Genomic DNA, 55,089 nt, shown 5'->3' with positions numbered 1-55,089 from the left:
CTTCAAGACGGGACGGCGAGTGAGAAAGGGAAGGGCAACAAGTTCCAGAACTGCGACCCGATGTCCGCTTTGGGTCAAACTGAGAAGTCCGGCTGCTCGACTCGGAGGTCGGCTTTGCCCTCAATAACGGACGGACAAGTCTGTTAGGTCCGAAAGTGCCAATAGGCGACATCCACATACAGCTCAATCTATGATTTTGTCTGCACGCAGCACTAACCCGGCCGGAATTTCGTGGGCTATCGCTCGCGCGGTCTTGAGATTGATAACCATTTCGAAGTTTGTCGGTTGCTCGACCGCAATGACGGCGGGTTTGGTGCCACGCAACACTTTGATGACCATCCGCGCCGCTTGGCGAGAGATGCCCGACAAGCGAGCGCCATATGCGATAAGGCCACCTTCTTCCGCCATTTCAGGCCATTCGTAGATAGCCGGAAGCCGCAGCGCGGCGGCACGCTCGATCACGAGGCGACGATTGACGTACAACAGCGGCGACGACAGCACATTAATAGCGGCGGCGCCCGACGCTTTGATCTCGTTCGTCGCTGGCGCGATTTCCTCGGGCGTGCGGATGGTAAAAATCGCAATCTCAATCCCGCGCGCCCGGCCCGCATCTTGAAGTGCCTTGAGTTGCTGTGGCTCGGTGCCTGTCGCCTCCGCCAGCATCGCCATCCGGCGAGCCCCGGGCACCGCCTCAATCATTATGTCCTGCCGCTTGCCGTTAAGTTCGGGAGAAAAAAGACTGATGCCAGTGATGTTGCCGCCAGGACGTGCAAGCGATTTCACCAGCCCAGTCGCAACCATGTCAGTGGCGAGGCCAACAATAGGAACGGCGGGCATCGCCTCCTGTGCGGCGCGCATGTGGGCCACTGCGGCACAGAAAATGACATCTGGTGGGGATTTAGCCATCGCCGTTACGGTTTCGGCGAGTTGCTCGTCACGCAGACCAAAGCCGTCGCCATTAACCTTCAAATTCATTCCGTCGACGAAGCCGAACACGCGGAGCTCGTCAAAAAATGCAGCGTTAAACGGCGCCGCCTTCGGCCCGGGACTCAAAACCCCAAGGCGATAGATGCGACCCGCCTCTTGCGCGCCCGCCGCGAGCGGCCACGCCGTCGCACCGCCTAAGAGCGTCATGAACTCGCGCCGTCTCATTGATTCCTCAAAGGATGCTCCTTACCCGGAGATTAGCATTTTGGCGCAGGGCGGCGAGCAATAAAGGCCAGGCCATCGGCCCGGGAACCTGCGTCCCAATGCCCGCCCATGTCCGTTTCGGGTCATTCGCGTCCTTTTGGCCGGACCACGGCGACTTCTGGTCTACCCCGGTGAACGGACATTCTCATGATAGGCGGTCACGTCTCCTAGGTGCCCAAAACCTGACCTTCCTTGCTAGCCTTGCGACCACAAGCAACCTTCATTGCACCAGCTGGTCGAGCAAGGTCTTGGCCTGTTTCAGGTCCGACGTGTCAAAACCCTCAGTGAACCAGCCGTAGACCGGAGCGAGCAGTTCGCGGGCTTCCGCCCGTTTCCCTTGATCGCGCCAGAGGCGTGCCAGGCTCATAGTTGCACGTAGTTCTAAGGATTTTGCTAGCTGCTGGCGGGCTACCGCGAGAGCTCGTTCAAACTGGGCTTCTGCCCGTGCGGGATCCGGCTTGGGAGAGCAAAGGAGAACGTGCCCAGCGGTACGGTGTATCTCGGCTTGATACCACAGTTCATGTGTGGCCTCGATGAGAGCTTGCGCTTCATCTGTACAGCGCAACGCTTCACTGTATTGGCCGAGATCCAAATGGGCTTTCGCGAGATATGTCAGCGTCTCCGGGATCCATAGCCTTGCTCCTGTCGACCGGTATGCCGTCAGACTATCGGCAATCATCCGAATAGCTTCTTCGGGCTTCTCTGTTGCGGCAGCGAGACAACCTCGGCCCATCATTCCGGCCACCTTCCAGAACAAAACCCCCTTTTTATCAGCCAAGGTAGCGAGCTCGTTGAGGAAGTTGCCGGCCACCGCATAGGACCCACGGACTCGGTTGGTCCAATATCCACCCCAAAGCGCAAAAAACACCGTGGCAGCATGGCCGATAGCGCGCGCATCGCTGACCGAACGTTGGCTGTCCGCCAGCGCAGCGTCTGGATAGCCGAGAAACCACAGTGTCATCGCTCGTCGGAGCAAGCTTACCATCCGAACGTCTTGGCCAAACCGCGTGGCCAGCGCACGATGTGCGTCTGGATCATACAGTTCGATCGCACGGTCCAAATGCGTCCGCGCTTGCGACAGCTCGCCAAAGTGCAGCGTCGTTGTGCCTTCCATGCGATGGGCGAGCATGAGAGGCGCAGTTGCGCCCTGTTTTTTGGCGAGCTCGAAGAATTGCCGTGAAAGCTCGCGTATAGCATCTGCATTGCCGGCCACATAGTTCGTTAGCCAGCCTCCATTGAGCACCGAGAACAGCAACAGTGGATCTTCTGGCGCCTCTCCCCGCGCTTCCGCTCGTTGGATTAAGTCGTGGGCGCGGTGCACAGCCTGCATGGTTTCCGGAGCGGCATAGCCCTTCACATGAATGAGGGGGGTAATCAATGCGACCTGAGCATTGATCTGCTCCCGTCGGAGCGCAGGGCTTTCGGGTGCAGCTGCAATCAGGGTAAGCGCCCGCGTAAGCTGCTCCACAGCTTCCACAAGCGCCGAACGTTCGAGCGAGCGCCGGCCCGCTTTGCTCCAAAGGGCCGCGGCTTTCTCGACCAGACCGGCTTCCGTGCAGTGCCGGGCCAGCAATTCGGGCCGGCTCTCCGCAATCCCACCGAACTGTGCTTCCAGCGTTTCAGCGACCCGCGCGTGAAGTGCCCGACGTGGCTCGCGCAGCAGCGTAGAATAGGCCGCGTCCCGCACGAGGGCGTGCTTGAATAGATATATTGTATCCGTATCCGGCGTCGCGCCTTGTCGGATCAGCAACCCTGCCTGGATGAGCCGGTCTAGCGCCGGTCTTAGCTCAACCGCCCTATCCCCTAATACCCCGGCTAGCAATACATGTGAAAACTCCCGCCCTATCACAGCCCCAATCTGAGCTACCCGCTTGGCGGCGCCGAGGCGGTCGAGTCGGGCCATCAGCGATGCGTGTAGACTTGCCGGGATCATCAATGCGGAAGACGGCACGGTGGCCACCGTGCGCTTGGCTTCTCTTTCGCTCTCTGCCTCTAGTACTGCTGTCGTGATCTCTTCCACGAACAGCGGAATGCCATCAGTTCGTTCCACTATCTCGGCCACTATATCCGCTGGCAGCTTCTTCGGGCCGACAAGCCGCTCGATGATTGTTGTTACCTCGCTCTCCGTGAGCCGGTCGAGCGTGATCATCGAGACACTCGGCTGTTCCAGCCAGGGAAGATCGAATTCCGGCCGAAACGTGACGACGAGCATGAGTGGGAGGTTCCGGACGCGCTCGACCGTCCGGCTCAGCACCTCGAGGCTCGTAGGATCGATCCAGTGTGCGTCCTCGAAGATCATCAGCACTGGTTGTCGAAGCGCCAGCCACTCAAGTTGCGTTTGCAGTGCCTGCAAGGTCCGTTGCCGACGCAGCTGCGGATCGGGTGCCAGCGCCGGATAGCGTCCGTCATTCGGGAGCGCAAGCAGGTCGGCGATCAGCGCCCGGCTCTCGCCGGAGCAATCAGTTCGCGACAACAAGGCATCGAGCTTGTCGAGTTTCGCCGCTACCGTGTCGCGGTGTGCGAAGCCTGCTGCGCGGCTGAGCTGACCAATGATCGGATAGAAGGCGCTGTCGCCATGCTGCGGCGAGCAGAAGTATCGCAGCCGCACGTGCGGATCCGAAGCTATTTCATCGACCAGTGCCGCAGTGAGACGCGACTTCCCAATGCCTGCCTCGCCGGAGAGTAGCGCTACTTGGCCGTGACCACTCTGTGCCTGGTGCCACTGCCGCAGCAACGATGTGCGTTCGGCCTCGCGTCCCACTAATGCGGAGAAAGCAGTTCCGTGCAGCGCCTCGAACCGGCCCTGCACTGTGCTCTCGCGCAGAGCCAACCACGCTGGCACCGAACCGAACCCTTTGAGGTCGCGGGGCCCGAAAACCTTCAGCTCGAAGAGAGTGCCGATGAGGCGCCGCGTTGTCTCGTCGATCACAACTTGATCGGGCTCTGCAATGGCCTGAAGACGCGCCGCAAGGTTCGGCGTCTCCCCGACGATGCCGCGCTCCTGTGCCTCGCCCGATCCTACGAGGTCGCCAATGACGACCAACCCCGTCGCAATTCCAATACGCGTTTGAAGGGGAGCCTGGAACTGGAGCCGATTCACTGCTGCGATTAACTCGAGTGCCGCCCGCACGGCTCGCTCAGCGTCGTCCTCGTGCGCCTGCGGATAGCCAAAGTAAACGAGCACCCCATCGCCCATGTATTTCGCGACAAAGCCCCCAAAGCGCCTGACAATGTCGGCGACGCATCTTTGATAGGCCGAAATGATCTCGCGAAGGTCCTCCGGGTCCATACGTGCGGAGAGCGCCGTGGAACCGACAAGGTCCGAGAACATCACGGTGACTTGGCGGCGCTCGGCGGTGTCCTCGGCGGCTTTGTCGGTTGCCAGCGGCTCGCCGGATAGCGGCACTGGTGCGCTCGCTTCAGCGCGTAAGGCGGCGATGGCGTAAAGCAATTTGCGGCGATGCCCGACTAATCCGACACCAAGGTCCTTCAAGTCCTCCGCCGTCAAGTTCGGCAGGACCGTGTCGTCGATCTCATTCTCGCGGAACGTCGCCTCATATTGTTCGAGGCCAAGCCTCCGCAGCCACCTGCCGAGGTCCATAACGGCACCCCAGTTCGTTATCGCTGCATGATCCCCCAGGCGAGACAGCCTGTCTATAGGGTGCCGCTCTTTGAATGACCGGTTTGGGTCAAACTGAAAAGTCCGGATGCTCGACCAGGAGGTCGGCTTTGCCCACAATAACGGACATTGTCAGGCAGTTCTTCTACGTCCGAAAAGTGTGCCAAAGCCTGAAGTCGACGATCCTACTCGATCACTTCGTCGGCGCGCACTAGCAGCGATGGCGGCACCACGACGCCGAGCGCCTTGGCGGTCTTAAGGTTCACCACCAGCTCGAACTTGGTCGGCTGCTCGACCGGCAGATCACCCGGCTTTGTACCCTTGAGAATCTTATCAACAAAAAATGCGGTCCGGCGAAACTGATCTCGAAAGTCAACGCCGTAATGCAGTAGTAAACCCGCCTCCGCGAATTGTTTGGCACCCGAGATAGCTGGCAGTTGATTTCTGAGAGCCGCCATAACAATCTGGCCGCGATAATCGAACAGCACAGCGTCGCCCAACACGACGACCGCCTGTGCGCGCTCTTTCACCATTGTCGCAAAAGCCCCTTCGACTGCATCCAATCCGCGGGCGTCAACCGGAACTAGCGTCAGCCCCAACGGCCGGGCAGCCTCCTTCATCGAGGTCAACCGGTTTCGATTGGGCGCAAAGTCCGGATTTCCCAAAACGCCGACACGCGAAAGGTTCGGTAGAGCCTCCTTCAGCAGCTCAAGTCGCTTGCCGAAAATCTCGTCGCCAGGGTCCTGCGCGAACCCAGTGACGTTCCCACCCGGCCGCGCCAGACTGGCGACAAGCCCGGCGCTGACTGGATCGGCGCTGTTGGCCATCACAATCGGGATGGTCGTGGTCGCCTTCATCGCCGCAACGGTGTTCGGATTGGCTCCAGACACGATCACGTCCACGCCGAGCCCAACCAAGTCACCAGCCAACGCGGGCAGCCGTTCTATCTCTGCGTTGGTGAAGCGGTACTCGATGGCGACATTCTCGCCAACCCGATAGCCGAGGCTCCTTAATCCATCTTCGAACGCCCGAATGTGAGAGAGTTGCTGGTCTCGGGAACCATACGAGAGATACCCCACCCGGTAGACCCGTCCTGCGGGTTGCTGTGCGCGCGCTTCCAACGGCCCCGTCGCCATCATCCCGCCAGCCAGAATAATGAACTCGCGTCGTTTCACTGCCGATTGCCCCAGATGTTCTCGAGAGCGTAGGCTCTTTTGCGCAATGTCCAAAGGGGCGAATGTCCGCTCGGGGTCAATCGCGTCGGTTTGGCCCTCTGTCGATGCTCCGGTTTTCCTCCTGAAGCGGACACCGTCACGGACGGTCGGTATGTCTCAAAAGTGCAATGAACGAGGATGCGATCAGAATTGACGTCCTTTCCAGACCAGATCGCTCGGACAGGCCGAAGCATCGATCCGCCCCGGGACATGCTTGCGTTCGCTATCTCGCCCGTCGTGCGGTCTTCAGATGCGGCCGATCGAGGTACAGGGAGGCAGCGAGCCCCTCCTCGTTTTGTGCGGCGAATTCGGTCAGTAGCTTCATCTCGGGAATTCGCGAACGATCGAGCGTCTCAACGTCAGGCCAGTCGATCTCGATCAGGTTTCCCGCTGGGTCCCGCAAATACATCTGGACGCAGCCATCCGGAAGTTCGTTCACCGGATTGCGAAACGCCGTCGAGTCGAGCGCGCCAATCGCCTTCGCGGCATCGTAGGCAGCATGGAAATCGTCTACATCTACCGCAAAGTGCTGGTAGAGCGGAACCTGATCTTCCAGCTCGAAGACGTGCAATTGCAGATCGCCGCAGCGGAGATATTTTGTTTTGAAGCCAAAATTGTAGCTGGGGATGGTCTGCATGCCCAATACGGTCTCGTAGAATTTCACCGACTCCGCGAGATTCTTGGTGCCTATCGACAGGTGGTTGAAGCCCGTAACCTTCATCATCGCCTCCCACGAAAGCAAAAAGCGCCCCACCCGGCCATAGTACTCTGACGACCAATCTGGAACAATCATGCAATTGGGCTTTGTCGTCGCGACACGAGGTCCGTTCCGGGTCAAAAGCTGCCTCGACAGCCCCGCAACGCCACTTCCGCTTTGCTTCGACGAACGGACATTTACCGACCGGCGCCGCACTCAATAACATCGTCAGTGCAAGCAGCGAGATCGACGTTGCATGCCGTTCGGTTGCTCGGATGATGCCAACGCCCATCGGTATTAAGCAAGGACAGGCGGCCCTCTTCGTCTCTTCGCCAGAGCAACCGCGCATCCGCACGCGAAGTTAGCCGCTAGCATGAGAGTGCTCAGGCGACCGGCAAAAGCCTTGCGTCCGGCCTCGTCGCGTTTACGGTTGATTGTCGGTGCGCCTGGTCATTCAAGCTAGTGCAATCTTGGAAGTGCTCAACGACCGTGGCACTTGCCAGATGCTCCCAATACTCTGCCTCGGCAAGCAGCTGCCAGCTATTTTCAGGATGATATGCAGCACTCTGCCGACACAAAGACGCCATCGCCCGGAGGCGGCGTACAGTTTCCATTCCCATCCTCCCCGTCGTTTTCCCCATCTTAATTTTTGTTTTTCATCGGAGTCATTATGATTATGACTCAGAACTAATTTCTGCGTTTGCGGCGCTGACGCCGCGGCTGATTGCGAAATGTTTCGGTTCGGGTTAATAGCTCCGACCGTGCCAGCACGCTGTCGCACCGATCCATCCGAACGCGATGCCGGTGATCCGGACGAGGGATGGAAGCGATCGGTGGCCTAGCCGGCAGCTTGATACCCAGCCCACATGAGGTCTTACGCCCGGCTTTACGTCGGGAAGTTCGGCTTCAACTGATTCCGAAAATTTTAGTAAATTCGGACCAGCCTCCCGTCAGTGTGAGGAGGTGTATCACGCGTAAGCGACTTCGTTTCTGGCGGATTCCCCGCGCTAATCGTAACCGCCCTTGTGACGTTGTGCTCAGTTTGGCTCGCCCTCGCGTTCCGCAGGCGGGCAATCGCGCGCGCGAGGAAAACTAGCTTCCTATACGGCCGCGATTGAATTGGCTGACGTGCTTGTTAAAAAACGGCCCCAGCGCGGGGAAGCAACTGGAGCCGTCAAGACTTAACGCGGCGCCCAATATGGACCTCAGAGTTCGCGCGCGTTTGTTCACTTGTGAACGCAGGAACTCAGTTGTGCGGCGTTGCCAGACGCGCGGAGACTCGTTTCTCGCGCCACTCGAAATAGGCAGTACGTTGCCTCGGGTGTGGCGACATCCTTCGCCCGTATCGGGTGGGCCGAGCGGCACACTGGATCAGTGAAGAGTCTACCTCACCTGCCAAATCCGGGTCGCCGATAGCGTGTGATGGGAGGCACGAACGTCTGGACCGAAATCCGCGTTGATCGATTGGGCCCGCCTTGGGGAACGATAACCCAGCATCCGCATTTCCCATCAATGCCGCACTATCATTTTGAGTTAACGAATGGACAGCGGATTCCAGACCCGCGTGGCCTCCATTGTAGAGATAACGAGGATGCAATCGCCAAAGCGCACCAAATTGCGGATCCGATGGCCGCTGAGGTCGGCGAAACGCTCGTTGCCTGGTCGTAGTGGACGATGAAGGAAACGATCTCTGCAAGGTGCCGATTGCTCCATCACTCTCATCCTGACGCCGTGAAACTTGCGATGGTTGGAAGTAGGAATAGGCCTTGGACAGAGCAAGACGATCGCCGGCTGCTTGAATTGCGAAACAGCGGGAGATCGTATCTTTCGATAGCGGTGGCCATGAGACGCTCGGCCTCTGCGATTAGAGGTCGTCTGTGTATTGTCCGGGCTCGGGTGAGATCCATCCCAGAATCGCTAAAGGTCGATGCCTAGCGCCACGTTCTAGCCCACCCGCCCGCACATAGGCGGCGCTATGCGTATCTCGCCTCATGGTTCTGAGGCTGAACAGACCGCCGGAACCGTCGAGATTGTCGGAGCCAACGCGCCGTCCGTACCCCGGATTGCCCTTCCGCCAAGGCAGCCGCATTCTCCGCGCCCGAAGTAAGGCCGCCTCGGTTGGGGCCTGTTCCGTAAAAGCCCGTGAACCGGAGTCTTATATCACGCCGACCACTTATCTTCTTCGCGCCTGGCTTCGTCGTCGTTAAGACGTTCGGCAATGTCGTCAGCTACAGCCGGATCATCGGTGTCTGCAATCGGAACGCCGTCTTGCTTCTTGATCTTTTTACCGTCGGCATTCACCGGAAAATCCCCGGACTTCAGAGGCTTTTTGGGAACTGACATCGCGACCTCCTCTTGCGCGCAATCGCCCCGGTCAGGGCGTAAGCGCACCCAGATCTACTCGTCTCGAGATTTCCCGCGCTCCGACTCCGCCTGCAGCCAGAACTCCTCGTCCCGGCCAACTGGGCGGCCGTGCTGCTCCCATAGTTCGTGAGCGCGCGCTCTAATCTCTTCCTTAGATCGCCTAGCAGCAAGGTGTTTTTGCAGTTTCTGTCGTAGTTCATCGACCCAAGCGGTAAGGCGCTGATAGGTCGTCTGGTCTGTTACCCGAGAGGCTATACGGCTCGCTTGTTCAATCTTGCGCTCCAGGTCGCGGGGGTCCTCGAGCTGATCCATGGCAAACCTCCGTCCATATAAGACGGCGCTGGTCGGAAATGGTTCAGGTTCCTCACCTAGAAGGACTCCATTTTGTCGGCGCGCTTCCTATCTTCCGATCGTTGTCTTGTTGCGTAAGGAATTGCCCATGAGTAATCCGAAAGCCGTAAAATACCGTCGCTTAGCGCTTATCGAACCCGACCAGGACAAAGCGCGCTTGCTTAACAAGCTCGCTGAAGATTCCGAGCAAGGTATCCTCGTAACGGCAGACTGGCGAGCCCGCCCCTCAAGGGCGGCAACCGCGCCTCAGCCTGTTAATGATTAGGCGCCTTAGAACCTGCGATCGCCGGCTGCTTGAATTGCGAGACAGCGGGAGGTCTACACTTTCGGTATCCGTGGCTATGAGACGATCGGTCTCTGCAATTAGAAATCGCCTGTGTATCGTCCGAGCCCGGGCAGCCCGAGCGAAATCCACTTCAAGCCATATTGAGAAATGATGCGAAGCTCGTCGTTCGAACCCTGCATCCCGACCCCGCCACCAAGGTCCCTGCCTCGAAGAATTGGCTCCACGAGATCAAGCACGATGGCTATCGGCTGATCGTCCACCGCGAGGGCAAGCGGGTCCGGCTGTTCACCCGGAATGGCTTCGACTGGAGTGACCGATATCCGTTGATCACTGAGCCGCGCTGCGCATCCGGTCAACGTCCTTTGTGCTGGACGGCGAGGCCGTGCTGCTGGGTGTTGACGGAATCTCCGACTTCGACGACCTGGAAAGCCGCAAGCACAATGACGAGGTGCAGTTCTATGCCTTCGATATGCTGGTGACCGACGGTGATGATATCCGCAAGCTACCGCTCACCATGAGGAAGACCAACCTCGCGCGGCTACTCGCGCGGCGGGTTGATGGCATCTTTCTGAGCGACTTCGAGCGCGGCGAGATCGGGCCAGAGCTCTTCCGGCACGCCTGCCTTATGGGACTCGAGGGCTTGGTGTCCAAGCTGGACGATCGACCCTACCGGCCGGGCCGGTCGCCCAACTGGGTGAAGATCAAGAACCCCGCCTCTCCCGCCATGATGCGGTCCAAGAATGAGTTCTCCTGATGGATGGCGATAAGCCCCAGTTGACGCGGCGCCGCTTTCCGAACGAGACATGGCACCTTTGGTATGACGATGTGCGTGTTGGGACGATAGCCAAAGCGGAGGGGCTAAGGGGCTTAACCTATTGGACCTGGGACTGCGGTTTCAGCGTTAACGGCGCCAGTCGCGACCACCGATCCGGCGCAGCCGCGACCTACGACGACGCGCGCGTGGCCTTCCTTGCCGCCTGGGCCAAATACCTTCCAAGGCGAACAGCAGAGGACTTTGACAACTGGCGCCATCACGCCGCATGGACAGCGGAGAAGTACGCCCGGTGGGAACGCGGCGACCGCAGCGCACCTCCGTGGCCGCTGCCCGGGTTCGCGTTCCGGCAACTTAACTTGGAGTGACGATGACACCGCGCGAGCGAAAAGACATGCCCTGGCTTTTGGCCGCCTTCGTTGTGGTGATCGTGGTCATCATCGGCGCGGCGTTCTTCCGCTGGCACTAGGCTCAACCGAGAAAACCGCCGGCGCTAAAACCCGTATTCTTACGGGTCGCAACTGGCAAGCCGCTTGCGATGGATGCTTCAACCGTTCGGCATAAAACTCTTGATGTGCCGAACTCAGACATTCGGAGCACGCCCATGAACATGCAGCCCCATTTTGACACAACGCGAGGCCACAGTAATCCGTAAGATACTTGCTGATCTCGTTCGCACAGTTCAGCTGATCGAGTCCGACATTGTAGCTGAAGAGGAGCGCGCTGGAATTTCCGACCAAGGTGACGCCAAGTATCCGATGCTGGCGAGGTCGCTGATCGAGCGGCGAAACAATCTCATGATGACCATTGCCGGCCTTGAAGGGCGTCTCATCCAGCAGCACGAACAGGTACTGACTGCGGCTTAGGCTGGTGCTCCGGCACGTTGGCCTGCTGTCGGCATGAACCGGCCGATGTGTCCTAAGCAAAAAGCCGACACGGTGACTCTGGGTGGCGGCTTCCTCGCAGTCAGTCCGACCCAAAGCTTTTGGCTAATGGCGAGTTACCCGACCCGCAAAAAACCCGCCGGCTAAGCGGCTTGAACCTTAAGCACCGTGGCCTAAAGTTGCAGTAGGTTTAAGCCATTCGAGCGATTCGCTATCCCAGGGGACAGCAGATGCAAGAGTACCGCGCTTACCTGATCGGCCGGGACGGGCATATTCAGCACCGCGTTGACCTAATCTGCAGGGACGAAAACTCAGCCAAAGAACATGCCAAACAGTTAGTGGACGGTCACGACGTCGAGCTATGGCAGAGCACCCGAAAGCTGGCCCGGTTTTACCATAACGAGCAAGGCCGCCGGGACTTTTGAAATAAGCCCAGCGCGACCCAAGCTGATTAAACCGGGTTCCGATAATTAGGCGCTCTAAGGGGCTCGCACATGACTAAGGCCACACGGGCGTTACACCGTATGGCCTTTAGCCGGGACTGTCCCGCTCCTCGCAAGGATTCCGTCACCGGCTAGACAACAGCGAAACAAGCGGAAGCGTTCCCGAACCGCGCGGCAGTGCTTTCAGTACAAAAGTGTACACATCACTTGCTTATCAGAAATCCAGTACTTTTCGCACTAGCCGTTCATGATCGGTAGAGATTTTTCGTCTCTTACTTGGCACAACAGGTTCTGGGGATGGCGACAATGAACGATCTGGCACCGCTACTGAATGCAATCGATACTGCTTATCGCATGGCCGTCAGGGCGGGCGAAAAGGACATTGCCAAGCTCCTGCTTATGGCAAGCCTTGGAGTTTCTCAGAAGGTGGAAGCGCCGAAGCAGAATGCCGGATAGCCGGCATGAAAAAGCCCCGCCGGTACTTACTTCAACTGTTCGGCATAGAACTATTGATGTGCCCAACTCAGCATTCGGAGCCCGCCCATGAATATGAAGTCTGTCATGCTGGATGCGTTCTCCTGAGCGGATGAATCCAGCTAATTAGAGCTTAGGTGGCCAATTCTCAAAGCCCGCGGCTCCCAGATCGACATACGAAATTCTCGTGTTCTCCCGATGGCGGCTCCTGAGCGAGACTTTCAGTTTATGGGCCTTGAAGACGATGCCGCCCACCGTTCGATCCATAATCTCCGCAATTTTCGGAATAGGGTGTCGCTGCGCCAGTTGTTTAAGGTCCCGGATATCTTCGTCAGTCCAACGCCTTCCCATCGACTTACTCCATTACAATACGTGTTCTGAAGTCGGGAAAAAGCGGGAAAGTTCCTATCCAGTTGGAACATCGCCGCGCGTATAGAATGTATGCCCCGGATCGGCGGCCCCAGCGCGCCTGGCGATGCAACCGGGGCCGCCACACCGCATGGCAATGGCGGTTGCCAGCGGGTTCTGCCAAGTTACCGCAACCCGTTTTGATCGTTCCGAACTAGTTCGGAGTAACCCTCCCTCGGGAACAAGTGGCAATGACCCGCGTTGAGGGCCCCTGTCTGGACGAGACGACCCGGACATATCAAAACGGCCTCAGCGCGTCCCCCGAAAGGCGCTGGGGCCGTTGCTTTTGGAACTTCGCCCCTCCCGAAGAGTCGATTCAGCGCTCCCGGATTTCACGCCCCTTAAAGCCACCGGGAGAAAACCCCAACTGGGTTGGCGGCTCTAGCGTCTACGCTGGGGCCGCTTCTTTTGCGATGCCAATTTCGGAAAAGTGGCAATGACGAGTGTTGATGGGGCTGTCTAAGCCCGCTTCCCCTAGAGCGCTGGAGGCCTTTTTTTGGCATCGAAGGCAACTCCCGCAGGCTGCTCACGCAAACGGCCCCCGCGCGGAGAGAACGCCACGCTGAACCTAAGGCCGCCAACCCAGTTGGGGTTTTCTCCCGGCCAGGAGGCAGCGGAGCCTGCCGGCCAGAATCCATTCCTGCGGCGCCGGATCGTTCCTAACGTCAGTAAGAAACCCGCCGGTAAGGGCGGGCCCAAGTCGAGATACGCATCCTGACCGAGTGAGGATCGCTGAGATGACAACAGGCCTTAGCCTATCCGCAAGTTCTCAACGGCAGCGCCTGTTCAAGGCCAGCTGCGGCAGCCGGCCGTGCATGAAGCAGACCCGCCGGGGTGGACCAGCAGGTCCAACTTGCTAGCCGACTCTGAGGTTTTCCGCGGACGTTTTGCCCCGGTTTTCGGTTTCCTCGTAGCTTACCTTTGCACCCTCGTTGAGGCTGCTGAGACCGGCTCGTTCGACGGCGGAGATGTGCACGAAGACATCCTTGCCGCCCTTGTCCGGCTGAATAAAGCCATAGCCCTTGGTTGGGTTAAACACTTCACCGTACCTGTCGCCACGTCCCGCTCTCCCGTTTTTAAACAATGCCGCCAGCTTAGGTCCGCGGCCGGTGCGCGGCAAGAAAAACCCGCCGGTAACTGCCCCCGGCGGGTATTCCTTACGCAATACTCTCACGGAGGCTTTGGGGTCCGTTCCGCGATTGTCACCAAGATAACTGCAAGCAGTTAAAATTTGATCTCTCGCCCTTTCCAAGCGAAACTCTGCGTAGTTGCTGCTCTGAGAACAACCGTTGCCAACGCCGCGATGGAAACGGTCGGCCGTCAAGGGTACCCTCGTTGGAGTTGCCTGCAGCCGCCTCATCTCAAAGCGCTGGATGCTTGGATCGACAAGCAGAAAGAGCCCTACACCCGCCCTGAGGCGATCCGGGGCATGATCGAAGCCATGCTGAATATCCTCGCGAAAGACACAGGCGAGAAGCCAGTCAAGAAGGCGAAGAGCCGATGAAGGAAAGTACTCAAGCCAAAATCACGGCTGCCGTAGCCGCTGCTAGAGGAATGGCCCAGAAGGCACTAGCAGCCAGTCCAAACCCCGAGTGGACCGAGTATGAAATGCGCTCAATTGACGAGTGGATCGCCCGTCAGGATGTGAAACCCGAGCGCCCCGAAGCCATCCGCCGGCTTGTGGAGTTGGGGCTGAAGGCGAAGTAATGAGTGCGACCGGCCTGCGGGACCTCGAAGAAATGGCGGCGAAGCTCGAAGCCACCGCTCGCAAACTTCCGACGGGACGACGGCGCGACGAATTACTTGAAGATATCGCGAGATTTCGTGCGCAAATAGCCGCCCTGCAGGTCGCCGGTTTACAGGGGAAATGACGATGAGAGTTTTGATCATTCCAGCCGCGGCATGTTTTCGACAAACGCGATGGCGCAGGCTCCTTCGCCGCCGAAGGTGGGCCACAAGCCGCTGGTTCAGGTGAAGCCGAAAGCGGCAGAAGGCTGCAAGCTCGTCGGAACGGTCAAAGGGACCAAGCTGTGGGCCGGCAATTGCGCGGCGGCGTCAGAACTTCGGGGAACCGCACCCGCGGACGAGCCCTCCGCGCCAGCGACGGCTCCTGAAGCAATTCCTCCTGCGGCGAAAGAATAGCCAAGCCCCCGGCCGGTGCGGCTCTTCGCGTGATTACAAATTGTACTTGTCGCTTCACTCCTCTGCAGGTAACTTCCGACTATCGGACAGTGGCCGAGGACACATTTTTTAATTTCGGTCCCTGCGTGAAGACCTGGTCATTTTACCAGGTGGAAGCATTGCATTTTGGCCAAGACGGTTTTGCTTCGAAAGAATTTTAAAAATGGATTACGAAACCAAGAGATTGGTTGTCGGCACTCGCTTTAAGATGAGTGAACTCGGAGCCGCTCGATGCCCGGATCTGGCCGGGCAGACAGGGATCGTTGTTGAGGTTAGCCAAAGCAACACCGGCGTTACCGTGTTGTTCGGCGGAGCCAACAGACCAACGGCATTGCACAGGGATTTTATCACCCCAATTTAGCGGTAACGCATCCTGCGTGGCCTTACGCGAAGATCATAAAGCCAAGGAACGCCACCAAGACGGCCAGACAGATCACCCCGAGTCGGAAGTACAGGGTGCTGCGATCCATGGCGTGCCCGGCTAAGTTTCATTTGGCGTCTATTTCCGAACCAGCCGCGCGACCCGCCGGTGGTCGTGAGACCAAATCTCGATGGTCGGATGGTCTTCAAGATATTGGCGGGCCTCCCGCTCCGCGGTTTGCGAGTCGGTAGCGGCGAGGTCATAACGGGCCAGCGCCATCCCGCTAAGGTCGAGCGCGTAGGCAACGAATTTCCTCATGGCTGGGCCGCTCCTTGGCATGCGAAAAGCCCGGCAACATGCCGGGCGGAACGCAAGTATTACGCAGCTAAAAAGCAATGGATCTAGTTAAGCGCGCCGTTTCCGGGCCGTCTGTTCACTTTTGAACCCTACGCGTAAGGCGCCTTATCGCTTGCGCGCCCACACTGGTTGCGGAAAACTGCGGCTGGTCGAGATCTTGGCTGAAGGCTAAGAAAATGACGAAGACACCGGGCAAAGCTGAACCACAGAAGCCGATCAGCAAAGCCGAGCGCGAAGCGCGTAAGGCATTCCGCCAAGTCGACGCCGAAAAGGCAATGACCGAGCACGAGATCGCGCAAAAGGCGTTCTCAGAGCGTCTCAAGGCCGAGCGGCTGGAGCGCGAGGCTGCAGCGCCACCGCCTACAAAAGCCCAACCCAAGGCGAAGAAATGACAGATCCGAGTCCAGCGAGACGGCGTTGGACCTCCGAAGAGGAGCAGAAGCTTGATGAGCTTCTCGATGCCGGAAAGGAAGCCGCCGAGATAGCAGTTAAACTGAATCGAACACGCCAAGCTGTCTATGCTCGATTGCAACGGCGGTACAGAAAGCGAGCAAAGCAGTTCGGCTTGTCCAACTCCGGCTGAAGATACAGCGCAATCCCGAGTACGCGGACAGATACGAACCCTAGCGCTGAGTCGTTTGGCTAGACGCCGCGAGCGCGCTTCAATGGGTCATGCCCTCCCTTACCCGCCGCCCCCACCCCGAACGCTCCGACTGTCGGTCAAGGCCAGCAATGGAGATGGGACGTCGGCTTCTACCCGGCAACACATCGCGGTCGGCCATGCAGCAAGTTTCGACGAGGCGCGGGCCGGCTTCGAGGCTGCTGGAAAGAATACCTGCCTCGATGCACCGAGGCCGACTTCATCGAACATCGCCGCCAGCGAGCGCGTGGACGGCATGGAAATACGCTATGTAAAAAGCCGGCCTCCCGCTGGCCGACGCAATCAACCAGTGGACAGGCGCGGTGCTTCTGTGGCGCAGCAATCGGCACAGCGGTAACCGACCGGCATATTCACGAAGCACACATGGATTCGTAGCCCCCATGAAGTTCAGCACCGACCGCCCATTCGCCGATCCGGAGGCCCGCCGCACGCAAACTGATTGACCTCGATCTCGCGATCTCGCGCGGCTAGCTGTGCCTGCACGAGAGAGGCACCTATGTGAGGTTCACGCCGGCCGGGGCCGAACTGTTCGCCTGAGAACGCGAAAAGCCGCCCCTTCAGTTATAGCACGCCCACAAAGGCAGAAACGATCAAGATTGCCGCTCCCACCGCTAGGATTATCACATCAACTGTTACGCGTCGCTTGGCAGATTCGGTCATGGCTGAACCCTCCATCCACGGGAAACCGCGTTGTCTGACCTATCGCGACCGAGCACTGTGCGTCAGCTCACATACATATCGAGAAAGTTCACCCAGGCGGGCGCCGATCTGTTGGCCTAAACCAACTGACGCGGTCACCTGCGCTTCAATCAACGGGCCGTGTCTGTTCAAGGAAGGCGGCAAACGCGCGAACGTGAATTGACTGGGAACAAAGGGACCTGTCTGCTAGCGGTTTGAAAATCGCGCCGGGCGCCGGAGCGCGAGCTGCGAGCGTCCCGAAGGAGGCTCTGATGCGCATTCCGGCTTTGGCGATTTTGACCATCGCGACGGTTTTGACGTCGGTGTCTGCTCGGGCGCAGACGTACGATCCGGCTTATCCGGTTTGCCTGCATGTGTACGCCCGGGGGGCCAACTATTACGAATGCCGCTACACGTCGCTGCCTCAGTGCAACGCAACGGCATCGGGCCGGGGCGCGCAGTGCGTCATCAATCCATATTTTGCCAGCGCGCACTCGGATTATCGGCGGCATCGCCGCGCCTACTAAACTTATGGCGATCTAACGCCGCCCCCTTGCCCGACGACGCGCTCAAGATCGTCATGCGCGGTGCCGTCAAGGAAGACAAGGTGGTGGCAAGCTGAGGGCACGCAATCCGGCAACTCTTGCTGATCGGGGTTGGCAACTTCGGCTTGACGACCTGCACCAAGGAAGGCTGTTGGATCACAGTGTCATGGTCGCGCAAGTTCGTTGATCCGATCCTGACGCCAGACGGCAAGCAGCTCAATACGTTGCGCGAGGCGATCGCTTACCTTGCAAAGACTGTCCCCAAGGCTGAACGCGATATGCCGGCGGTCAACGACGGCAGCGGAGATGCTGACCTATGCGGCGGAGCGCGGCATTGCTTGGATGTTTCTGGCGCGCATGGGCGTCATGAAGGCGTTGCCACGAAGTCCGGGAGTTCAACCCCGATACTAAAGAGCATCATTGGGGACGGCGAAAGCTTAAGAGGGACGAATGACCGTTGCCGACGCCCTTAGATAGTGGCTTCATGTCGACTGCGACTCTGGTGCAACAGCGGCGGCGATTTTGGGAAACAATGGGCAATTTGACAACTGCGCGCCCTTGGGGGTCAAAGCAGGCGATAAACCGAGCTGGCGAGGCGCTTAGAAAGTCATCCTTGTCCATAGAGCAAGCTGGTGCGCTTGAGACGTGGCGAATAGCGCACAAGCAGGTAATCAACTCGTTCCAAGCGCTCCTCCGAAAGCGGGCTCGCGGGAAACAGGTTGAGGTCGCTCAACGCCTTAAACGACGGTTCACCATCATAGATAAGCTGTCTCGCTATCCTCGCATGGAGTTGGCGAGAATGGACGACGTAGCAGGCTGCCGACTGATTTTCCCAAACCTGGTTGCGCTAGCGGAATTTCGCGCCGGGGTGCACAGCGCAAATTTCAAGCATATTCGCAAGAACGATGCGTCGAAGTACGATTATATCGCCTCTCCAACCGAGAGAGGTTATCGGGGCATCCATGATGTGTATGAGTATCGCTCGCGCCGCAAAAGCTCTCCATCGAGAGTGTGCGATGGTCTCTTGATCGAGGTGCAGTACCGGACCGATCTGCAACACGCGTGGGCAACGGCGGTTGAAGTTGTGACGCAGATGACCGAAAACGAGCCCAAGTTTGACCGGGGCGATCCCCGGCACATCAAACTTTTTTGCCTGGCGAGCGAAATTCTTGCTCGGGTGCATGAGGAGAAAAAGTCATCCCTGCCCACCTTGTCTGATAGACAGCTAGCCGAGGAATTTGAAAAATTAGATGCAGAGATCGGCGTAATGAACATGCTGCTGAATCTTGCAGCCGCAAAATGGATCGATGACCAAGCAAGGTCGAAGCACGTCATCTTGCAGTTGAAAAAGGGCGAAGGGCTAAAACTCCATCCGTTCGATCTTGAATTAGAAGCATCCACCGCTCTCTTAGAGCTTGAAAAAGAATTTCCGGAAGATGACATCGTGTTGGTTGGGGCGGATAGCGTCGCTGAGATAACATCGGCCTTTCGCAATTACTTTCGCGACGTCGGCGACTTTTTGCATCTAATGCGGAGCGGTCGGGCTGAACTCTCAGAGGTAACTTCGGATGAGTGAGTGAACTCCGGCACCGGGGCGGGTGCCCGTATCACCACGACATGTGGACTCAGCACCGGACGCGATGGACCGCAGGCGATCTCTCGCATTGGCACGGTCATTGCTGTACCAATCGCTTGCCAGAAAAGAAACGTTCATGGTCGCGGCGACGCCGATCACTGCGGCAGCGACTGCCCCGAGCAGGATCAATAAGCTCGGCAACTTCGGTCGGCGGCGAAACGGGATCACGGGGGACATGCGCTTTGAGGTTATAAGTCGCCGCGCCGGATGCAACGCGATCTATTACCGCACAGTGGGCCTTGCACGCCCGCGCGACGCTCGCTGATGCGGGCGGCGCGGAGTTTGAGGGGTTTGTTGCCGGGCGGATCAAACGGCACTCAGCGAGCCCCGATGTCCGCTTCGTTGCCTCCAATACCGCCGAGGGCTGGTCGCGCGACGTCACGGTCGATATTGCTAGCTGCGTCGGCGCTTTCCTGAATACGATGAGGTGCCGCGCTCTGTGCAGGAGTTCTTGGAAACCGCTGTCAGGCGCTGAGCTGTTCGCCTAAAAGTCGCTGCGTTTCAAACACCGTTTCAAACGCTCGATTTCATCAAACTACATCTGAGAGTCTAAAAGCGAACCGACACCTAAAGTCCATTGGTATCTTGATGGTACGGAAGTGGGGATGACGGGGCGCGGCCGCGTTGGAAGTGTTGATTACCAAGCGAAGCTCAACCAAGTGGGAATGGCGGGTCTGTGACCGCCAGGGGGCCACGATTATCGGCGGGTTTGAGAGTACCCGACCGGCGGCCAATTACCGTGGTAATCGGGCGCTATTTCTTGTGTTGTCTACACGCTGGATACTACGATGATGCGCGAAGTCGTGCGCATCCCCGAGCGGGCTGGTACGCTTCCGGCCCAGACCTAAGCCCACTACCGAGGCGGGATCGTGCTCAGCGGCGTCTACCGAAGCGCCCGTCAACTGCGAAATGAGTGCCTGATTTGTCGCAGCATCGACACAGTGCCGTCGGTGTACTTGCCATTACAGAAGTACTGATCTAGCTGCGATGCACCAAGTACAAGCAAGACTGCAATCACGAAGCCCTTGAACATAGTGGGCCTCCTATGGAGACCGCCAACCGGGCCGGTCGGATTAAAGCATTTCGGGAATTCGCTATCGCTCGTCGCGACCTATCTGCAATGGCGGTAAGCTTGACAATGACTGGTAACAAATCCCTTAAAGGGCGGCCTGCGGCGGCCATTCGCAAAAGCCCGGCCGGCCATTTGGGACGACCGGGCGGCGGGCCGGGGTTGTTGGCGGGTTTCAGGTATGCCCGAATCGCCGTACAGCGTCCATCGTTGTGAAACTGGAGATTGCGACGTAAGGTTGGTACGCGCTGTCTGTTCCGAATGTGCATAGTCGTCTGGACGAGGAGAGTTACCTACGTGGTCGCCGTTTACATTACCGCGACCCTTCCATCTCGAAACGCGCACAAGCATTGGAGATGAAACCATGAAGCTATTCCGCAATTCCCTCACAGTCATCGTCGCCTGCTCTATGTTGGCACTGCCTTGCTTGGCAACCGCCCAGACCGCCCCCGCAATCTCTCCGGCGATTAGCACGCCGGACAAAGTCGAGACGCGCATCGGTACGCTGGACTTCAAGGACGGCATGCCGAGCAAGGAAACCATCGCCAAGATATATGACCACCGCTAAATCGATCTTGCCACGGCTCAAATTAATTCGATTCCGCGATGCGGCATCGCGGTGCGAGACTTCATGTCCAGCCACCCCCGCGCCAGCGTCGGCTCCTGGGCCGTCTGTTCACTTTTGAACGTTGCGCGTCAGGCGACTTATCGCTTGCTGGTCCGCTCTGATTGCGGAAAACTCCCGGCTTGCAAAGATCGGATCTGGCGCTGAGGCGAAGGGTAAATAGTGCCGAAGTCGCCCCTCATTAACACCATTGAGGTCAATGGCAAACCGACGCTCACGTTCGCGGGCCATGCTCGTGAAGCCGCCGAGCTTTGCAAAGAGGCGTGGCTTCGGTCCGACCTTACCGAGCTCACTTCGAACGGCGTTCCGCTCTGTTTGCCCGCTTCAACGCTTACCAGCCGTATTGCGAACGAAGGCGAGATGGGAACGTATCGGGAAGCCGCCAAAGAAGCGAAAGCGTCCGATGAGATTTTGTTCGCTTATCTCGTTGAATTAGATGGAATGCCAGAATGAACAGACTGCGTCGCTACCAAGAGAAACACTAGGGGCTGAAGGCGAAGAAGTGAACCGACTTCGAAAATACATCGAGCTAATGCCAGATGGCCAAGGACTGCGTCTGGCCTACGCCATGTCGGAGACCGCACTTCCTGACGCGAGGCCGCGGTCGCGCTGGCAGGAAATTTAGCGCAGCCGACGAGGTCATGGCGAAGCCTGGGCTCAAGTCAGTGTTTAAAGCCGCCATTGAGAGAGGTTTTGCGATCGCGCCGGATAACAGCAAATGATAACACAGCGGGCGCCATACAAGACGCGCCGCTGGACGGAAGCCGAGCTGGCCGCACTGCGGTCAATGGCTCAGGCCGGAAAGGACGCCCGCAGCATCGGCAAAGAACTTCGAAGATCCTTTATGGGCGTCCAAGCCAAGGCCAAGAAACTTAAGCTTACCTTGCGCCGCATGAGGGTATGATCGTGGAGGACGGCCCCTTTCGGGAAAACGACATCATGATCGCGACGATAGCTGGCTTGTTAGCCTGGATGATCACGCTTGCTCTACGCGTCGCTTTTAGCAGCTGAGACGCCAATCGTGAAAGCGAGACGATACAGGAAGCGGGCTACACGGCGGTACGTCAAACTACCGCTGGCCAACGCTGTCAGTCTTTCCAACACGGCGATTCTTTTTGTTCGGGTTCAAGACCTGCACCTCTAAAATTCAATCACTTCTCCGCCAAATCGTTCTGCGAAGTCTTCCGCATTCTTTAGATTGTGGAAGCTGAAGAACATCCAAACCCCGTGATCGGCTGGCGCTTCTGAACACCCGGTGAGCAATGCCTCGCCGCGTTCGAGATAGAACTGGACCATCTTGTCCCAGTCGTCACCGAAGTCGAGATCGGGCATTTTGAGCCGGACATAACATGCATTCGCAAAATTCGTTGGGGGTGCTCCTCCGTTAGACATGACGCTCCTCTGGCGTTTGCCAGAACGGCCTCAGCGTTCGCGGAATGCGCGATTCATCTGATCGGTGAAGGGCTTGGCCAGATAGGAGGCTGCGGTGCGCTCCTGAGTCGAGACGAAGACCTCCGCGGGCATGCCGGGAACGAGCCTCAGCCCCTTCTGCTGGACGAACTCCTCCTCAGCCGGCAGCAGGCGGACGTGGGCGATGTAGTGCTCCTGGCCGTTGGACGGATCGCGGGCCGAGGCCGGCGATACCATCGCGACCCTGCCCTTCAGTTCCGGCGTGGTGGTGCGGTTGAAGGCGGAGAGGCGGATGCGCGCCGGATGGCCGATCCTCACCTGGTCGATGTCGGCCGGCGAGATCTTGATCTCGAACTTGAGGTCCGCGTTCTCGGGCACCACGGTGGCGATCTTGGCCGCCGGGGTGATGACGCCGCCCACCGTGTAGGCGAACAATTCGTTGATGTAGCCTGAGGCCGGGGAGCGGATCTCGGTGCGCGACAGCCGATCCTCGACGGCGAGCTTGCGTTCCTGGAGTTCGGCGATGCGCGCCTCCACCGTGCGCAGCTCCTTCTGAGCCTCGGTCGAGGCGTTCTGGTCCACGGCGATGATCTGCACGCGGATCTCGCTCGTCCTCACCTTGGCGCGGGCGATGCTCGCCTGGATCTCGCCCCGTTCGCCCATGATGCGCGCGTAGTCGCGCTGGGCGGAGTAAACGCGCTGGTACTCGACGATCTTGCGGTCGAATAGCGACTGCAGCTTCTCGCGTTCGGCGCCGACGAGCCCGATCTCCTCCACCTTAGCGGCAAGGCGGGCCTCCATGCCCCTGATCTCCTCGCCGGTCTGGCCGATGCTGAGCTCGAGCTGCTCCTTCTGGCTGTCCCGCGCGGTCTTGTTGCCCGTGAACAGCCGGCTCTCGCCGTGGATCACGGCGCCGGCGGTCGAGGGAAACAGCGTGTGCATCTCGGCGGGAAAATCGGCGGACGGCAGATTGTCGCGTTCGGCCACCAGGCGGGCGCGGCGGCCGAGCGCTTCCACCATCTGGGCGCGCACGATCAGATGCTCGGCCTTGATCTGGACGTCGTCGAGCGTCGCCAGCACCTGGCCTTCCTTGACCTGATCGCCCTGGCGCACCGACAGCGTCTTGACGATGCCGCCGTCGCGGTGCTGCACCTCCTTGAGGTTCTGGTCGACCTTGACCGTGCCGGCTGCGACCACCGCGCCCTCCAGCATCGCCCAGGCCGCCCAGCCGCCGCACCCGGCCACCAGCAGCGCGCTCAGCACCAGGCCGGCCAGGATGCGGGGCCACAGGCGCAGCGCCCGTTCGCGGGGCGCGCCCCGGGCCGGGACCGGCTGCGGTACGAATTCGGATGCGTCGACATGCATCATGGCTTCTCTCCCCCTCAGGAATGGATCGCGGCGAATTGCAGATGATGGTGGCCGGCGACCTCGATCGTCATGACGTCCTCGGCATGGGAGCCGTGGGAAACGTCGATTGCGGTGTACTTGCCGTGGGCAAGTTCCTCGAAGCGGAAGCGAACGGGCCGGCCATGGTCGCGGTCCTCGTCGAGATAGAGCTGCTGGAACAGGTCAGCGACCTGTTCCACGGCTTCGTCGCCGTCTTTGATGGTGATCTGGTAGGTGGCGGCCACGATCCGGTCGCCGACCGTGAAGTCGGTGATCTTCTTCACGGTGTCCTGCTCCGAACCGCCGCCGTCGTCGCACGGCGGCTGGAACTCGAAGGTGTCGTTGCCGGCGCCGCCGGTCAGTACCACCGATCCGCCGTCGACGCGGATCACGTCGTCGCCCGAGCCCGCGATGATCTCCTCGAAGTCCTCGATCAGGTCCTCACCGATCTCGACGCCGCGGGCGGTGCCGTTGCGCAGGTCGATGGTGACGGTGATGGTGGTCGCCGAATAGTCCAGCGTGTCGTGGCCCGAATTGCCATCATAGTTGTCGTCGGTCCCGTCGGCCGCCGCCAGCACGACGTCGTCGCCGCAGCCGCCGTCGACCGTGTCCGATCCGCCGCCGTCGGCGATGGTGTCGTTGCCGGCGTCGCCCGCCAGCACGTCGTCGCCGGCTCCGCCCGTCAAGGCGTCGTCGCCGCAGCCGCCCGCGATCGAGGCCGAGCACGCGCCGGCGACGATTGTGTCGTCGCCGGCGCCGCCGACGACATTCTCGAACTCCGCAATTGCATCGTTGCCAATGTCCGCGCCGGAGGCATGACCAGTTGCGAAATCGATGGCGAGGTTCTGGTCGGCCGAGGAGTAGTCGATGGTGTCCGTTCCAGCGCCGCCGTTGAAGGTGTCGGCCGCGGCATCGGCCGAAGCCATGACAAGGTCGTTGCCCGTGCCGCCGGTCACGACGTCGGATCCGCCGCCATCGGCAAGCGTGTCGTTGCCGGCATTGCCCGCCAAGACATCGTCGCCCACGCCGCCGGTCACGGCGTCGTGGCCAGCGCCACCGTCGATCGACGCTGCGGTCGGACCTGCCGCCAGGGTGTCGTCGCCCGCGCTGCCGACCACGGCCTCGATCTCCGAAATCGTGTCGTTGCCGATGTCGGCGCCGTAGGCATGGCCGGTGGCCAAATTCACGTCGATCGCCCGCGCGGACGAGGAGTAGTCCAGCGTGTCGTTGCCGGCGCCGCCGGCGAAGCTGTCGTTGGCGGAATCGGCGGCCGCCACCAGATGGTCGTTGCCCGTGCCGCCGGTCACGACGTCGGATCCGCCGCCATCCGAAATGGCATCGTTGCCGGCGTCGCCGGCCAGCATGTCGGCACCGACACCGCCCGTCAGGACGTCGTTGCCGTCGCCGCCGGCCATCCGGTCCGCACCGTCGCCGCCGTCGAGCGTGTCGTTGCCGGTGCCGCCGTCGATAGTGTCGTCCCCGGCTCCCGCCATCAGAATGTCGCGGCCTGCGCCGCCGTCGAGACGGTCGTTGCCGTCCTCGCCCTGGAGCGTATCGTCGCCGTCCTCGCCGAACAGGCGGTCGTCGCCGGCTCCGCCGAACAATACGTCGTTGCCCGCGCCCGCGAACACGATGTCATTGCCGGCGCCCGCATAGACGACGTCGTTGCCCGCGCCCGCCAGGATGTGGTCGTTGCCGTCGCCGCCCGAGATCCGGTCGTCGCCGCCGCGGGCGTCGATATTGTCGTCGCCGCCGAGCCCCACGATGGTCTCGGCGCATTGGGTGCCGAGCAGGGTGTCGTCGCCTTCGGTTCCGATGATCGGCGGCGCCTCGACCACATTGAAGTAGGCCGTCTGCATCACGATGTGGCGACCGTCGCTGATCGCGTAGGTCAGCTTGACCTCGCCGAGCATGTCCGGGGCGCGGTCGAACTCCCAGCCGCCGTCCGCGGTCCGGGTCAGCGTGCCCGAGGACGAGTAGATGCCGACCACGGTCAGGCGGTCGCCGTCGGGATCGGTGGCGCCGGCCAGCAGCGCCGCCATCGATATCGCCAGCCCGTGGCAGGCGACGACGTCGGGAAGATGCACGGCCCCCGAGACGCGGGGGGCGCGGTTGCGGTGATCGGGTGCCGGGGGGTCGCGCGGATCGCGCGGAGTGGGATGCCTGTCGTCGCCACCGCCTCCCCCTCCTCCCCCTCCGCCGCCACCGCCTCCGCCGCCACCGGCGGGGGCCTCCTGGCGCGGCGACGGACGGTTGTCGTTGGCGACCTTCGGGCTTTCGCCCGATCCGGTGTCCACCTTGGGCTTGTCGGTGCGCGCCCGGGCGCTGAAATCCGTCGATCCGTCCGGGGCGCGCTCCTCGTCGCCATGCGCCGAAATCCTGACTTCCTCGGTCCGGCCGGACGATTTTGCCGCCGGCTCCTCGGGGTCGGTTTCGTCGGCCGCAGCGAGCGCGTCCTCCTTGACGGTCTCCTCCTCGCCGGCGGAGCCGTGGGGAGCCGGCTCACGGTTCTCGCTGGCCTCCAGCTTCACGGGCAGGAAGCTCTTGAGATAGGCCGAGCACGATCCCACGAACAGCAGGAAGAACAGCGGCACGAAGCGGCGGCGACGGTCATCCTTCTCCTCGTAGTCCTTGCGGCCCGGAGCGGTCTCGGCGGTGGACTGGCGGGTGGCCTGGACATTGATCGTCATGCGGGCCTCCGCAGCTGGGTCTCGGAAAGGGTGTCGGCCGGTGCGGCCGCGGCAGGCTGCCGGACCGGAGTCATGATGTCCTGCTTCTTGCCGAAGGCGACCATGCGGCCGGCCTGGACGATGGCGACGAGATCGACCGCCACCAGCGCGCTCGGCCGGTGCGCGATCACGATGGCGATGCCGCCGCGGGCGCGGATGCCCTCGATGGCCGCAGTGAGCGCCGCCTCGCCCTCGCCGTCGAGGTTGGAGTTCGGCTCATCCATCACCACCACGAACGGGTTGCCGTAGAGCGCACGCGCCAGCGCGATGCGCTGCCGCTGCCCGGCGGAGAGCGCGCAGCCCTGCGGGCCCAGCCTGGTCGCGTAGCCGTCCGGCAACTTGACGATCATCTCGTGGACGCCGGCGGCCTTGGCGGCCCCGATCACCTTGCGGTAGTCGGGATCGGGCTCGAGGCGGCAGATGTTGTCCTCGATGGTGGCGTCCATCAGCGCGACCTCCTGGGGGAGATAGCCGATGTGCCTGCCGAGGTCCTCCTCGCGCCATTGCGTCAGGTCGGCGTCGTCGAGCCGGACGCTGCCGCGCAACGCCGGCCAGATGCCGGTGAGCGCTCGCACCAGCGTGGTCTTGCCGCCGGCGGAGGGACCGATGATGCCGAGCGCCTGGCCGGCCTCAAGCTCGAATGCGACCTCGCTCAGCACCACCTGGCCGGATCCCGGCACCGCGACGGTGATCTTCTCGACCGAGAGGCGGGCGGTCGGATCGGGCAGCCGCATCGGCTCGTCCGCGCTGGCGAGCGCGATCACGGTGTCGCGCAGCCGCTGATAGGCCATGCGCGCGGCGATGAAGGCCTTCCAGTTGCCGATCGCCAGATCGACGGGAGCCAGCGCCCGCGCCGAGGCGACCGAGACCGCGATGATGGCGCCGGCCGAAAGCTCGCCCTTGATGGCGAGGTAGGCGCCAAGTCCCAGCAGGGCCGACTGCAGCACCATGCGGAGCACGCGCGAGACCGCGGCAAAGCTTCCGGTGATGTCGTTGGCCCTGGTCTGCAGGTCGAGATGCTCGGCATTGGCCTCGTTGAAGCGGCCGACGGCGCGGCCGGCGAAGCCCATCGCCTTGAGGACCTCGGCGTTGCGGGCGTTGCAGTCGGCGATGCCGTTGCGTTCCATCGCGGCCTTGCGCGTGGAGACGGTGAGGCGCCGCGTCATGATCTCGCTGACGACGGTGAGCACGACGAGGACCAGGGCGCCGGCGAAGGTCAGCGCGCCGAGCATCGGGTGGAGGAAGTAAATGAAAGCGAGATAGATCGGCATCCAGGGCAGATCGAACAGCGCCGAAGGGCCCTGGCTTCCGAGGAAGCCGCGTACCGTGTCGACGTCGCGACCGCGCTCAAGCGCCTCGGAGGTGGAGAAACCGAAGCGCGGCATGTCGATGGCGACGCGATGCGCCAGGGGAGCGATCTTGCGGTCGATGCGGGCGCCGACCCGCACCAGCACCTGGGAGCGGACGACGTCGAAGGCGCCCTGGAACAGATAGAGCCCGATTGCGAGCGCCGACAGCACCGCCAGGGTCGGGATGCTGCCGCTGGTCAAGGCGCGGTCGTAGATCTGCATCATGTAGACGGAACCGGTAAGCGCCAGCACGTTGATCATGCCGGAGATCACGAAGAGAAACACGACGATGCCGCGGAAGCCCTGGGTCAGCTCGGCGAGGCGCTGGCGCTTCGCGGGGGTGAGTTCTTTCGATTTGGCCATTTTTCAGGGTGCCGTCTGGTGCGAGGAAAACGGAAGGCACCGGAACGGGAGGAGCATCTCTTCCGTTCCGGCCGAGGTCGCGATCAGAGCGTGACGTTGGAGCCGAGGTTCTGGTGGCCCGCGATCTCGATCTTGAAGTCGGCGGCGGCGTTGCCGTCGACGTTGCCCTGGACGACGGTGAACTCCTCGCCGTTGCGGGTCTCGTAGGTCACCGCGAGCTGGCCCGCGGCGGTGAAGGCCGCGTCGGAAACCAGCGTGAAGCTCTCGTTGCCGTCGGTGGCGTAGTTGGCGTCGATGCCGCTGAGGTCGATCCGATCGCCGGGCTCGAAGCCGACGATGGTGTCGCCCTTGGCCGCTTCCACCGAGTTGAAGCGGAAGGTGTCGTCGCCGAGCCCTCCGTTCATCACGTTGGCCGCGGTGCCGGCGACGATGACGTCGTTGCCGGAGCCGGTGGTGACGTTCTCGATGCCCCAGAGGGTATCGTTGCCCGTCTGGGAGCTCGAGGCGCTGCCGTTCGACAGCGGGCCGGAGCCGAGGTTGACGGTGACGGCCGCGCTCGCCGCCGACATGTCGAGCGTATCGGCGTCCCAGCCGCCTGTGCCTTCGTCGCCGAAGTAGGCGTCGTTGCCGTCGCCAATCTCGGCCACGATCAGGTCGTTGCCGGCACCGCCGAACACCGTGTCGTCGCCCGCCCCGGCATTGATCAGGTCGTTGCCCTGCTCGCCGAAGATGCGATCCGCTCCCGCATCGCCGTAGACCATGTCGGCATCCGCCCCGGCGAACACGTGGTCGTCGCCGGCTCCTGCGGAGATCACGTCCCGGCCGCTGCCTCCGCTGACGAAGTCGGCACCCTCGCCGGCCACGATCGCGTCGGCCCCGGCATCGCCGATGGCGATGTCGTCTCCGGCGAATGCGACGATGTTGTCGTCGCCCGCGGTGCCGACCAGCGTGTCGGACTGCGAGGTTCCGGTCCGGACCACGCCGGTTGCCGTGGTCTCCTCGTCGTCGCCGCCGGCGGTCGGCGTTGCCTCGTCGTCGCAGTCGTCGTGCGGCGTCTCGTTCTCGTCCTCGTCCTCGTCTTCGTCCGGTTCGTCGGTCTGGAACTGGGACGGCACGACGCCCGTAAAGGTGACCGAATGGGTCCCGTTCGAGATGGTTCGGGTGCCATTCTGGTTCTCGACCAGGTGGTAGCTCGTGAGATCCGTCCCCTCCGGGAGCTCGATCACATCCTCGGCCTGCAGGGCGCCGATGATGGTGTCGTTGCCTCCGTTGGACTTGAACACGATGCGATGGGCCGAAGTCAGGGCCGAGATATCGATCATGTCGTCGCCGTCGTCGCCATCGATCGTGATGGTGTTGAGACGCAGGCTGGTCGAGGTGAAGTCGCCGATGACATTGAACGTATCGCCGGCTCCCGCGCCGCCGGTCGGTCCGTTCGGCTCGACACTGTTGACGCGGATTTCCTCGATTTCGTTCAGTTCCGCGATCACGTTGGCGAAGCCCGTGCCGTTCCGGGTGATGACGATCTCCGGCGTACGTCCCGCGAAGCTCGCGAGGTCGTTGCCGGCGACGGCGTCCCAGGCGGCCAGCGTGTAGATGTTGAAGGTCTCGCTGGAGGTGTTGCCGTTGATGACGAAGGTATCGCCCGCGCCGCCTTCGGTTCCGCCGTTGACCACGTCGCGACCGTCGGTGGGAGCCACGGCGTTGGCGTTCCAGACGATGGTGTCGTCTCCGGCACCGCCGTTGACCGTGTCCGCGCCGGCGTTGAGGCCGGGCACGGTCAGGCTGACCGTGAAGTCGTCGACGAAGAAGTTGTCGCCGTTGTCCCAGTTGCTGCCGTCGCCGGTGGTCAGGAAGCGGATCGCCGAGTTCGAGCCGATCTGGCTGGCCGTCAGCGGGGCGCTGAAGCTGAAGGTGCCGTTGGTGCCTGCTCCCAGCGTGCCGCCGGCAACCGTTTCCCAGGCGTTGGTGGTGACGTTCCTCGCCTGGACGATGACCGTCTGACCGGCGGTCAGATTGTCGTCCTCGTAGCTGAAGGAAACCGTCGCCGCGGTCGCACCGGCCAGGTTGACGGCGCGCTCGATCGTCTCGCCGCCATCGACGCCTGCGTTGAACTGAAGGCGTCCGCCAGAGATGGTGATGTCGCCTCCGGACGGGCTGGTGGTCTCGCCGCCGCCCTCGGTCCACGGTCCCGTGAAGGCGACCGTGCCGTTGCTGTTGGCGTACGACGTCGATCCGAAGGCATCGACGTAGGCGCCGCTGTTGCTGCCGGCACCGCCGCTCAGGGTGTCGTTGCCGTCGCCGCCGTTGAGGGTGTCCGCGCCCTCGCCGCCGTTGACCACATCGTTGCCGCCGTTGGCGTTGACCGTATCGTTGCCGCCCGCGGCGTTGATCGTCTCGCCATTTGCGGTCCCGGTGAGGGTCTGGCTGGTGTCGTCGCCGTTGATCGGCGTGCCTGTCGGCGCCGCCGCCAGGATGAAGTCGGTCGCATCGATGGCCGCCGGCAGGACGCCGTTGACCTGGATGGTGCCGATCGTGGCCAGGGACGCATCCCGGACCGTGATCAGGGTGTTGGCACCCGCCGGGGTCACCACCACGCGGGTGGGGAAGTTGGCGAGGGTGACGCCCAGGGCGCTGAGGTCGATCCGGTCCTGGGTAGTGGCGGTACCACCGGTCGCATCGAAGTTGGTGACGATGTCGGCGCCGAAGTTGACGCCGTTGTAGATGAGGACGTCGTTGCCGCCGTCGGCGCCCGTGGTGACCAGATTGATCGTGTCGTTGCCGCCACCGCCGATGATGGTGTCGGTGTCGCCCCCGGTTCCGCCACTCAGCGTGTCGTCGCCGAGTCCGCCGTCGACCAGGTCGGTGCCGTTGCCGGCATCGACGATGTCGTTGCCGCCACCGCCGAAGATCTGGTTGTTGGTGCCGCTGCCTGTGATGACGTTGGCGAGCGCGTTGCCGGTGCCGTTGATGTCGGTCCCGGTCAGCGTCAGGTTCTCGAGCTCCGACCCGAGGGTGTAGGAGATCGAGGACTGGATCGTATCGGTGCCGCCGCCAGCCAATTCGGTCACCACGTCGGCTTCTTCGATGACGTAGGTGTCGTCGCCGGCGCCGCCCACCATGATGTCGGCTCCGGCGCCGCCATTGAGGATGTCGTTGCCGATGCCGCCATTCAGCGTGTCGACGTCGTCGTTGCCGTTGAGCGTGTCGTTGCCGTCCCCGCCGTTGAGCGTGTCGTTGCCGAGTCCGCCGTTGAGCGTGTCGTTGCCGAGGAGTCCGTTGAGGGTGTCAGCGAGGTCGCCGCCGGAAATGATGTTGTTTCCGGCGTTGCCCGTGCCGACGAACTGGTCGGCATCGGCACCACGGTAGGTCAGGTTCTCGACGTTGGCCATGGTCTCGAGCGACAGCGCGGCCATGAAGGTCTCGACCGTGTCTGCTGTTCCCTCGCCCGCGGCTTCCACCACGACGTCCAGCAGGTCATCAACGCCGTAGGTGTCGTTGCCCGCGCCGCCGACCATCGTGTCGGCGCCGAGTGCTCCTACCAGATCCAGATTGTCGTCATCGTCGTTGTCCCGGGCGTCGAGGTCGTCGTTGCCCGTGCCGCCGACCAGGAGGTCGTCACCCAGCCCGCCGACCAGGTCGTTGGAGCCCGCACCGGCGCCTCCGAAGATCAGGTCGTTGCCGCTGCCGCCGACGATCTCGTCGGAGGTTCCGGTCTCGCCGACGATGAAGTTGTTGGCGGTCGAGGCCGCTAGATTGACGCCGCCACTGTCGCGGTTGCCCGGATCGGAGCGACTGACGAGGTAGTCGTCGGCTCCGAGCGCGTAGCCGGCGAAATTGGCGCCGTTGAAATTGATGCGCTCGACGCCAGTCTGGGCATTGCCGCCCGTGAAGTGCCCGGCTACCGTGATGGTCTGCTGGGTACCGGTGGGCAGGGTGTAGTTGATCACCAGGTCGCCATTGGCCGTGGCGCCGTTGTTGTCGCTGGCGTTCAGCGAGGTGATCGTCAGGATCGGCAGCAAGGTATCCGGATCGATTCCGGTGCTCGGTGCCAGGATGGAGATGCGGTCCGCGGCTCCCTCGTTGGCCAGTTCGTTGACGATGTCGATGCCGTCGCCGACGGCGAAGGAGTAGGTGTCGTTGCCGAGTCCGCCGTTGAGCGTTTCGGCCGCGGAGTACACGATCTGCAGATCGTCGATCTCGACGTTATCGGTCAGGCCTCCGGCGATGCTCGTGACCTCGAAGCGGATGCGTGCGGTCGTGGAGAACGGCCCGGTGACGACGTGGTTGCCGGGGGCGTTGTCGTTGCCGTCGATGGTGTTGAGCAGGACGTAGTTGTTGCCGTCGGCCGCGAACAGTACCCGCACCTGTTCGGCGCCGTCGAGGTTGTCGGCGTCGACGTTGTAGGTGATGGTCGCGGTGTTCGCGCTGGAGAGGTCGAACGCCCGGGTGATCTCGGCGCCGTTCATGTTGGGTCCGCCGAAGAAGCGGAGCACGTTGTTGTTGTTGTCGTCGATGCGGATCTGGTCCGTGGCCGCGGTGGTGCCGTCGTTGGTCTGCACCCAGGCCGGATTGGCCGTGGTGAAGGGGTCCGCGAAGGTGCCGCCGGTGGCCGGTCCGTTCGGACCGCCGACCAGAATGTCGTTGCCGGCGCCGCCGTTGAGCAGGTCGTTGCCGGCAAGGCCGAGCATCAGATCGTCCTGGGCGGTGCCGGTGAGCACGTCGTTGTTCGGCGTCCCGACGATGATGTTGAGCGGGTTGCCGTCGAGGAACTGGAGCCTTTCGATGTTGCGCAGCCGGTCGGTGCCGTCGAGCGAGTCCTCGACAGCATGCGACACGACAAGTTCGCCGGCCGCCGTGGCCGAGAAGGCGTACTCCGAACGGTTGCCCTGGTACCTCGCGGTGTCGATGTCCGGCGTGGCATCCGCGGCGGTCGTGATCTCGCGGACTATCTGGAGCTGACCGGGATTGATCTCGCCCGAGAACATCTTGGCCGCCAGCGTGGTCATGCTGCTGTGGTGCTCGAGGATGGCGCCGGTGCCGCCGTTCGGGCCGATGTTGGCATGAACGGCGATCCTGACGTTGAGCCAGCTGTCGCCGTCGATGATGTCGTCGCCGGCGCGGCCCATGATGGTGTCGCTGCCGTCGCCGCCGAGGATGATCTCGCCGGCGTTGTAGGCGATGGCGTTGGCGGTCAGAGCCGTCATCTGGGCGGCGGTGAGGCCCAAGACCGCCTGCAACCCGGCAATGCGCTCAATGCCTTCCTTGGTCAGGGCGCTGCCGCGGAATCCTTCCGAGCCACCGGCCGAAGCGGCCACGCGTTCCTCCGCAAGGGTGTCCGCTCCGGTCAGCACGTCGTCGAACTTGGAACCCGAGAGGCCTTCCACCGACTCGTAGGCATCGAGCGTCCCGAACCCCGGGGGGTTCGGGTTCTCGTCGAACACGATGCCGCGGGTGAAGTCCGCGTCCACCTTCATGATGCTATCTTTGTAGGTCGCCCAGTCGAAGCCGGACATACCGGCCATCTTGCCGCGGCCGAGGCTGCCGACCATGATGTCGTCGCCGCCCTCGGCGATGAACTCATCGAAGCCGCCGTCGCCGAGGAACACGTCGTGGCCGTCGATCGAGTCGCGCGCGAAGATTTCGTCAAAGTTGTCGCCCGGAGCGCCGTCGAAGGTGCCGGTTTCGATCCAGTCGTTTCCTTCGTTGCCGAGGATCCGTTCGGCGTTCCTGTTGCCGTAGATGAAGTCGTTGCCTTCGCCGGCGAACACCTCCGAGCCCATGTCGGTGCCGAGGAAGATGAAGTCCTGGCCGGAATTGCCCATGACGAGGTCGAGGCCCGGTCCGGCGTGCACCACGTCGTGGCCGGCGCCGGCCTTGATGTTGTCGTCGCCGCCGATGTCCTTGATGATGTCGTCGCCGTCGCCGGCATTGATGATGTCGTTGCCGAAGCCGCCCTCGAGCCGGTCATTGCCGCCGTCGCCGAACAGCGTGTCGTCGCCGATGCTGGCGATCAAAGTGTCCGCCGTTTCGGTGCCGCCGAGGACGACGTGCTCGTCGCCGGTGTAGCGCAGATAGTTGATTTCCGCGCCCGGAGTTGCCGGATTGTCCCGCAGGACCAGCGGGGTCAGGAGGCTGGTGCCCACCGGATCGTCGTTCTCCAGGGTTCCGTCGCCGTCCAGGTCGTTGAATTGCCTGGTGACCCGATCGACTTCGAGGATCAGGCCCGGGGTCGAGAACACGTCCGACGGCAGATGCGTCGTGTCAGTGTTGCGCATGATCATCGCGGCGAAGGAGTTGTTCTCCATTTCGCTGAAGAGATGCAGACCGTCGAGCCGCTGCAGGTAGTAGAAGCGGTCGCCGCTCTGCAGCTGCTCCATCTGCACTTCGAAGACGAAGTTGAAGGTCGATCCCAGCATGCCGCCGAACGGCATGATCTCCTCGGCGAGACCGCCGATCCACAGGTCGACGTTTTCGAGGCCGCCGAGCGAACCGCCGGTGTAGGCGCCCGTGGCGTTGAGGAAGTCGAGCCGGTCGGCGGGAACCGGCAGGTTGCCGACCGAATTGCCGGTGATGATGGTGAGCGCGGCGTCGCGCTTGCCCTCGAGGGTCGTCTGAGTGGTGATTAGCGTATGGGTGCCGTAGGAAGCGATGAAGTTGATGATCGAGGCTTCATGCTTGAGATGCCCGGCGAAGTCGGTCCAGCTGGCGTAGGGCTTGAGGAGTTCCTCCTGGTTGGTCGCTTCGTAGAATTCACGGCGGGCGACGTTCAACGACGGCACGCCGGTGTCGCGGCCGCGCGCCAGGTTGATGGTCGCGAGGTCGAGGGGCAGGCCGAGCAGGTTGTTGCGCAGCGCGGTGGTGACGAATTCGTCGATCTCGTTGCCGACCTGGCGCGTCATGCCGCGGATGATGTCGCCGGCGGCGACCTCATCGGTCAGGGTGTGGGCGGTGGTGGTGCCGCCGCCATCGTAGGCGAGCGGGTTGAGGAAGCCCTCGATCAGCCCGATGTGGTCGGCCTGGAAGGTGCTGTCGAAGCGGTCGATGGACTCCGTCAGCATCGAGTGGCCGAAACGGTACACGACGTGGGCGAATTCGGCCACGATCGAGGGGTTGATCGAGGTGTCGAAGCCGTCGGGGACCAGGAAGACGTTGATGTTGGGCTGGACCTTGCGGGCGAATTCCTCGAAGACCAGATGCTGGTACTGCATCTCGGTGCCGAACTTGGCGGCCTGGAACAGGCGTTCGCCGTCCCACACCAGCGTGGACAGCTGTGCCGGGGTCGGCAGGACGAGAAGGTCGGGACCATCCAGCCACTCGTTGATGAAGGCGAGATCGCCGGTCGCCAGCACCTGGTCCTTGGTGTGCTGGACGAGGCGGTTGTGCTCGGCATGGAACACGTGGTGGACCGCGGTCAGCCCGATGTTCTCGTTGACGCGGCCGTCGCCGGCGATGAAGTGCGCGTCGAGCAGTTCGTTGTCGTATTCGGTGTCGCCGTTGCCGGGGTTGGCCAGGCCGATCGTGATGTCGCCGTCGGCGATCTTGCCGACCGGCACGGCTTCGTGGGCGATGTCGGCTAGGAAGGCGTGGCCGGTGCGGATCGCGCCAACGGTCGTCACCGGGGCTGCGAGGTTGCCTTCGACGACGACGTCGTCGCCGGTGTTCGGGATGCCGTCCGGGCCGAGGCCGGTGATGATCTGCGGATTGCCGTTCTGGCCGGGAATGAAGTTGCCGTAGGCGTCGGTCCGCAGCAGGGGAACGTTGCCGACGTCGAAGTCGGTGAGCAGGATGCCGAGCTTCTGCGCGGCCTGAAGCTTGACCTCGCCCCAGGTCGCCATGCCGCCGTTGGCGCCCTCGATGAGTTTGCCGGTGGCCACCGGATCGCCGGCGGCGTTGAGCACGTACTGGCGCAGGAAGACCTGATGCGACGAATGCGAGGTGTAGGTCTGGTTCTGATCGACGTAGGCGGTCGTGGTGTTCACGGGCCTGACATCGTCGGCGGTATTCATCAGGCCGTCCTGGCCCGCCCCGACCGTGGCGCGGGTCAGGACCATGAAATTGGTGTGGCTGCCTTGGACATAGAGCGGATCGTCCTCCGCCAGCGGAATGAACACGGTGCCGCTGCCGCCCTTGTTGACGAGGTCGAGGCCGTGATCGAAGAACTGGCCGAACAGGGTGAACATGGAATTGAACGGTGCCGACAGGCCTTCGTCCGGCGCCACTGCCGGCAGATAGACGTTGTCGCCCTGCATTTCGATGCCGAAGGGCTCCAGGGCCCCGTCGCGTACCACGCGCGCCGCTTCCAGCTCTACCACGGTGGCCGCGTGGGCCGCGGTCGCAGCGATCCACGCATCGATGGCTTCCTGCTCCTCCGGCGTCGGCGGCGTGATGGGATCGCCGTCGCCGAGCTCGTCGGCGGCGATCTTGGCGTTCTGCATGACCACGCGGGCCTGGTACTCGGCGTCGAAGGCCGGCTTGAAGGCCTGGTAGATCGCCGTCACCGCCGGAAGATCGGCCATCGCGTCCGCGGAACCGGCGCGCTGCAGCGCGGTCAGGATCGCAGCCGGATTGCCCAGCGTCTGGTCAACGAGCAGGTTGGAAATGGTGCGCAGGCTCGCGTCGAAGACGAGCGAGCCGGGATTGTTCGAGGGGTTGTAGTTCAACTGCCCCATCGCGGGCGCCGGGCCGGGGCCATCCATGTCGACCTGGCCGCCCGACGGCCTGTAGACCGGATCCAGCAGGGTCGGAAACTGGTTGCCGGCTGCGCCCCACTGTTCCTGCCCCGGCAGCAAGTGGTTGTAGCTACCGTCGACGGTACGGAGGCCCATCGAGAGATTGTAGGCCGGAATCGAACCGTTCGGCCCGAACAAGGGCTTGCCTGCGGCACCACCGCTTTGCACGAAAAGCGCATGCTGTTCCGCGACCTTGATCTGCTCGAGAATGAATTCCAGATCGCTTTTGATATAGGCAACCATGACACCCTCACCTGTTGTTGGAACAGACCGCAGCCGCGGCCGGGTCGTTGAAACCAATGTCGCTCATGCTGTGATGCCAACACTGGCTCAGACCTCGACGATGCCATTCTGAGATTTTTCGAAGCGCGCGGATAAGGGGACAAGGTCCCGAGAAGTACGAGGCACAAGGTCCCCCGTTGAATGGGGAACAAGGTCCCACAACAACCGGGGACTAAAGTCCCGAGACATCGTCCGGCTGAGGTGCTTCCTTTCACCGATTATGAGCGGCCTCATTAGCGTTAACGGCCCTATAGATCAGTCGGAGGTATTTCATGCCCCTGGATGTGATACAGTGCTGGAAGATGGATTTGGACGAGGAGCGCTTGTCACGCGGCGCGGAAATTTCAAGCGCCGCTCCTCGCTTTAGGCAAGGACCCACGGCGATGACTCGGTCGTCTGTTAAGACCGGCTTCAAGACTCGTTCACTCGGATTTGCTCATCAATTTGTCATAGCTGCCGCCATAACGATCGCGGTCTCGATGGGACTGCTCGCGTTCGTCATCTCGCAACGCATTGAAGCAAGCATGATGCAAACGGCCGCCGAAGAAGGCGCCCTCTTCACCGAACTTTTCCTCGGTCCATTAGCGCAAGACCTCGCCACTTCCCGCAGCCTGTCTCCAGAAAGTGTGAAAAAGCTCGATGACTTGCTTGCTGGAAAACTGGGCGAACGCGTAAAATTGATCAAGATCTGGTTGCCGGATGCGACGCTAGTGTACTCGACCAATAAGGAATCAGTCGGGGAGAAATTTCCTTCGCATCACATCACCACAGCCGCCGCGGGCAAGGTAAACAGCGAGTTCGATTATCTAGACGCCGTGGAGAATGCCACCGGGAGCAACCTGCATGTTCCGCTCGTCGAAATCTATGCCCCGCTATTCCGCAAAGGGACAAAGACGATCATCGCCGTCGGCGAGGTCTATGCTGACGGCAGACGACTTGCGGACGATCTTGTCTCGATCCGTCTCATATCAATGGGAATCGTTGGTGCGGCCACCGCTCCGATGATGCTGGTTCTGTTCCTGATGGTTCGCCGCGCTGCAAACCTGGTCACCGACTACCAGTCAACTCTCATGAAGAATGTGGTGGAGGCTAAGAAGCTCGCTGCGCAGAATCACAAGTTGCGTCGAGCGGCAGATCATGCCCGTCTGGAGGCCGCGAACTCCAACGAAAATCTCCTTGCGCGGATTGGACAGGATCTGCATGACGGGCCGATCCAACTCGTGAGCCTCTTAATGCTCAAGCTGACCGAACCGAGCGGCACGAACAGAGCCGAGGTCGGCTGTGGCGGTCCCGACAATGCCGGCACCGAAGCCCTGACTGCGCGGATACTTAGGGAACTCCGCGATATCTCGACCGGACTTGTGCTCCCCCAATTGGAGGGGCTGACGCCCAATGAAATACTCCGGCTTGCTGTACAGAACCACGAGGATGCGACAGGAACGGAGGTCGGCCGTCAGATTGGAATCTTGCCCGAAGATCTCACGCTACCGGTGACAATATGCCTGTACAGGATCGTGCAGGAAGGATTGAACAACGCGTTTCATCACGGGAAAGCAATGGAACAGCGCGTCGAGGTTTGGGCGGATACGCAATCGATCGTCGTTGCGGTGAGCGATAGCGGCCCGGGGCTGGTCGACAACAATCATGCGAACCGGCGCAGCAGGATTGGCCTTGGCATCGCGGGTTTGCGCAACCGTGTCGAAGCCCTTAAAGGCACGTTTGAGGTGATATCGCAACGCGGCATCGGGACGCAAATTCGAGCAAAGCTGCCCGTCACTCTACCAGAAAATTAGAATTGCGATGATCGGCGCGCGATCTTCAGTCACATCAGTTCCCTCTAACGCACAACTGGAGGATACAGGATCATTCGAGGTAGTCCTTAAGTAAATGATGTATGAACATCTTGATTGCGTTATATTTTCAACGCGTGCGAATTGCAGGGGACATTATGAGTACGGTTTCCATTGGTTTGGTAGACGACCACCCATTGATGATTGAAGGCATCGTTGCGCTGTTGTCGCGCGCTCAGGGTCTCGAAATTTTGTCGACGGGTTCGACGGCAAGAGACATCATCGACATTTCCTTGCGGTTCCATCCAGACGTCATCATCGTCGATTTAAGCATGGCGGGCGACGTCTACGAGGCAATCGCGACGTCTATCAAGGTCTCTCCAAACACAAAGATAGTCGCGTTCACTGCTGCGACCGGCGTCGACTCCGCGATCCGCGCACTGGATGCTGGCGCAAACGGATATGTCCTGAAAGGCAGCAGCGCGAAGGAGCTCATTCAGGCTGTTGAAGCGGTTCGGCATGGCGAAACGTACATTACACAAAGCTTTGCAAGCCAGGTCATCGCAGGATTGCGAAACGCATCGCTGCGGCGAGTGGCGGCCGAAGCCGTCAGATTCAGCATTCGCGAAGACCAGATCGTTCGACTGTTGTTGCGGGGCTTTACCAACAAAGCGATCGCCACCTCGCTAAAAATCAGCGAGAAGACCGTCAAAAATTACATGACGATCCTGATGCAAAAACTCAACGCCCGTAACCGCCTCGAAGTTGTTATTGCCGCACAAGCCCTGAGCGATCGTGAGGTGGACGACCCATTCGTAAATGCACGTTCCCAAACGCGTCAGCTCTCTTGAAGGGAAACCGCCCTGGGGCTGCTTTACGCCTCGTGAGGTGACCTTACGGGTGATTCAACCCTGGAGGGCTTGGGTCTGGGGCCGCGCCCAACTCTTCAACGAGTGTGTGAAGGTCGGCGGCCCTCTCGATCAGGGAGGCCGCAGCCTGGGGATCGGTTGTTGACTTGGCGAGTTGAAGAAGCGTCTCCGCCTGACGCGTGAAATAGTCTCTACCCATCACGATGGTCGCCCTCACAAATTACCGGTGACCTGCTACAGAAACCGGACGTTCGTTCCAGTCTCAATGTACAATATTGAACACAAGGTGCCTCCGCAATACTAAGGTGTCTCCGTAAACTTACGGATAACGGCACGAAAACTTGGAGAGCCGTGGAGGGGCGCAGGTGATTGCCATTCCTCACAACACCGGAACCTACCCTACTCTCGTACGCACCATGCCGGTTGGTAGGGCCGAGGTCGTCCGACGGCGGCCATGGAGTAGCCGATTAATGGACATCGCTCGGCTTGGCGAGTTTCGGGACCTTGGTCGCATCCATTTCAGGACCTTGTACTCTTACGGACGCCCTTCAGAAAACCTTCAAATGACAGCGTTAAGTAGGTCAGATGCAGCGCGAGGCATATGTTGGCATCACATTGTGTTACCAATCACTTTGAGCACGGAGCTCGATAGCGCAGAGGAAGTCTTTGCATGCGCCAAGCTATCGAGACCGCGCCAAGAGACGGGAAAGTCGTCATTCTCGAGAATGACGCGAGCGGCAGTTATGACACTGCTCACTGGTCGCGCAAGACGTATCAATGGTTGGGTGAAAACGGCGAGCCGAGCAAAATTACACCGACACATTGGTATCCAAGACCGCGCGACAAATATCTGCTGCGAGAGGATGACAAATCGCCGAGGCGATTTGTAGCTCGGTCGATCACAACGTCTCTCATCGCGATGGCGATTATCGGCGTTTATTTCCGCTCCGAAGTCGCGGGTTATGTTACCCAAGACGCCGGGCGCCAGGGTGTCTTCGGCATCAATCGCCTGCAGGTCGAGCGAGACGCCAAGTCGCCGGCCGATTTACTGGCGGTTCAGGAACAGGCCGGAGCCGATCAGGCCAGAGACCCTGCAGGCGCGCCGGCCAAGCAGGCTGGGAAGGCGTTCGCGCCGGAAGCGCGACAATCTCTGGAGCAGGAACAACCTACTGACAGCTTGACGAATGAGCTTGCCGAGACCCGCCGCACTGTCCACCGGCTCACTCTGCAGTTGCGGGCGGAGATCGCAAATTCCGCTCAAGCGCTCGGAGAGGAGCGCGGGAAAGCGGCCGCCCTCGCGCAGCAGGTCGACACCGTGCGACAGGACCTAACCGCAAGTTCGGTGCAATATCGTCAAACGCTCGATGAAGAACGCGCGCGCGGTGCCGCACTCGCGAGCGAACTGGCGACGGCGCAGCAGGAAATTGAGAGCCAGGCGGCGCAATTGCGCAAGGCGGGCGACGAAACGGCGCAGGTCAAGCAGACGGCGGAGCGCGCAATGGCGGAACTGCGACGATCTCTGCAGCAAGAACGCGACAGAGCGGCGGCAATGGCACGGGATCTGGGGTCTGCGTGGCGTACGAGTGATGCGCGCGTTACGCCTGAGCCTGCGGCGAGCCGCCAAACGCCCGAAGCCGCGCAAGCGGAGGAAATGGCTTCGATAGCACGGCCGGCGGCCGTACAGACGCAAGCGCAAAGTAGTCCGGATGCGAACAGGTTGATCGCGCTCGCCAAGGCGCTACTCGGCCAGGGCGACATCGGTGCTGCCCGTGTCGTGCTAGAGCGCGCTGCCGAAACAGGGAGCGCGCAGGCGAGCTTCATGCTCGCGGAGACATATGATCCCGCCATCCCTATCCGGATGGGGGACGTACGGAACGCGCGGCGAAGTGACGAAGGCGCGCGAGTTTTATATGCGAAGGCACGCGCCGGTGGCATTCTGGAGGCCAAGGATCGATTCAATGCCCTGCGTCAGTAAGTAGACGCGAGAAGCGCGCGCCCCGATGGCGATAGTGCTCGCTGAACGACTGACTGGCAATTTATTGATAAAGTGCCAATCGCCCCATCACTCTCGTCATGATGCTGTGAAAACTTGCGATGGTTGGAAGTAGGAACAAGCTTTGGACGGAGGAAGATGATCGCCGCCTGCTTGAATTGCGAGACAGCGGCAGATCGATAGCAGTGGCCATGAGACGCTCGGCCTCTGCGATTAAGGGTCGTCTGTGTATTGTCCGCCCGGGCAGCCTTAGCGAAATCCACCTTAAGCCATACTGAGAAATGATACGAAGCTCGTCGTTCGAACCGACATCCCTACCTGCGGCGCCAAAGGGCCCTTGGTCGAAAGTTGGCTGCATGTAGTGAAACAAGGCCGATATCGCCTGATCATTCAGCGGGACGGTAAGCGTGTGCTTATTCACCCGACCGGCGATCGGCTAACGTGACCGCCGCTTTCGTCCCGTATTAGGTGAAGATTTGACTCGTCTCTGGATGCCGATCAGGCGCATCATCGTGGATCGCTGAGAGATGGGCTGTGGTGCAGCCACTTCGGGCACGTGTTGACCTTCAGACGGCGGCGGCGAAGCCTCGGGCGTCGGTTCGAGGGGTGCTGTAACGGATGCCGGCATAACGTCCGCAGTAATGCAGGGTGTTTCGGACATCGCCGAGGCTCGAGTTTCGAGTGACAATAGAAACGCCCGGCCCGCGTCGGTAATCTGCCAACCGCCACCATCGACAGTCACAAAATGCGAACCGAAGATGCTTAGGCCGGGCGCAAGCGCAGCTAGCCGCTTGGTTCGATCGGTCCAATCGGGGCCACTGGAAATGAGAATAGAAACCTGTCGCGTGAGTTGGGCGAGCGTTGCTCGCCCATCAACTTGACCGGCCAACACCTTCAAAACCGTGATCTGAAAACTCACGTGCAGTCTCGCGCGCCCCGGATAAAAACAAAAAGCCGCCTCCGGGACGATCGGGGGCGGCTTTTCGGTTACGCAATTACAAGCCCGGTAAGGCGACGATCAGGGTGGCAATTATTGGTGAACAAGAAGTTGACGAATTGAGCTAATCCCGGCTTTTCGGCCTTTGGCAGACTGCAACCGGAACCGGCGCGTTCCCGCTCGCCGTCGGGCGCTCGAAACCGTCGCTCGTCAACAAGTTTCCGCGCGCATTGCTCGAAGATTGTTCATGAGGTTGCGGATGAGCCGCTCTCCTGAATCCAAGAACTCATTTTACCAAGCTCCCCACGGATTATCGAACCCGCGCGTAACAAAGTTGATACGGCCAGCATACCTGCCAGCGTCGACCTGCACGCAGTTGAGCTCGCCAATTTCAATTTGCTGATGACCGATCATCAATTCGGTAAGCGCCCATATCGTAGCGTCGGCTCGATCGGGCGAACCATCGCCGACATAACCATCCGACGTCATCGCGCACAATTCGTCTTCAAGCTCCGGGAAAGAGTGCACGTGCTTCACGCGGTTTTGCTCATACAGCGCGGCAACAGGCTCTGCTCGCGCGATCTTGCCGCGCGATGCCGTTACCTCGCGATATGAAACCGAGTTGTCGACTGTCCGAATAACGTGCTCAACCATCGCGCCGCCGAAGTTACGCTCCGCAATAATTCGATCGGCCTTGAATTCCCGATAGGCCTCAACCGCGCGTCGGCCCCATCCATCCGGCGACAATTTGCAGGTACGATCGGCGAGGACGTATGCCTTGCCGTCGACACCCTTGCCGGCCACTACGATTCCGACGGCGTCGCCCTTGTCGGACGCGCCCGCCGTTCCGGACGGATCGATCGCGACTACGACGCGCACCATGTCGGGGAGCGCGGCCCCCTTCAGGGCGGCATCGTCGATCATCTGCCGCGACCACAGCGCGCCCTGCACATCCTCCAGCAGCTCGGCGTTTAACTCCTGCCGGCCGAGGCGCGTCCCTTCGTATCGCACCCTGATGCTTTCAAGGAACGCACCGGCGAGGTTTGCGGCGTTGGCAAAAGTGCTGGCGCGCGAGATCGCGACGTCAGTGCCCTCCCGTGCTAGCAGTTCCCGTAATAGCCTGCTCGGCTTTGGTGTCGTTGTGACCATCCATCGCGGCCGCGCCCCAAGGCGCAGGCCGAACATCAACTGGTCCCATGTCGCGGTCGGGTTGTTCCAAGCCGCCAATTCGTCACACCATGCAGCATTAAATTGCGGACCCCGGAGGCGTTCCGGCTCCTCGGCCGAGAACATCGAGGCCTGCGCGCCGTTCGGCCATGTCAGCCTTCGTTTGCTAGGCTCATACTCCGGCCGACACCAGGCCGAGGCGGTGGCGAGGATCCCGGACTCACCCTCAACCATGATATCCCGGGCGTCCGCAGCCGTTGGCGCGATCAGCGCAATGCGGCCTGCCTGGTTGGCTTCGGCCAAATCCTTGACCCATTCGGCACCAGATCGCGTCTTTCCCGCTCCGCGTCCGGCCAAAAACAGCCATCCGTTCCAGTTGCCCGGCGGAGGCAGTTGTTCGGGGCGCGCCTTGGCGTGCCAACCGCCATCTGCGAGGCTGTCGGCTAAGCGGCTGGCGAAGCTACCCAGCGACATGGTTGATTACTCTCGCAGGCAGCGGCGCCTGTGCGTTGTTTGCGTCCAGGTCGCGCAGCGCCCCCACCACGGCGCTACGCGCATCAGGGAACGGTGCCAAGGCGCGCATGAGGCTTGCCTGCACGCGCGCAAACTCCGGACTATTCACGATCGCAACGTTGCCGTTGATGTTGATGGTCGACCGCGCCAGTGCGCCAATCTCTCCGGTGATACGCGCCATGGTTTCGAGTGTGGCAGTCAACCGGCCGGCCACGCAGGCAGCGCCGCGGGCATCGCCGGTTTCAGTCATGGCGGCGAGCTGACCGGTCAGCACGGTACGGATCATCCGGAGATAGTCCAGAACGCTATCGCCCTCCGCTGCTGCCTTCTCCGCCAGTTCGGCAAGCTGCGCCGGACCGCACAGGTACGACGCCTTCATTTCGTCCGTGACGTGGTTGTGCCAGTGCCGATGGATGGAATCACGGTCAAGCGAGAACTTCTCCGCAAGGGCGTCGAGCGACGCGCCACCGGCGCGCAGCAGCTCAACCCGCCACCGTTCAGAGTGTTTACAGACCTGGCAGCGGGGCTGGCGAGTTGGGTTCATGGATAGGGCTTCCGGTGACGTTGGAAGCCCGCTGCGCTGTCGCGCCCTGAGCAAGTCAGAACAAGCTGACCGCTCGCCCTTACGCGAAAATCTGTAGCAATTCAAGTATGATTTTGTGGGTAACCGTGTGGGTAGCCGACACACGCTATAAAAGCGTCAACAAGTTCAACTATTCAGGTGCAGTACCAGCGGACAGTTGCTCCGCCGAGAGCACGATGACATCGGCAAGCCGTCGCGCGAATGAGGTGATCAGGCGCGCTTTGAGGCGCGCCCTTTGGGCCGTCACCGGTGTCACCCCTGTCACCAGTGGTTTTCTAAACTCCCCGAAATTCTACTTTTCTCTATGTGTGTGCAACATACTGGTGACAGTGGTGACAGTGGTGACAATAGCTGTGCCGCGGTAGTTTTTGCTGTCACCACTTGATCCATGTCACCACTTGATCGAGTGGTGACAACCGTTGGTTCTTGCTGAGCGATCGCCGGACCTGCGGTTCCGAAGTGGTGACAAGCGGATTTTCGTCGCTCAGTGGTGACGGACGTACCTCCATGTCCGCCTCCCATCTTCGTTGCGGACTTGCGAGCGAGCGAAGCCGAACGATTGCAGGCAGCGTGAGACGCGGGTGGCGTTCGTCTGGGTCCATTGTTCCTTCGGAATTGCCAGCGCCTGATGCAGGACTTCGTCGACGGATGTGCTCGTGAGGTTTTCCACAAACACCTGGATTGTTTCATCCCATGGATCGCCTGCATAGCGGCCTCGTTGCTCAACTGCGGCGTCCTCGATCAACGTGCGATCAGTTAGCCACCACGGTCGACCGGACCTGAAACTCATGACTGTCTGAGCCCATATCTGATCGCGATCCCGCCGGAGCCCAGCGAGATCGATCGACCCGCAACGCACCGGCCAGAACCGACGCCCGCCGGTCGCATCCTTGAGATACCCGGCGGCGTTGGTCGTGCCGATGAACACGCATTGCCGCGGGCTCTCGATGATGCGCTTGCCGTACGGCGGCCGGAACCTGTCCGTCGTTCGCGAGACGAACGCCTTGATCTTGGAAACGTCGGGACCGCGCAGGCTGTCCAACTCCGAAAGTTCGATGACCCAAACCGCCTTAGTCTGCATGGCGGCATCCTTGGTGCCGAGCAGCGCGATCTCGTCGCTGAACCACGGTTCTGTCAATGTGCGCACGGCAGTGGATTTCAAGATGCCTTGCCCGCCTTCCAAGATCAGGACCTGGTCAGCCTTGCAGCCGGGCCTGAATATCCTGGCGACTGCGGAGGTCAGGAACGCCTCGCCGACAGCGCGCGTGTAAGGCGTGTCCTCCGCGCCGAGGTAGAGTGCCAGCCAATTGCTCGTCCGGTTTATTCCATCCCAATGGAGCCCATCGAGATAGTCTCGCAGCGGATGGAATTCGTTGTCCCTCGCAACCGTCTCGATCGCCTGTTGTGTTGTCTCGAGCCCAACCGAAATTCCCATGTGCTGTAGCCAATCCGTCGCTAGCGCATCATCCCGCTGCGACCATGGCCGGTTCGAAAAATCGTTCCTGCCCGCCTCCCAAGGCGGCGCGCCGGTCATCACTGTTGTGAGGCCAAAGGCGTCAAAGCTGATCACGCCCCTCCATTGCGCTGCAACCCGCAGCGCGGTGATTGCGTTCGCCAGAGGCGGGCGCGGTTCGCCGTTGCCTTTCAAAAGCAGCTTTGATCGCCAGAGTTCATCCAGTTCGACGACGCGGTTCATGCTGCACCCCCGGATGATTGCGCGCGCCGTTCGCGCAAATGATGAAAGGCCCAGCCGGGTTTCCAGCCTTTGACGATCGCTGCCATTCTGGCGTGGCGCTCGTTATCAGCCCAGGCGAGCAGTTGGTAGTGTGACATCCCGCGTATTTCTTTGAGCAATTCGGGATCGCCGACCAACTCACACCAAAGGTCGACGTCGCTGCGGCGTTTCGCCGGCGGCCGTGGTGGCGCGCCACAGGCCTCGCATGACGGTCCGGAGGCATTGACGGCAGTGCAGGCCTCGCATCTCCAGAGATCGTTCCGCATCGTACCTATGGTGCGCGGCCGGGCCTCCAGACTCCATTGCCGGGCCTCGCTCGCCAAACCGTGGCGGCGCCAGTTTCCGACCAGGTCGATCACCGTCGCACATGTCTTGCCTGGTGAGGGCCGCAAGCACCTGCCGATCTGTTGCAGATGTAAGCTCAGCGATTGCGTCCCCCGAAGCATCAGCACCGCTTCGACGGCCGGTAAATCAAAACCCTCGCCGAACAAATCCACATTCGACAACACGGCAGTTTCACCGCGGGCAAACCGTTCGATGATGGCGTCTCGCTCCGTCTCGCCGGTTTTCGCATCGACGTGTTCTGCAGAAATGCCCGCTGCCCGGAAACAGGTGACAACCTTTTCCGATTCCTCGACACAGACGGCAAAGACGATCGTTCGCTTGCCGGCAACGTGCTTGCGATAAGCGGTCACCGCTGCTTGATCGATGCGATACCGCTCTCCCACCGCTGCAAGTTCGCCTCTGACGTAGTCGCCCATGCGCGTGCGGACGCCGGTCAAATCCATTTCGTTCGGCGCCAGATGCCGATACGGAACGAGAATTCCGCGCCTCTTAAACCAATCAAAGTCGGGACTGCGAACTAAAACCTGAAAATGCTGATCGAGGCCTGCGCCGTCGCGCCGAATCCATGTCGCGGACAGACCGATGTGGAACGCGTCGGGCAAGTAGGCGTGAATTTGGCTCCAAGAGCGCGCGCTCAGATGGTGGGCTTCGTCCCAAATGACGAAACGCGGCTTCTCAAGGTGCTCGTAACATCGTAGCAGCGTCGAGATCGAGCATACTTGGACGAGAGGCCAGGGATTTGCTCTGAGGCCGGAGGCGATAAGTCCATGATCGACGTTGACCGCCGCAAACTTGCTGCTCGCTCCCTTTAATAATTCGCGCCGGTGGCAAATGAACCACGATCGAAAGCCTCGCTCGGCGGCGCTCCCGAGCATGCTGGCGGCGACAACCGTTTTTCCCGTTCCAGTCGGCGCCTCGACGCCGACACGCTTGTATCCCTGCCTCAAATGCTCGCTGGCGCGCTTCTTGAGCGAGATTTGATCAGGCCGCAGCGTTAAACCGGGAGAGGCCATAGCAGGCCCTCCGCTTTTGCCGCCGCTTCCGCTAGTTCGAGTGCTTCTATGATGTGGCGTAGCTTGTGCGGCGCGATCGCGATGCACGGACCCGAGTTTTTGTATCCGCCCTGCCCGTTCGATTCGCACAGCCGCACGGTGATGCGCCGGTCAGATCGGAACGAACGCAGCGCGATTTCGAACCGCGCCCGGTCATGTTTTTGCACCGTCGCGATGAGCCGGTCTTGCGGCCGTGTGGGGATTTGGCCTATATCGGAAGTGTCAGCCCGCCCGGACTGAGAATTCCGAAGGTCGCCACCGTCGCCACGGTGAGCGGCCTTCCCTGCGTTTGAGGCCATGATCTATGCGGCCTCGCGCGCAGCAAGGCGAGCCGCTTTCCAGGCTTTAACTTCATCGCTCAACCAAGCGCGAGCCTGCTTGCTGATCGGGAAGTTTTTCGGGAAGCTACCAGCCGCCATCCCATCATAAATCGAGCGAGTGCAGAGGCCAGTTTCCTCCCTCACCCGAGCTAAGCGCCAAAATTGTTTTTCAGACGACATTGGTTCATCTCCGTTGCGTGCGCTTGCGTGCGCATGACGACGAAGATGGATTCAGTTTTCGAGTGTTTCTAGTTGTTTGTGATTGGAGTTTGTCAGAGTTTCAATCTGTGACAATTTCCGACTTCAGGTCGGCGAGCGCGTCCCGGCAGGTCGTCCGTGAGGCACCGAACTGTGCAGCCATGGCCTCTTCAGTCAGCCCAGCCAGTTTTCCCAGACCATAATCCCGCATCGCGTCTTTCACACGGTTACGAACGATCGCCGGTGGCCCACGACGCCGAGGGTTTGAGGGTCGGACTGGCTTCGCCTCGTTGGGCCGTGCCGATTCAGGCTGCCCTGCCTCTGGCACCGATACAGTCGTCCAGCCAAATGCTTCAATGTCCCGGCGCCTTAACCAAATCCCCGTTGCGATGGCCGCGGGTAGATTCTCTCCCGGGAACGCGGGCCGTCTCGCTTGGTTGTAGAGCCAATTCGGCTTGGCTAGGTCCCAAAATCTCGGTTCAAGACGAGCCTCTGCCTTTCTTTGAAGGCAGTGAGCGCCGTTCTCATCAATATGCTCCTCGCAATACTCGTTAGCAGTCGCTGTGACCTCATCCCGCCGCAAAGCGCTCAACAGCACCTCCGCGACCTGATCCAAATCCTCAATATTCCGCGCACCGAGTTCAAAGGCTTCCCTGAGCGTCATGCCGATCAGCGACGTCATCGCGCTGCCCTCATGTCAATCACGTTGGCCTGCCGATCGGTTCGGACAGGCTTCGCGCAATATCTCGCCCAGTCGGCCATCATCCGGCGGCGCTTTTCGCGCATATTACCGCGCCGATAGGCCGCTTCCACCTTGTCAGGAACCGTGTGCGCCAGCGCGATATCAAGCATTTCCTTTGGATAGTTCGTCGTATCGTGCCCCCAATCTAGGAACGTGCTTCGGAACCCGTGTGGGACAATCGACCGATCCAGTTGAGGATCTTTCCATAGCGGCAGCCCCACCGCTTCCCTTTCCTCATTCATGCCCTTGAGCATCTGATCCATTGCCGCGTTGGATAAGCCGGCAGCGGCGTCTTTGCCGCCTGGGAAAATGTAATCGCCGTCGGCTGGTAAACCTTCCAGAATGGCCAAGGCTTGTTCCGAAAGTGGCACCACATGATCACGTTTGCGGGCACCCTTCTTGCCTTTCACGCGGGCGGCTGGAACGGTCCAAAGCTTCTCAGTCTTGTTGATCTCTTGCCATGTGGCGCCAATCGTGTCGCCCGTGCGTGCGACCGTCAGAATGGTGAATTCCAATGCTCGAGCGCTGACGCCTTCCTTGGAGCGAAGTTTGGCCATGAACGCCGGTAATTCCGCGTAGGGCAGCGCGGGATGATTCTCCACTGGCGCGACTTGCGATTTGGCCGGCAATAACTGGGCTAGATGTCCGCGCCATGCCGCCGGGTTTTCGCCCTGTCGGTAGCCCCGGGCCTTGGCCCAATCCAGAACGGTTTCGATCCGCCCTCGGATTCTGGACGCGGTTTCGGTCTTGGTTGACCAAATCGGCTCAATGATTTTCAGCACCAGCGCCGTATCTACAGCCGCAACCGGCAAATCGCGGATCAGCTTGCAATAGTCAAAAAGAGCGGGCTTCCCTTTTGGACCGAGAGCCAGAAGCGTCATTCGGTATTGGTCGGCGTGCTTCTTGCTTTTCCACCCTGCCTCATGGGCCGCTATATATCGCTCGGCACATTCCTTGAACGTCAGCGTCTTGGCCCGCTCCAATTGGCCGGCCAACCGTTCTTGTTCGCGCTGTGCAAGTGGGTCTAGGCCGGCGCTGAGAGCCTTACGGGCAATGAAAGCCGTGTCGCGGGCCATACTGAGGGTAACGAGCCCATCGCGCTTGTTGACGCTTACAGGGCCCAGGCCCATCTCGCGGGACGTGGTGCCGCCGCGCATGTAGCGAAACAGCCATGACTTAGTGACCCCGCCGTTCTTGCCGGCAGAGACCTGCAGATACAGCCCGCCGCCATCGGCATATCGGCCCGCGTCCTTAACGGTCTCGACGATCCTACTACTAAGCTTGTTAAGTTGACGAACCATCCGCCGCACTCATGGCCCACAAGGCTACCCACAAATGAAGCGTATAACGGTGCGCAAACGTGCGCAAGAGTCCGCAACGAATATGAGCAAAAAGTGCCCATTTTATCGAAATAAAATGCAAGAGTGCGCAAGCGTGCGCACTAGTCGAGTACGGACACCCCTTCCGCCAAAATGTTATCCTGGGCTTTTCATCCCTCGGGCTTTGGCAAGTGGTGGCGATGCGTGATTTCGAGAAAGCGACGCGCGTACTGGACGCCTTGAAGGCCGCCGAAGATCAGCCGGCGCAGTTGGCCTTGCCGATACTGAACGGACTGGTCGGCCTGGTTCAGGGAAGCGGCGAGCAACCGCTGGAGGTCGAAGAGGCGCGCTCTGGTGCATTCATGGCGATTTGCGAGGTCGGCAAAGCGCTGCACCGCGGTCAGCCTGCGGACCAGCTTTGGTCGGCGGCGATCGGCGCCACGGAGCGCTGGATGTCGTTGACGAAGTGAGGCCTCGCCTCACCGCCTGATCCTCAGGTTCCGACGCGCAGGGCTGAACCTTGCTTGCGCAAGTATGCAATGACCGAAAGTGCCGTGATGCGGCCGGTCTTGGGGTTTTCCGAGGGAATGTTCTCTATCGTCATCGAAAAGCGCGCGGAATCCGATTCCACTTCGACGCGGTGCACGTTGCGGGTCACCGTTGGATCGGCCCAGATCTGCAGCGTGGTCCGGTCGGGCCCAAGGCCCGCCAGCGAAAGCGCCACGGCAACATTGAGATTCGCCGGGAAGCCCTTGGCCGCATCACGGGCGGTGCCCTCGAAAATCTTCAAGGGCTCGGTGATGCCGGCAATGTCGATGTTGTTTTCGACCAGATAGGGAGCCCCGGCGAGGCCGTTGAGCGGCTTTCGCGTCACCATTCTGACCGACTGGATATTGCCTTCCGCCGCGGCGGTGACCGCGTCGAGACCGATCAGCGCACCGGTCGGCACGACGATCTGGCCGCCGTTTTGCCTGGCCAGCGCAATGAGATCCTCGTTCTCGAGAAGCGCGCCCACGCTCAGGACGATCGCAATTTTACCGCGGCTCACGAACGGGATGACAATCGATCGAACGAGCTTGCTGGGTGCGCACTCGATCACGATATCGGCCGCCGCGCAGAGATCGTCGATTGGCAGGACGGCGGGCGAACGCTTCAATTTGGCGAGAAAATCGCCATGCTTGGCCGGGTCCTGTACCGATACCGCCGCGAGGACCAGGCCGTCGATGCCTTGATCCAGGGCTTCCACGACCTTCCGCCCGATCGGACCAAGGCCGACGACGGCGACGCGCCGTGATGGGTTGGGCATCTTACGAACTCCGCAGAAATTGCTCACGTGCCCTGCATAGCATTTCCGGGACGCGCGTCGAGAATGGCAACGCGGTCACTTCAGATGACGGAACACTGGCCCGGAGCGGCGCGGCTCGCTGGAATCCCGATCGCCGGTCTATCCGGGCGTATTTTGCTTTGGGAACATCAGCAAGGGCCGGAAGATGAACCGGCCATAGTATTCGTAGTGCCGCTGGGTGGAAGTCGCCAGTTTCAGAGGCGTTGCATAACTGCCCTCGAAGGTCAGCGACGGCGCCATCGTCCACGAGAAACCCACCCCGATCGAACTCAATTCCACGATGCCGGGGAACGTGGAGAACACTGCGCCCCAATCGGTGAACACATACGTGTCCAGGCCCTTGAGAATGGCCGACCAGTTGTAGTGCAGTTCGGCGTTGACGTAGTAGCCGCTGTCGCCGGCCACCGCATTGGTGGGATAGCCGCGCACGGTGGTCGGGCCGCCGATCGAAAAGATCTGGTCGCCCGGCAACAGCTTCGTCGGCGAATATTGCCAGCTGCCCAGCAGATTGGCGCTGAAATTGGCAGGCCCCATCCCCGTCGCTATCGCACTGCCGGTATAGGTATTGAAGGTTCGGTTGCCGTTCAGAATGTAATCGTGCCATTCGATGTAGTTCATCGACGGCGAGACGGTGATGGAATAATTGTTGCCGGAATTGGTCAACGAAAACCCACCCGTGGTTCGCTGATAGCGGTCGCTGGTGACCGCAACGGTGCTAAACCGGCTTACCGTATTGCCGTCGGTCTGCGCCGCATTGAGCAGCAGCAGCCAGTTTTGTGTAACCCAGGCCGGCTGGCTGAAATTGATGGAGGCCTGGGTCGATCGCCCGGTTACGTCGAGCGCGACGAACGGTCCGTCGATGATCTTGATCTTCCCTTGCGTGTAGCTCACGCCGACGCGGCCGCCCCACGGGTTTACCGGAATGTTATAGGCGACGTTGCCGTTGAGGTTGCCGTCCGACCTCACCCCATAAAAGGTCAGGCGATCATCCACGCCGAACAGGCCGTGACGCCGGTAAAACGCGCCGCCTTCGAACCGGCCGGTGTTCTGGACACCCTGATTGTCGACAAATAATTGCAGCGTATCGGTGGGTGGTTCGATAACGGCGAATTGCAGGTCGGTCAGCCCGAAGCTGGTCCCCGGCTGCAACAACGCCTTGATCTGCACGTCGTTGGTTCGATTGAACCAGATCACATCGCGGTTGAGCTTCGGCACATCGAGGACTTCACCTTCCGGCGCCTGGACGCGCGGCAGGATATAGGATGTCGACGTCTGCTTGTTGCCCTCGATGGTGGTCTTTTGCAGACGACCTTCCGTCAGCTTGATGCGAACGATCCCGCCCTTGGCATCCTGATCCGGCAGCGTCGCGATCCCCGTGACGATCCCGCGTTCGGCGTAGACCGCGTTGATGTCGGCTACGACCTGCTGAAGTGTCGCGATATCGGCGTCCTTGCCGATATATTTCTTCGCAATCTCGTCGAGCTCTTCGGGCGTAATGAACTTGGATGAATCGAATTCAAGCTTGCGCAGCAGGAATTTTGGACCACCTGGTTTCAGGGTTTGGGTCTTTTCCCGCTCGCCGCCGACCACGCCCGGGCCCTGGAGCTTGGGTGGTTGGCTCTGCCGCTCGAGTTGCTGCCGCTGGCGGTCGATGTCAGTCTGGATGGCGCCGGGGTTGACCTGCGGGGCGAGCTGCGCGCGCGCGGATGCACTGCACAACAGTGCAAGCCCGACGCCCAATGCTATTGCCTGCCTACGCATGAAAACCTGTCGCCTTAGAACTGAACTACCGGATTGCCATTCTCCCTGGCATCCGCGAACCGATTAGCATTCCCTTTTGCGCGTCCATCAAGCCCGGTGCTGTTCCAGCCCGGACGGCTATTCTTGCGGCCTTCACGATGGAGCTGCCGAAGCTTCCTGGCTTCCGTAAGCCCCTCAATATTCACGGCCGGTCCCGATCCGATCACCTCAACCGGCTTCGGGGTGAGCAGCGCCTCCAGTCGCGCGTTTCCGGCAAGACCAAGCAGATAGAACGTTTCGGCTCCGCTCTTTTGCGCCAGCCAGGTGGTGAGCGTTTCCGTGCCCTCGGTGTCGTTCGCGATGTTGCGGATCGCCATCGAGCCGGTGAAGTTGCTGCAGCAGGTGTGAGAACCCACGTAGTTGGTCACGGTCGCCGAGATGTCGCCATTGTAGAGGACGACGTAGCTGTCGGTGACGTTGGCGTTGCCGTTGTGGCTCATCGTGAACACGCCGCTCGGCTGGTAGAGCTGCAGCGTCGCCCAGTTCGACGGCGACGGCGAACGGTTATCCAGCAATATCCGTTGGGTCAGCGTCGTCAGCATCAGCTGGCCGGGCACGAAGCCGTTGACGATAGTGACGTTCGGCGCGTCGGTGACGAAGTTCGCGTCAACGACCCTGAACTGGTTCACGATGATCGTATCCGGATCGATGTTGAGATTGGCCGAGGTCGCGACACCGCCCTTGTAACCGGTGACGTTCATGATCAGCGGGATCGACGGCGTCGATGGAATTTGCCCGCCGACGACGTTGATGGTGTTGGCGGCGAGATCCAGTTGCTTGACGACGCCAACCCATTTGATGGTGAGGTCGCCGGGAGCGGACAGCGCGACCGTATTGCCCCTGATCTGATCGAGCCTGATCGAACCCGCCGTATCGAAATGGGTGTCGCCATTGGCATAGACCGATCCGCCCAGGATTGAGCCGAAGTCGGAGCGCAGATTGACGTCACCGGCGTCGCCGGGGATGCCGTTGGCGGTCAGCTGCTTGAAGACGATGTCGCCATGTGCCTGCAAGGTCTGGGTGCCGCCGCTGATCGCCGTCCCGAGGGTGATCCCGCCCGTCGTCGCCGTAATACCGAGTGCGCCGGCCAGCTGGAGGTTGGCCCAGTCGATCAGCGTTCCCTTCAGCAACGCGCCGCCGGTGACGGTGGTGAGGTTGGCGCCGGTATTGGTGGTCGCCGCGATCAGCCTGGCGGAACCATGGGCATTGATCGAGCCGCCGGCGAGCTTGCCGGTATCGGCGTTGACGTTGATGTTTCCGACGTCGCCGGTGATGCCGTTGGCCGCCAGCTGATTGAACGTGACATTCTGGTTG

42 protein-coding genes and 1 pseudogene are annotated in these 55,089 nt (G+C 61.0%); 19 read left to right on the top strand and 24 right to left on the bottom strand.

Annotated elements, in window-relative coordinates; all coding sequences use genetic code 11:
• Positions 1-183: 183 nt before the first annotated feature.
• The 4 genes from JQ611_RS37330 to JQ611_RS37315 form a co-directional block, all read right to left on the bottom strand.
• Positions 184-1,152 (bottom strand): ABC transporter substrate-binding protein, encoded by a 969-nt coding sequence (locus JQ611_RS37330; RefSeq protein WP_212468259.1) that lies wholly within the window; start codon positions 1,150-1,152, stop codon positions 184-186.
• 259 nt (positions 1,153-1,411) lie between these two features.
• Complete coding sequence (locus JQ611_RS37325; protein ID WP_212468258.1) at positions 1,412-4,792, bottom strand: adenylate/guanylate cyclase domain-containing protein; 3,381 nt, start codon at positions 4,790-4,792, stop codon at positions 1,412-1,414.
• A 203-nt stretch (positions 4,793-4,995) separates the two neighbouring features.
• Positions 4,996-5,985 (bottom strand): ABC transporter substrate-binding protein, encoded by a 990-nt coding sequence (locus tag JQ611_RS37320; RefSeq protein ID WP_212468257.1) that lies wholly within the window; start codon positions 5,983-5,985, stop codon positions 4,996-4,998.
• Between the two features lie 262 nt (positions 5,986-6,247).
• Entirely contained in the window at positions 6,248-6,862 is a 615-nt protein-coding gene (locus JQ611_RS37315) for a VOC family protein (RefSeq protein ID WP_249133758.1), read from the bottom strand.
• Between the two features lie 1,281 nt (positions 6,863-8,143).
• Between JQ611_RS37315 and JQ611_RS43190 the strand changes: the two genes are divergently transcribed.
• Positions 8,144-8,389, top strand: coding sequence for a DUF6894 family protein (locus JQ611_RS43190; RefSeq protein WP_409411328.1), 246 nt, complete (start codon positions 8,144-8,146; stop codon positions 8,387-8,389).
• A 492-nt stretch (positions 8,390-8,881) separates the two neighbouring features.
• On the opposite strand, the gene JQ611_RS37310 is transcribed toward JQ611_RS43190, so the two are convergent.
• A complete protein-coding gene (locus JQ611_RS37310) occupies positions 8,882-9,064 on the bottom strand; it encodes a hypothetical protein (protein ID WP_212039173.1) in 183 nt (60 codons plus the stop codon).
• Between the two features lie 54 nt (positions 9,065-9,118).
• Positions 9,119-9,397 (bottom strand): DUF2934 domain-containing protein, encoded by a 279-nt coding sequence (locus JQ611_RS37305; RefSeq protein ID WP_192740469.1) that lies wholly within the window; start codon positions 9,395-9,397, stop codon positions 9,119-9,121.
• Between the two features lie 465 nt (positions 9,398-9,862).
• Between JQ611_RS37305 and JQ611_RS42875 the strand changes: the two genes are divergently transcribed.
• The 5 genes from JQ611_RS42875 to JQ611_RS37285 all read left to right on the top strand — a co-directional run bounded on the left by JQ611_RS42875 (position 9,863) and on the right by JQ611_RS37285 (position 12,277).
• Positions 9,863-10,201: a hypothetical protein gene (locus JQ611_RS42875; RefSeq protein WP_312012359.1), complete on the top strand. Its 339-nt coding sequence runs from the start codon at positions 9,863-9,865 to the stop codon at positions 10,199-10,201.
• A complete protein-coding gene (locus JQ611_RS42870; RefSeq protein WP_312012358.1) occupies positions 10,087-10,476 on the top strand; it encodes a hypothetical protein in 390 nt (129 codons plus the stop codon). The genes JQ611_RS42875 and JQ611_RS42870 overlap by 115 nt, the downstream gene beginning before the upstream one ends.
• Entirely contained in the window at positions 10,476-10,862 is a 387-nt protein-coding gene (locus JQ611_RS37295; RefSeq protein ID WP_212468256.1) for a hypothetical protein, read from the top strand. The genes JQ611_RS42870 and JQ611_RS37295 overlap by 1 nt, the downstream gene beginning before the upstream one ends.
• 255 nt (positions 10,863-11,117) lie before the next feature.
• On the top strand, positions 11,118-11,360 hold the full coding sequence (locus JQ611_RS37290) for a hypothetical protein (RefSeq protein WP_249133756.1): 243 nt from the start codon (positions 11,118-11,120) through the stop codon (positions 11,358-11,360).
• Between the two features lie 767 nt (positions 11,361-12,127).
• Positions 12,128-12,277: a hypothetical protein gene (locus JQ611_RS37285; protein WP_212468255.1), complete on the top strand. Its 150-nt coding sequence runs from the start codon at positions 12,128-12,130 to the stop codon at positions 12,275-12,277.
• A gap of 1,282 nt (positions 12,278-13,559) precedes the next feature.
• Here the strand turns inward: JQ611_RS37285 and JQ611_RS37280 are convergent.
• Positions 13,560-13,762 (bottom strand): annotated as a pseudogene (locus JQ611_RS37280) (cold-shock protein).
• A gap of 244 nt (positions 13,763-14,006) precedes the next feature.
• On the opposite strand from JQ611_RS37280, the gene JQ611_RS42615 reads away from it, so the two are divergent.
• The 4 genes from JQ611_RS42615 to JQ611_RS37265 all read left to right on the top strand — a co-directional run bounded on the left by JQ611_RS42615 (position 14,007) and on the right by JQ611_RS37265 (position 15,245).
• Positions 14,007-14,207: a hypothetical protein gene (locus tag JQ611_RS42615; RefSeq protein WP_212039413.1), complete on the top strand. Its 201-nt coding sequence runs from the start codon at positions 14,007-14,009 to the stop codon at positions 14,205-14,207.
• Positions 14,204-14,410 carry a hypothetical protein gene (locus JQ611_RS37275; RefSeq protein WP_212468254.1) on the top strand — a complete coding sequence of 69 codons (207 nt, stop codon included), beginning with the start codon at positions 14,204-14,206 and terminating at the stop codon, positions 14,408-14,410. Before JQ611_RS42615 ends, JQ611_RS37275 begins: the two co-directional genes overlap by 4 nt.
• The gene (locus JQ611_RS37270; RefSeq protein ID WP_212038997.1) at positions 14,410-14,574 is read left to right on the top strand and encodes a hypothetical protein; all 165 of its coding nucleotides are present in this window, start codon (positions 14,410-14,412) and stop codon (positions 14,572-14,574) included. The genes JQ611_RS37275 and JQ611_RS37270 overlap by 1 nt, the downstream gene beginning before the upstream one ends.
• A 473-nt stretch (positions 14,575-15,047) precedes the next feature.
• Positions 15,048-15,245, top strand: coding sequence for a hypothetical protein (locus JQ611_RS37265; RefSeq protein WP_212036501.1), 198 nt, complete (start codon positions 15,048-15,050; stop codon positions 15,243-15,245).
• A 138-nt stretch (positions 15,246-15,383) separates the two neighbouring features.
• Here JQ611_RS37265 and JQ611_RS37260 read toward each other — a convergent pair whose 3' ends face one another.
• Positions 15,384-15,563 (bottom strand): hypothetical protein, encoded by a 180-nt coding sequence (locus JQ611_RS37260; RefSeq protein WP_212468253.1) that lies wholly within the window; start codon positions 15,561-15,563, stop codon positions 15,384-15,386.
• Between the two features lie 215 nt (positions 15,564-15,778).
• Between JQ611_RS37260 and JQ611_RS37255 the strand changes: the two genes are divergently transcribed.
• From JQ611_RS37255 to JQ611_RS37235, 5 genes are all read left to right on the top strand, one after another.
• Positions 15,779-15,994: a hypothetical protein gene (locus tag JQ611_RS37255; RefSeq protein WP_212468252.1), complete on the top strand. Its 216-nt coding sequence runs from the start codon at positions 15,779-15,781 to the stop codon at positions 15,992-15,994.
• 1,219 nt (positions 15,995-17,213) lie between these two features.
• Complete coding sequence (locus JQ611_RS37250) at positions 17,214-17,468, top strand: DUF3551 domain-containing protein (protein WP_212468251.1); 255 nt, start codon at positions 17,214-17,216, stop codon at positions 17,466-17,468.
• A gap of 502 nt (positions 17,469-17,970) precedes the next feature.
• Positions 17,971-19,062 carry a RelA/SpoT domain-containing protein gene (locus JQ611_RS37245; RefSeq protein WP_212468250.1) on the top strand — a complete coding sequence of 364 codons (1,092 nt, stop codon included), beginning with the start codon at positions 17,971-17,973 and terminating at the stop codon, positions 19,060-19,062.
• Positions 19,063-20,555: 1,493 nt separating this feature from the next.
• Positions 20,556-20,759, top strand: a complete 204-nt coding sequence (locus JQ611_RS37240) for a hypothetical protein (RefSeq protein ID WP_212468249.1) — start codon at positions 20,556-20,558, stop codon at positions 20,757-20,759.
• 219 nt (positions 20,760-20,978) lie between these two features.
• Positions 20,979-21,269: a hypothetical protein gene (locus tag JQ611_RS37235; protein ID WP_249133755.1), complete on the top strand. Its 291-nt coding sequence runs from the start codon at positions 20,979-20,981 to the stop codon at positions 21,267-21,269.
• A 687-nt stretch (positions 21,270-21,956) separates the two neighbouring features.
• Here the strand turns inward: JQ611_RS37235 and JQ611_RS37230 are convergent.
• The 5 genes from JQ611_RS37230 to JQ611_RS37210 form a co-directional block, all read right to left on the bottom strand.
• Positions 21,957-22,208 carry a hypothetical protein gene (locus JQ611_RS37230; RefSeq protein WP_212468248.1) on the bottom strand — a complete coding sequence of 84 codons (252 nt, stop codon included), beginning with the start codon at positions 22,206-22,208 and terminating at the stop codon, positions 21,957-21,959.
• Between the two features lie 30 nt (positions 22,209-22,238).
• On the bottom strand, positions 22,239-23,594 hold the full coding sequence (locus tag JQ611_RS37225) for an HlyD family type I secretion periplasmic adaptor subunit (RefSeq protein ID WP_212468247.1): 1,356 nt from the start codon (positions 23,592-23,594) through the stop codon (positions 22,239-22,241).
• 14 nt (positions 23,595-23,608) lie between these two features.
• Positions 23,609-26,302: a cadherin-like domain-containing protein gene (locus JQ611_RS37220; RefSeq protein ID WP_212468246.1), complete on the bottom strand. Its 2,694-nt coding sequence runs from the start codon at positions 26,300-26,302 to the stop codon at positions 23,609-23,611.
• Complete coding sequence (locus JQ611_RS37215) at positions 26,299-28,053, bottom strand: type I secretion system permease/ATPase (RefSeq protein WP_212468245.1); 1,755 nt, start codon at positions 28,051-28,053, stop codon at positions 26,299-26,301. Before JQ611_RS37215 ends, JQ611_RS37220 begins: the two co-directional genes overlap by 4 nt.
• An 83-nt stretch (positions 28,054-28,136) precedes the next feature.
• Positions 28,137-37,028 carry a peroxidase family protein gene (locus tag JQ611_RS37210; protein ID WP_212468244.1) on the bottom strand — a complete coding sequence of 2,964 codons (8,892 nt, stop codon included), beginning with the start codon at positions 37,026-37,028 and terminating at the stop codon, positions 28,137-28,139.
• 311 nt (positions 37,029-37,339) lie between these two features.
• Between JQ611_RS37210 and JQ611_RS37205 the strand changes: the two genes are divergently transcribed.
• The 3 genes from JQ611_RS37205 to JQ611_RS37195 all read left to right on the top strand — a co-directional run bounded on the left by JQ611_RS37205 (position 37,340) and on the right by JQ611_RS37195 (position 41,701).
• Entirely contained in the window at positions 37,340-38,860 is a 1,521-nt protein-coding gene (locus JQ611_RS37205) for a sensor histidine kinase (RefSeq protein ID WP_249133754.1), read from the top strand.
• A gap of 101 nt (positions 38,861-38,961) precedes the next feature.
• Positions 38,962-39,708: a response regulator transcription factor gene (locus tag JQ611_RS37200; RefSeq protein WP_312012357.1), complete on the top strand. Its 747-nt coding sequence runs from the start codon at positions 38,962-38,964 to the stop codon at positions 39,706-39,708.
• 688 nt (positions 39,709-40,396) lie between these two features.
• Positions 40,397-41,701, top strand: coding sequence for a hypothetical protein (locus JQ611_RS37195; RefSeq protein WP_212468243.1), 1,305 nt, complete (start codon positions 40,397-40,399; stop codon positions 41,699-41,701).
• 454 nt (positions 41,702-42,155) lie between these two features.
• Here JQ611_RS37195 and JQ611_RS37190 read toward each other — a convergent pair whose 3' ends face one another.
• The 8 genes from JQ611_RS37190 to JQ611_RS37155 all read right to left on the bottom strand — a co-directional run bounded on the left by JQ611_RS37190 (position 42,156) and on the right by JQ611_RS37155 (position 50,612).
• A complete protein-coding gene (locus JQ611_RS37190) occupies positions 42,156-42,638 on the bottom strand; it encodes a hypothetical protein (RefSeq protein WP_212468242.1) in 483 nt (160 codons plus the stop codon).
• Between the two features lie 309 nt (positions 42,639-42,947).
• Positions 42,948-44,297: a DNA-packaging protein gene (locus tag JQ611_RS37185; protein WP_212468241.1), complete on the bottom strand. Its 1,350-nt coding sequence runs from the start codon at positions 44,295-44,297 to the stop codon at positions 42,948-42,950.
• Positions 44,284-44,880 (bottom strand): hypothetical protein, encoded by a 597-nt coding sequence (locus JQ611_RS37180; RefSeq protein ID WP_212468240.1) that lies wholly within the window; start codon positions 44,878-44,880, stop codon positions 44,284-44,286. Before JQ611_RS37180 ends, JQ611_RS37185 begins: the two co-directional genes overlap by 14 nt.
• Positions 44,881-45,403: 523 nt before the next feature.
• Positions 45,404-46,453 (bottom strand): virulence-associated E family protein, encoded by a 1,050-nt coding sequence (locus JQ611_RS37175; RefSeq protein WP_212468239.1) that lies wholly within the window; start codon positions 46,451-46,453, stop codon positions 45,404-45,406.
• Positions 46,454-46,611: 158 nt separating this feature from the next.
• Positions 46,612-48,012, bottom strand: coding sequence for a DEAD/DEAH box helicase (locus tag JQ611_RS37170; RefSeq protein ID WP_212468238.1), 1,401 nt, complete (start codon positions 48,010-48,012; stop codon positions 46,612-46,614).
• 341 nt (positions 48,013-48,353) lie between these two features.
• Complete coding sequence (locus tag JQ611_RS37165) at positions 48,354-48,551, bottom strand: AlpA family transcriptional regulator (RefSeq protein ID WP_212468237.1); 198 nt, start codon at positions 48,549-48,551, stop codon at positions 48,354-48,356.
• Positions 48,552-48,651: 100 nt separating this feature from the next.
• A complete protein-coding gene (locus JQ611_RS37160; protein WP_212468236.1) occupies positions 48,652-49,251 on the bottom strand; it encodes a GntR family transcriptional regulator in 600 nt (199 codons plus the stop codon).
• Positions 49,248-50,612, bottom strand: a complete 1,365-nt coding sequence (locus tag JQ611_RS37155) for a site-specific integrase (RefSeq protein WP_212468235.1) — start codon at positions 50,610-50,612, stop codon at positions 49,248-49,250. Before JQ611_RS37155 ends, JQ611_RS37160 begins: the two co-directional genes overlap by 4 nt.
• Positions 50,613-50,830: 218 nt before the next feature.
• On the opposite strand from JQ611_RS37155, the gene JQ611_RS37150 reads away from it, so the two are divergent.
• On the top strand, positions 50,831-51,100 hold the full coding sequence (locus JQ611_RS37150; RefSeq protein ID WP_212264746.1) for a hypothetical protein: 270 nt from the start codon (positions 50,831-50,833) through the stop codon (positions 51,098-51,100).
• Between the two features lie 23 nt (positions 51,101-51,123).
• Here JQ611_RS37150 and JQ611_RS37145 read toward each other — a convergent pair whose 3' ends face one another.
• The 3 genes from JQ611_RS37145 to JQ611_RS37135 form a co-directional block, all read right to left on the bottom strand.
• Complete coding sequence (locus tag JQ611_RS37145; protein WP_212264513.1) at positions 51,124-51,936, bottom strand: aspartate dehydrogenase; 813 nt, start codon at positions 51,934-51,936, stop codon at positions 51,124-51,126.
• A 138-nt stretch (positions 51,937-52,074) separates the two neighbouring features.
• On the bottom strand, positions 52,075-53,736 hold the full coding sequence (locus JQ611_RS37140; RefSeq protein WP_212264512.1) for a ShlB/FhaC/HecB family hemolysin secretion/activation protein: 1,662 nt from the start codon (positions 53,734-53,736) through the stop codon (positions 52,075-52,077).
• A 14-nt stretch (positions 53,737-53,750) separates the two neighbouring features.
• On the bottom strand, positions 53,751-55,089 hold a 1,339-nt coding region (locus tag JQ611_RS37135), incomplete at its 5' end, for a hypothetical protein (RefSeq protein WP_212468234.1).

The organism is Bradyrhizobium sp. AUGA SZCCT0182, assembly GCF_018130185.1.
Lineage (GTDB): Bacteria > Pseudomonadota > Alphaproteobacteria > Rhizobiales > Xanthobacteraceae > Bradyrhizobium.
The sequence above is the reverse complement of the archived record's forward strand: the minus strand, read 5'-3'. Positions and strand labels throughout refer to the sequence as shown.

Excerpts from the sequence above, each read along its gene's own strand:
- JQ611_RS37270 (WP_212038997.1), top strand. The coding sequence starts at position 14,410 with ATGAGTGCGACCGGCCTGCGGGACCTCGAAGAAATGGCGGCGAAGCTC.
- JQ611_RS37225 (WP_212468247.1), bottom strand. The coding sequence starts at position 23,594 with ATGATGCATGTCGACGCATCCGAATTCGTACCGCAGCCGGTCCCGGCC.
- JQ611_RS37205 (WP_249133754.1), top strand. The coding sequence starts at position 37,340 with ATGCCCCTGGATGTGATACAGTGCTGGAAGATGGATTTGGACGAGGAG.
- JQ611_RS37195 (WP_212468243.1), top strand. The coding sequence starts at position 40,397 with ATGCGCCAAGCTATCGAGACCGCGCCAAGAGACGGGAAAGTCGTCATT.
- JQ611_RS37145 (WP_212264513.1), bottom strand. The coding sequence starts at position 51,936 with ATGCCCAACCCATCACGGCGCGTCGCCGTCGTCGGCCTTGGTCCGATC.
- JQ611_RS37200 (WP_312012357.1), top strand. The coding sequence starts at position 38,962 with ATGAACATCTTGATTGCGTTATATTTTCAACGCGTGCGAATTGCAGGG.
- JQ611_RS37180 (WP_212468240.1), bottom strand. The coding sequence starts at position 44,880 with ATGAACCCAACTCGCCAGCCCCGCTGCCAGGTCTGTAAACACTCTGAA.
- JQ611_RS37160 (WP_212468236.1), bottom strand. The coding sequence starts at position 49,251 with ATGACGTCGCTGATCGGCATGACGCTCAGGGAAGCCTTTGAACTCGGT.
- JQ611_RS37255 (WP_212468252.1), top strand. The coding sequence starts at position 15,779 with ATGACGAAGACACCGGGCAAAGCTGAACCACAGAAGCCGATCAGCAAA.
- JQ611_RS37295 (WP_212468256.1), top strand. The coding sequence starts at position 10,476 with ATGGATGGCGATAAGCCCCAGTTGACGCGGCGCCGCTTTCCGAACGAG.
- JQ611_RS37325 (WP_212468258.1), bottom strand. The coding sequence starts at position 4,792 with ATGGACCTCGGCAGGTGGCTGCGGAGGCTTGGCCTCGAACAATATGAG.
- JQ611_RS37210 (WP_212468244.1), bottom strand. The coding sequence starts at position 37,028 with ATGGTTGCCTATATCAAAAGCGATCTGGAATTCATTCTCGAGCAGATC.
- JQ611_RS37185 (WP_212468241.1), bottom strand. The coding sequence starts at position 44,297 with ATGTCGCTGGGTAGCTTCGCCAGCCGCTTAGCCGACAGCCTCGCAGAT.
- JQ611_RS43190 (WP_409411328.1), top strand. The coding sequence starts at position 8,144 with ATGGGAGGCACGAACGTCTGGACCGAAATCCGCGTTGATCGATTGGGC.
- JQ611_RS37170 (WP_212468238.1), bottom strand. The coding sequence starts at position 48,012 with ATGGCCTCTCCCGGTTTAACGCTGCGGCCTGATCAAATCTCGCTCAAG.
- JQ611_RS37310 (WP_212039173.1), bottom strand. The coding sequence starts at position 9,064 with ATGTCAGTTCCCAAAAAGCCTCTGAAGTCCGGGGATTTTCCGGTGAAT.
- JQ611_RS42615 (WP_212039413.1), top strand. The coding sequence starts at position 14,007 with ATGGAAACGGTCGGCCGTCAAGGGTACCCTCGTTGGAGTTGCCTGCAG.
- JQ611_RS37140 (WP_212264512.1), bottom strand. The coding sequence starts at position 53,736 with ATGCGTAGGCAGGCAATAGCATTGGGCGTCGGGCTTGCACTGTTGTGC.
- JQ611_RS37330 (WP_212468259.1), bottom strand. The coding sequence starts at position 1,152 with ATGAGACGGCGCGAGTTCATGACGCTCTTAGGCGGTGCGACGGCGTGG.
- JQ611_RS37230 (WP_212468248.1), bottom strand. The coding sequence starts at position 22,208 with ATGTCTAACGGAGGAGCACCCCCAACGAATTTTGCGAATGCATGTTAT.
- JQ611_RS37240 (WP_212468249.1), top strand. The coding sequence starts at position 20,556 with ATGAAGCTATTCCGCAATTCCCTCACAGTCATCGTCGCCTGCTCTATG.
- JQ611_RS37215 (WP_212468245.1), bottom strand. The coding sequence starts at position 28,053 with ATGGCCAAATCGAAAGAACTCACCCCCGCGAAGCGCCAGCGCCTCGCC.
- JQ611_RS37150 (WP_212264746.1), top strand. The coding sequence starts at position 50,831 with ATGCGTGATTTCGAGAAAGCGACGCGCGTACTGGACGCCTTGAAGGCC.
- JQ611_RS37260 (WP_212468253.1), bottom strand. The coding sequence starts at position 15,563 with ATGAGGAAATTCGTTGCCTACGCGCTCGACCTTAGCGGGATGGCGCTG.
- JQ611_RS37175 (WP_212468239.1), bottom strand. The coding sequence starts at position 46,453 with ATGACCGGCGCGCCGCCTTGGGAGGCGGGCAGGAACGATTTTTCGAAC.
- JQ611_RS37220 (WP_212468246.1), bottom strand. The coding sequence starts at position 26,302 with ATGACGATCAATGTCCAGGCCACCCGCCAGTCCACCGCCGAGACCGCT.
- JQ611_RS37275 (WP_212468254.1), top strand. The coding sequence starts at position 14,204 with ATGAAGGAAAGTACTCAAGCCAAAATCACGGCTGCCGTAGCCGCTGCT.
- JQ611_RS37245 (WP_212468250.1), top strand. The coding sequence starts at position 17,971 with ATGTCGACTGCGACTCTGGTGCAACAGCGGCGGCGATTTTGGGAAACA.
- JQ611_RS37250 (WP_212468251.1), top strand. The coding sequence starts at position 17,214 with ATGCGCATTCCGGCTTTGGCGATTTTGACCATCGCGACGGTTTTGACG.
- JQ611_RS37165 (WP_212468237.1), bottom strand. The coding sequence starts at position 48,551 with ATGTCGTCTGAAAAACAATTTTGGCGCTTAGCTCGGGTGAGGGAGGAA.
- JQ611_RS37155 (WP_212468235.1), bottom strand. The coding sequence starts at position 50,612 with ATGGTTCGTCAACTTAACAAGCTTAGTAGTAGGATCGTCGAGACCGTT.
- JQ611_RS37305 (WP_192740469.1), bottom strand. The coding sequence starts at position 9,397 with ATGGATCAGCTCGAGGACCCCCGCGACCTGGAGCGCAAGATTGAACAA.
- JQ611_RS37285 (WP_212468255.1), top strand. The coding sequence starts at position 12,128 with ATGAACGATCTGGCACCGCTACTGAATGCAATCGATACTGCTTATCGC.
- JQ611_RS37265 (WP_212036501.1), top strand. The coding sequence starts at position 15,048 with ATGGATTACGAAACCAAGAGATTGGTTGTCGGCACTCGCTTTAAGATG.